The sequence below is a fragment of the Nocardioides segetis genome (assembly GCF_051390595.1).
Lineage (GTDB): Bacteria > Actinomycetota > Actinomycetes > Propionibacteriales > Nocardioidaceae > Nocardioides.
In genome coordinates, this window is the sequence record NZ_JBNINR010000019.1 from 56,182 (window position 1) to 97,150 (window position 40,969).

Here is a 40,969-nt window from a genome sequence, read left to right on the forward strand (position 1 = left end):
CTTCCTCGAGGGCCTCACGACGCTCTCCAACATGCGCATGTGCGCGAACGTCCCGGCCCAGCACGCGATCCAGACCGCGCTCGGCGGCTACCAGTCGATCAACGAGCTGATCGTGCCCGGGGGCCGCTTCTACGAGCAGGCCATGCTGGCCGACCGTCTCCTCAACGAGATCCCCGGCGTGACCTCGGTGCGTCCGCGCGGCGCGCTCTACTGCTTCCCCCGCCTCGACCCGGAGGTCTACCCGATCGAGGACGACGAGGCGTTCGTCATCGAGCTGCTGCGGGCCAAGAAGATCCTGGTCACCCACGGCACCGGCTTCAACTGGTTCGCCCCCGACCACTTCCGCCTGGTCACGCTCCCCGACGTCGAGGTGCTGGAGGAGGCCATCGGCCGGATCTCCGACTTCCTCGCGACCCGGCGCTGAGCCCGACCTCCACGGCCGGCGTCCTCGCCCGGCGTCCTCCGACCGCATCGCTGGCGCGGTTTTTGTTCGCCGGGAGCAGTTCCGGCGCCGCGGTCTGCGTGACACGCAGTCGCACTGTGCGGGGTCGGCCTGTCAGACTGCACCGGTGCTCGACATCACGTACCCGCCCGTCATCGTCACCGCCAAGGTGCTGTTCAAGCTGATGCGCCAGCGGGTCGTGGTCAGCGGCTCGGAGTCCATCCCTCGCAAAGGCGGCGCGCTGCTGGCGATCAACCACACCGGCTACGTCGACTTCATCTACGCCGGTGCCGGAGCCGAGCCCCGCAAGCGCCTGGTCCGGTTCATGATCAAGAAGGAGATGATGGACGCCCCGGGCGTCGGTCACCTGCTGCGCTCCTTCCACCACATCCGGGTCGACCGCGCCTCGGGCGTGCAGTCGATGAAGGACGCGCTGGCCTACCTCAAGGCGGGCGAGGTCGTGGGGATCTACCCCGAGGCCACCATCTCCCGGTCGTTCGAGATCAAGGAGCTCAAGTCCGGTGCCGCGCGCATCGCCGCCGACGCCGGCGTACCCCTCATCCCGGTCATCGTCTGGGGTGCCCACCGGCTGATGACCAAGGACCACCCGCGGGACTTCTCGCGCTCGCCGAAGACGATCGTCGTCAAGGTCGGCGAGCCGCTGCACCCGACCGGGGAGGACGTCGCGGCCGACACCGAGGAGCTGCGGGCGGCGATGAAGCGGATGCTCGACGAGGTGATCGCCGAGTACCCCGCGGCCGAGAAGGCGCCCGGCAGCTGGTGGACGCCCGCCCGCTTCGGCGGCTCCGCGCCCACCCCCGAGGAGGCCGACCGCCTCGACAAGGCCGAGCTGCGCGCCCGTGCCGCCAAACGGGCCGCCAAGGCCGCGGAGAAGAAGGCCGGCTAGCCGTCCGGGACGAGACCGTGGTGGACGCGCCGCTGGTGCTGCTGGTCGAGGACGACGACGACCTCCGTACGACGACGCGGCTGGTGCTCGAGGCACGGGGGTTCCGCGTGGTCACGGCGGCCGACGGCGAGTCCGGCTGGACGGCGTATCTCACCCGGCCGGTGGACCTCGCCGTCGTCGACGTCGTGCTCCCCGGCCTGGACGGGCTGCGGCTGACCGAGCGGATCCGCGCCCACGGTGAGCTGCCGGTCCTGCTGCTGACCGCGCGCGACCTGCCCCGCGACCAGGTGGTGGGCTTCGACGCGGGTGCCGACGACTATGTCGTGAAGCCGTTCGACGGCGACGTGCTCGAGGCCCGGCTGCGGGCCCTGCTGCGCCGGCGCGGGGGAGGAGCGGCGGCGCGGGTCGTCGAGCACGGGGGCCTGCGCATCGACGTCGACGGGATGACCGTTGAGCGCGACGGCGTGCCGGTCGACCTCTCGGCCACCGAGTTCGGGCTCCTCATGGCGTTCGTGGACCGTGCCGGGGTCGTCCTCAGCCGCGGGCAGTTGCTCGAGATCGTCTGGGGGAGCGCGACCTGGGGCGATCCGCACGTCATCGACGTCACCGTGCAGCGGCTGCGCGCCAAGATCGGCGCGGACCGGGTGCAGACTGTGCGCGGCGCCGGCTACAAGACGGCGCGGTCCTGACCGTGCGCTCGCGGGGATCCGGCCGCGCGCCCGGATGGCGGCACTCGCTGCGGACCCGGATCGTGGTCGCCGTGGTCGGGGCCTCGCTCGCCACGCTGCTCGGCGTCGGCATCGTCGTCGACCACCGATCGGCCGCCGACGCGCGGGAGCGACTGCGGACCCAGGCCCTCACCGAGCTCGATGCCGGGATCGCCGTCCTGGAGGTGACCTCGACGCTGCGCTACGACCTCTCGCTCGATCCCGAGCGTGTGCCGGCGACGCTGCGCTCCGCGCTGCGCGGACAGGCCGGACGGGCCGGACAGGCCGGGCCGTCCGGCGACCGGGCGGCGACGTACTACGACGGTGAGCAGATGTGGGCGGCCCGTCGCCTCTCGTCGGAGCGGATCGCCCACGTCGCCCTCGACGACGCCCCGGTGCGCACCGCCCGCTCGTCGTTGCGCACGCGGATGCTCCTCGCCGCCGCCGCGGTGCTGCGGCTCACCGCCCTGCTGGGCCTGGTGGTCGGCGCCGGACTGAGCCGGCGGCTGCGTCGGGCGGCCGCGGCCGCGGCGGTGATCAGCGACGGGGGAGCGGCACGCTGCACCGTCGGGGGCCGCGACGAGGTGGCCGCCCTCTCCCGGGCGGTCGACGAAATGGCGGACGCCCTCGACCGCCGGCTCCGGGCGGAGCGGGCCTTCTCCGCCGACGTGGCCCACGAGCTGCGGACGCCGGTCGCCGGACTGGTCAGCGCCAGCGAGCTGCTGCCGCCGGGCGAGGCCACCGACCTCCTCCGGGGGCTGGTGTCCCGGCTGCGCCACCTGGTCGAGGACCTGCTCGAGGTGGCGCGCCTCGACAGCGGCGCCGAGGACGTCGCTCTGACCGCCCAGCCGCTCGGCCCCCTCGTCCCCGGCGCCGACGTGCTCCGCGACGCGGAGGTGCTGGTCGACGCCCGCCGGGTCGAGCGGATCGTCACCAACCTGGTCGCCAACGCCGAGCGTCACGGCGGTGGCGTCACCGCCCTGGTCGTGGACGGCCCGCGGGTCGTCGTCCGCGATGCCGGGCCGGGCTTCCCCGACGACGTCCTGGCGGCGGGCGCGATCCGCTTCCACAGCACCGGCCAGGGGAGCGGCCTCGGCCTCACCATCGTGCACGGTCAGGCACGGGCGATCGGCGCGACCGTGACCATGACCAATCCCGCCGCCGGCGGTGCGGAGGTGGTCGTGGAGTTCAGGACCCCGGACCCATCTCCGGGTCGACCGGGTCCACCGTCTGGAGCGGGTAGGTCTGCGTCGCCTCCATCCCCTCCGGCACCTCGCCCTGGACCCTGATCGTGATCGTGCCGTAGGTCGCCGAGGCCTCGCCCTCGACGATGTCCGAGACCTCCACCTCGACCGGGACCGTGACGTCGGTGCCCTCGGCGCAGCTGGGGTCGCAGTCGTTGGCGACCATCGACCCGGTCGCCGTGGCCTCGTCGGCCCCCCAGTCGGACCACGCCAGCTCGGTCAGGCTCTGGTTGCCGTCCGCACACGCCACGGTGATGGTGGCCGGACTCGCGACCGGCTCGCCGACGCAGTCGAGGAGGTAGGTCACCGCGGCGCGGGCGGCGATCGCGGGATCGGTCGGGGTGCTGTCGGCCCCGCTGCCCGACCCGGCCCCGGGCTCGGCCGGAACGGGCTTCTCGTCCTCCACGCCACACGCCGTGACGGCGCCCAGGGCGAGGAGCACGCTGCCGACGAGGGCAGCGGTACGGCGGGTGCGGAGGTGACTCATGGGTGTCCTTCTGCTCAGACCGCCGGCGGATCTCACCGGCGCCACCAGGATGGACCGCCCGCCTCACACCCGTGCGGCACCGAGGTCACAGGAGCCTCACAGATCCGCCACGTGGACTTGGCGATATATCGTTATGTCGATAGGTCGTTTTGTCGACAATCGATGTTCCTGCAGGTCAGCCCCTCGTTGTGCACCGGGCGAGACGCTTGCAACTAAGGGTTACGTCCACGAATGGTGGTGCAACAGCGCCCGGGCAGAGCAACAGCACCGAGGTAGTCGAACGGCAGGTCCCGGCGACGACGCGCCGCTGCGGCCGGTTCGTCGGACCGGTCGTCGAGCACCCGAGGGCAGGCGAAGTCATCGACGCCGCACCGGCCTCTCGCTGCGCCCGCCTCTCGCCCCGCCGCCTGGGCGCCGGCGGTGACCAGGACCGCTCCGGAGGCCGTACGCCGAGCACTGCTCCCGTCTGGCCGACGGTGACGTTCCACGTGAAACGCGCACGCTCACGCACCGGCCGCACGCGCCGGCAACCGGATCGACCCCGACCGGAGCAGCCACGGCTGCGCGCACCGGACTGCGGCCACCCGGGCTACGCGCCCAACCGGGCTGCGGCCACCGGGGGCTGGAGCCACCGGGTTGAAACCGCCCGCAACCGGCACCACCCGCACCGGACCAGCCCGCGACCAGCCATGCCGCGTCCGAGACCGGACTGCTCGCGAGCGCCGAACGCGACAGACAGGGCGCGGCCCGTGCGGGTCGCGCCCCGTGCCGGACGAGCGGTCGGCTCAGACCGGCCGGTCGCTGCGGTTGCGCGGGTCGATCAGGTCGACGATGCGCTGGAGGTCGCCGGTGTTGGCGAACTCGATCGAGATCCGCCCCTTCGCCTTGCCGAGGTCGATCTTGACCCGGGTCTCGAGCCGGTCGCCCAAGCGCTCGGCCAGCTCGCCCAGCCCGGGTGCCTGCGGCTTCGCGCGGCGTGGGCGCGGCGTCGTACCGCTGACGCCGTCGCCGACCGCGACGATCTCCTCCAGGCCGCGCACCGAGATGCCCTCGGCGACGACCCGCTGGGCCAGGCGGTCCTGCTGCTCGGCGTCCGCGACACCGAGCAGGGCCCGAGCGTGGCCGGCGGAGAGCACACCGGCGCCGACCCGGCGCTGCACGGCGGGGGAGAGCTTGAGCAGCCGCAGCGTGTTGCTGATCTGCGGACGCGACCGGCCGATGCGCTGGGCCAGCTCGTCATGGGTGCAGGAGAAGTCCTCGAGAAGCTGCTGGTAGGCCGCCGCCTCCTCGAGGGGATTGAGGTTGCTGCGGTGCAGGTTCTCCAGCAGCGCGTCGCGGAGCATGTCGGTGTCGTCGGTCTCGCGCACGATCGCGGGGATCGTGGTGAGCCCGGCCTGCTGGGTCGCCCGCCACCGGCGCTCGCCCATGACGAGCTCGTAGGCGTCGGCGCCGGTCTTGCGGACCACGACCGGCTGCAGGAGGCCGATCTCCTTCACCGAGTGGACCAGCTCGGCCATGGCCTCCTCGTCGAAGACCGTCCGCGGGTTGACCGCGTTGGGCGAGATCTGCTCGACGGGCAGTTCGGCGAAGTAGGCACCCTCGACGGGCCGCAGAGCCGAATCGGCGATCTGAGCGCCGTTCGCGGGGCCGGTGGACCCGGGGTCCGCCGATGCGCCGGACGTCGCTCCAGCGGCAAAGTCCGCATCCTGGGCGTTCCGGTTGACATCGTCGCTCGGCGTCGGGGTGGATACGGGCGGCGTCGGCGCGGTCGGGATGAGGGAGCCGAGACCCCGACCGAGGCCGCGGCGAGGCGCGTTGCTGTTCACGACATGCTCCCTCGGGTCACGATCTCGCGCGCCGCCTCGAGGTAGCTCAGCGCGCCCGGCGAACCCGGATCGTAGGTCATCACGGTCTGCCCGTACGACGGCGCTTCCGACACGCGCACGGAGCGGGGGATCGCGGTCTTGAGCACCTGGTCGCCGAAGTGCTCCCGCACCTCGTGCGCCACCCCGGCCGCGAGCCGCGTGCGGGCGTCGAACATCGTGAGCACGATCGTCGACACGGCGAGCTCGGGGTTGAGGTGGGCGCGCACCATGTCGACGGTCGCGAGGAGCTGTCCGAGGCCCTCGAGCGCGTAGTACTCCGCCTGGATCGGGATGAGCATCTCCGCGCCCGCCACGAGGGCGTTGAGGGTCAGCAGGCCCAGGGAGGGCGGGCAGTCGATGAACACGTAGTCGAAGCGGTCCTCGCCGACCGCGGCAGCGGTGCCGATCCGGGGATGGGCGTCGAGGGCCTTCTTCAACCGCTGCTCGCGCGCCACGACGCTGACCAGCTCGATCTCCGCACCGGCGAGGTCGATGGTCGCGGGGACCACCCAGAGCCCGGCGGCGTCGGGACAGGGCTGGGCGAGATCGGCGATCGCCGTGCCGTCGACGAGCAGCTCGTACGACGACGGGGTCCCCTGGCGGTGCTCGATGTTGAGCGCCGTCGAGGCGTTGCCCTGGGGGTCGAGGTCGATGACCAGCACCCGCTGGCCGAGCTGGGTGAGCGCGGCCGCGAGGTTGACGGTCGACGTCGTCTTGCCGACGCCGCCCTTCTGGTTGGCCACCACGAAGACGCGCGTCTCCGACGGGCGGTCGAGCTCCTCCTGGGGGATGCCCGCGCGCACCATGACCGTCGCCTGGGCGGCCCGAGCGAGGGGCGTGAGGTCGTCGTCGTACCCGGCCGCGCGCTCGGCGAGCTGCGCCGCCGTCAGCGGCCCCGAGGTGGCCGGGCCCGGGCTCGCCGACGTTTCACGTGAAACGGAGTCCACCGGGTCCGCGCTGGTTTCACGTGAAACCGGATCCTCGGTCGTCGACGCGGGCTCCACGCCACCCTGTGGATAACCAGGGAGGTTCTGTGGAGACTCACGCTCAGCACCTGCCTCCGGACCGGTGGAAAACCCGGGACCGGGACCCCATGAGTCGCTCACGACTTCCTCCTCTTCCTCCGCGACGAGCCCGCGCGTGATCCCCGAGGACCACGCTGACCACGAAGCGGCAACGATACGCGGGCCGGGTCGGCCCACGACAGACGGACGATTCGAATCGGCTCCACGGCGCCTTCGGCCGCGAGCTCGGCACCCAGCTCCTCGACGACGGCAGGCGCACAGCCCAGCCGCTGACAGGTCGCAGCGGCGGCCGCGACCTCGTCGGCGGCACTGCTGCCCTTCATCGCCAGCAGGGCGCCATCAGGCGCCACCAGCGGCATGCACCAGGTGGCGAGCTTGTCGAGGGCGGCCACGGCCCGCGCCGTGACGATGTCGTACGTCGCGACGCCGTGGACGGCATCGGCGCGCCCCCGGAGCACGGTCACGTTGTCGAGGCCGAGGCGCGCGACGGCCTCCTCGAGGAAGGTGGTCCGGCGCAGCAGGGGCTCGATCAGCGTCACCCGGAGGTCAGGACGGGCGATCGCGAGAACCAGGCCGGGCAGACCCGCACCGGACCCGACGTCGGCGACCGTCGCGTCGGCGGGCAGGGCGGCGGCCAGGAGGCCGCAGTTGATCAGGTGGCGCTCCCACAGGCGGGGCGTCTCGCGAGGGCCGATCAGCCCGCGGATCACGCCGTCGGTGGCCAGGAGGTCGGCGTACGCGAGCACCAGGTCACGGCGGTCGGCCGGGAACACCTCGGCCAGGACCGTCGGGGGAGCGGGGAGGGCAGCACGCAGCACCCCCGGGTCCACCCGGTCCTCGGGACCGGGGGACACCGGGGGTGCGGTGTCGTCGTCGTGTTTCACGTGAAACGTCGACCCGTGCGGGTCGCTCAGGCCGGGAGCACCACGACGTAGCGGCGGGGCTCGACGCCGGCCGACTCCGAACGCAGGCCAGCGGCCGCGACGGCGTCGTGGACGATCTTCCGCTCGAACGGCGACATCGGCTCGAGCGATACCGGCTCACCGGACTTCGCGACCTCGGCCGCGGTCTCGGTGCCCAGCTGGGTCAGGCGCGTGCGCTTGTCGGCGCGGTAGCCGGAGACGTCGAGCATCAGCCGCGAGCGCTCGCCGGTCTCCCGGTAGACCGCCAGGCGGGTGAGCTCCTGCAGCGCCTCCAGCACCTTGCCGTCGCGACCCACCAGCTGGGTGAGGTCCGCGCCCACGATGGACACCGCGGCGCGGTCCGCCTCGACATCGATGTCGAGGTCGCCGTCGAGGTCGGCGATGTCGAGGAGCTCCTCGAGATAGTCGGCCGCGATGTCGCCCTCCTGCTCGAGGCGGGAGATGCGGTCGTTCACACCGGCGGGCGCGTCGACGGAGGTCTCCTCGCCCGTCGCCTCGTCCGCGGTGTCGACAGCGGTGTCGGCGGTCTCGGCGGCCGTCTCCGGGGCGGCGTCCGTCGGGGTGTCCGTCGCGTCCTCGGTGACGGTGTCCGTCCCGGTCTCGGTCTCGGCGCTCACTTGCTGTCTCCCTCGTCGTTCATGGTCTCGTCCTTACCCGCGGGCGGCTGCTGCTTCGCCTGCCCGCCGGGCTTGTTCTGGGGGCCGCTCCGGCGCTGGGAGCGGCTCTGTCGCTTCGGCTGCTGCCGGGTCGAGGGGCGACGCTCCTCGGTCGTGGTGTCCTCCACGACGGTGTCCGTGGCGGTGTGGCCGTGCCGGGCGGCCTTCGCCCGGTCGCGGTCCTCCTTGGCCTTGAAGGCCGGGGTGCCGGGCGCGGGGTTGTTGCGGATGACGTAGAACTGCTGGCCCATCGTCCACAGGTTCGAGGTCGTCCAGTACAGGAGGACGCCGATCGGGAACGCCACACCACCGAGACCGAAGGCCACCGGGAGGATGTAGAGCAGCATCTTCTGCTGCTGGGCGTAGGGGCCGCTCATCGCCTCGGCCGGCATGTTCTTGGCCATCAGCTGGCGCTGGGTGAAGAAGGTGGTGGCTGTCATCGCCAGCACCAGGATCAGCGCCACCACCATGACGGTGGCGTTGGGCTCGTCGCCCCAGGTGCGCGAGCCCCAGAACGAGTCGGCGATCGGGATCTTCCCGAAGATGTCGGCCTGGCCGAACTGGCGGGCCCGCTCCACGTCGAGGAAGCCGTGCGCCTTGCCGCTACGGGCCGCCTGGTCGAGCAGCCGGAACAGGGCGAAGAAGATCGGCATCTGCAGCAGGATCGGCAGACACGAGGCGAACGGGTTGGTGCCCGCCTCGCGGTAGAGCTTCATCGTCTCCTCGGCCAGCTTCTGCCGGTCGTGGCCGTACTTCTTCTGCAGCTCCTTCACCTTGGGCTGCAGCAGCTGCATGTTGCGGCTGGACTTGATCTGCTTGACGAACAGCGGGATCAGCGCCGCCCGGATGACCAGGGTCAGGCCGATGATCGACAGTGCCCACGACAGACCGCCCGCGGGGTCGAGCCCGATGGCCGAGAACAGCTCGTGCCAGCCGATGAGCACCGCGGAGATGATGTAGTACAGCGGCACCATGATGAAGTTGCCGATGTCGCCGATGATGCCCACTGATCAGGCTCCTTGCTGGGAGGGGTAGCGCCCGGCGGTCGCCGGGCGGAGTTCGGGGCCGCGCTCTGCGCGGGTGGGGGAGGGGTCCGCGCCGGGCGCAGGGTCCGGGACACCGTCCGGGGCATGGTCCCGCCCGCAGGAGTGCTCCTCGGTCTGCGGGTCCGCGTCGCCGCGCCGCGGCGGGACGTGGTCGACGCCGCCGGGGGCCCAGGGGTGGCAGCGGAGGAGCCGGCGTACGGCCAGCCAGCTGCCCCGCAGCGCGCCGTGCCGCTGCAGCGCCTGGACGGCGTAGGCCGAGCACGACGGGTAGTAGCGGCAGGTCGGGCCGAGCAGCGGGCTGACGAGCAGCTGGTAGCCGCGCACCAGCCCGACCAGGACCCAGGTCACTGGGTTCATCGCGTCTCCTGCCGCTCGGCGGCCACCCGCTCGAGGCATCGGGACAGGTCGGCGCCGAGCTCGTCGTACGACGCCGCGCCGGCCGCCGCCTGGGCCCGGATCACGAGCACCGCGCCCGGCGGGAGCGTCGCGACAGCGGGACGGACGGCGTGGCGCAGCCGGCGCTTGACCCGGTTGCGGACGACGGCGTTGCCCACCGCCTTGCTGACGACGAAGCCCACGCGCACCGCAGCGCCCCCGCACGGCGGACCGGCAGGGGCGTGGGTGCCGGCGCCCTGGCCCGTATCGACACCGTCGACGGGGTCGCCGGAGTCGTCGGGGACGCCCCCGGACATGCCGACAACCTGCTGCTCGACAGGGAGCAGCAGGTGGGCGACGAGGGTGCGCGAACCGGCGCGACGACCACGTCGGCTGGCGGCCCGGAACAGGTCCGGATCGGTGAGCCGGTGGCCGGCTGCGAGCACGGTCAGCCCCACGCGAACCGCTGGGCGGACACGCGGGTCCGTCCTCAGACGGACAGGCTCGAGCGGCCCTTCCGGCGACGGTTCGCCAGGATGGCGCGACCGGCGCGGGTGCGCATGCGCAGTCGGAAACCGTGCACCTTGTGGCGACGACGGTTGTTGGGCTGGTACGTCCGCTTGCTCACGATCGGCCTCTCAGATGATGCAGATGTCGGGAAGGGTCGGCCGGCAGCCGCGAACGGGGTCCGATCGGGATCCCGCACGGCTCGTCGGCCGGCACCGCGCAGCCACGAGGACCGGCGATGACCGGGGCGTCGTGGACATGCGGCACCGGTCGACACCGGTTGACCAATCAACGGTACGCGGACGCCGGATCGGGGGTCAAACCGGCGGAGCTCCGGTGTCGCGGGCCCGCCCACGCCGGCCGCGGGCGGGACCCCTTCGGGCCGAACGTCACAACCTGTGGATAGCGGGTTGATCCACCGGGTCCCGGACGTTAGGTTCGACGGATCCGGGATTCCCCGCCGGTGCCGACCCCCTGGTCGTCGTACGACGCGCACGAGCCCGTTCCTTTCTCGGGAACGAGCCTGTGACCTGCGCAAACGCAGCGGCGACGGGGGATCGGACAGGCCTCGGTTCGGCATCGTCACCCCGATGATGCAAGAGTTCACAACCTGTGGACAAACCTGTGGAGCCAGTGCCGGCAGCGATCCGTCGCCACTCCTCCAGACCCGACGAGCGAGAGGGAGTGGCGTGACCGGCAACCCGGATCAGCCCGAGGACGAGACGAGCACCCCGAGCGGCGCTGCCCACCCCGTCGGCACCGGCGGCCCCGGCGCCTCGACGCCGGACGTCCCTCCCCTCGATCCGGCCACCGCCCGCCTCGTCCAGGAGTGGGCACTGGTCGTCGGCGACCTGCAGACCCACCAGCGGGCGTGGCTCCAGGCGAGCCGCCCGGTCACCCTCCACGGCACGACGGCGATCGTCGCCGTGCCCGACGACTTCACCCGCAAGCGCCTCGAGGGCCGGCTGCGCGGTGAACTCGAGGATGCGCTGACCGACCGGTTCGGCCATGACGTCCAGCTCGCGGTGACCGTCGACAGCTCCCTGCGTCACGAGCTGGGCCACGAGCCCGGCCCGGACGCGGGCCGGGAGCGGGAGCCGGGCCGCGAGCTCGGCCAGGACGCGCGCCCGCCCGCGTCCGCGTCGTACGACGACGGCCCGGCCTACGAGCAGGGCGGCTCCTACGACACCTTCCCGGCGCCGGCCGGCTTCGACCACCCGCGCGAGGACCCCGCCGACACCCGCGAGGGCCGCCCCGAGCGTGCCGAGCGTCCGGATCGACAAGTCGCCATGTCGACAAATCCCCATGTCGACTCGTCGATGAGTCCACTCGGCGGCGCCGACCTCACCGGGGCGGGGCCGTCGCCCACGCGCAGCGGCGAGTCACGGCTCAACCCGAAGTACACCTTCGAGACCTTCGTCATCGGCTCGTCGAACCGCTTCCCGCACGCCGCGGCCGTCGCGGTCAGCGAGGCGCCGGGCCGCAGCTACAACCCGCTCCTCGTCTACGGCGAGTCCGGCCTCGGCAAGACCCACCTGCTGCACGCGATCGGGCACTACGTCCGCACGATCTACGCCGGCTCCCAGGTGCGCTACGTCTCCAGCGAGGAGTTCACCAACGAGTTCATCAACGCGATCCGCGACGACCGGCAGGACCGGTTCAAGCGCAAGTACCGCGACATCGACGTCCTCCTCATCGACGACATCCAGTTCCTCGAGGGCAAGACCCAGACGCAGGAGGAGTTCTTCCACACCTTCAACACGCTGCACAACGCCAACAAGCAGATCGTCCTCACCTCCGACCGCCCGCCCAAGCGGCTCGAGGCGCTCGAGGACCGGCTCCGCAACCGGTTCGAGTGGGGCCTGATCACCGACGTGCAGCCGCCGGACCTCGAGACCCGGATCGCGATCCTGCGCAAGAAGGCCGCGATGGACCGGCTCACCGCGCCCTCCGACGTGCTTGAGTTCATCGCCTCGAAGATCCAGACCAACATCCGCGAGCTCGAGGGCGCCCTCATCCGCGTCACCGCGTTCGCCAACCTCAACCGGCAAGACGTCGACATGACGCTGGCCGAGATCGTGCTCAAGGACCTCATCCCCGAGGGCGGCGAGCCCGAGATCACCGCGTCGCTGATCATCGCCCAGACCGCGGCGTACTTCGGCCTGTCGATCGACGAGCTCACCGGCCCCAGCCGAGGCCGCCACCTGGTCATGGCCCGCCAGATCGCGATGTACCTGTGCCGCGAGCTCACCGGGCTCTCGCTGCCGAAGATCGGCGCCCAGTTCGGCAACCGCGACCACACCACCGTCATGTACGCCGAGCGGAAGATCAACCAGCTCCTCGGCGAGCGCCGCGCCGTCTTCAACCAGGTCAGCGAGCTCACCAACCGGGTCAAGATGCAGGCCCGTCAGGGTTGAGCGGACGCACCCGAGTCGGAGCCTGGACGACAAAACTCACGCTGGGACGAGGAAGTTTCCTCGTCCCAGCGTGAGTTTCACCGGCCGGCCGGTGAAACTGTCTGTGGAGGAACCCCGCAAAACTGTGAGAACTACACGGGGAGGATTCCGTGGAGGCACCTACGACGCCCTCCACACCGGCCCCGCGCTCCACACCGGCCCTTGTGGTTCACGAACTCATCCACACCCGTCATCCACCGGCCCAACCCGTCGCCACCTGCGCAAACGCCGGTTGTCCACAGATTCCACCGCCGCTATGACCACTCCCTGACGACATGCGGACCTCGATCGTCGGAACTCCTCCGGACCTCCGATCTGTGGATCATTCCCTCGCCCACCGACCGCGCTGACGCGCTCAGGGACGACGTGGCAGGATGCAACTCCCACCCACCACGTGAGAGGTACGACGACGTGAAGTTCCGTGTCGACCGCGACGTCCTCGCCGACGCCGTCGCCTGGGCTGCGCGCAGCCTGCCCGTCCGGCCCAGCGCGCCCGTGCTGGCGGGGCTCCTCATCGAGGCGGGCGACGACGGGCTGGTGCTCTCGACGTTCGACTACGAGACCTCCGCACGTGCCACCCTCGCCGCCGAGGTGAGCGACGAGGGCCGGGCCCTGGTCAGCGGCCGGCTCCTCGCCGACATCTGCCGCAGCCTGCCCAACAAGCCGGTCGACCTGGTGCTCGACGGCGCCCGGGTCTCGCTGACCTGCGGCTCGTCGCGGTTCTCCCTGCAGACGCTGCCGGTCGAGGACTACCCGACGATGCCGGAGATGCCCGCCGCGACGGGCACCGTCTCCAGTGAGGCCTTCGCCCACGCGGTGGCGCAGGCGGTCACCGCCGCCGGCCGCGACGACATGCTGCCGGTGCTCACTGGCGTCCGCCTCGAGATCGAGGGCTCGACGATCGCGCTGCTGGCGACCGACCGGTTCCGCCTCTCGCAGCGCGAGCTCGCGTGGAACCCCGGCACGCCCGACGCCACGCTCGCCGCCCTCGTCCCGGCCAAGGTCCTCGGCGACACCGCGAAGTCGCTGACCGCCGGGCCCGAGGTCACGATCGCGCTGTCCGCCTCGGGCGCCGGCGACGGCATCATCGGCTTCGAGGGCACCGGCCCCGGCGGCGTACGCCGCACCACGACGCGACTGCTCGACGGCGAGTTCCCCAAGGTCCGCAGCCTGTTCCCGTCGGAGAAGCTGACCGTCGCCAAGATCGACCGGCAGGAGCTGATCGAGTCGGTCAAGCGGGTCTCGCTCGTCGCCGACCGCAACACCGCGGTCCAGCTGAGCTTCCGCGACGGCGCGCTGATCCTCGACGCGGGCTCGGGCGACGACGCCCAGGCGTCGGAGTCGGTCGCCGCGGAGATCGAGGGCGACGAGCTGGTGACCGGCTTCAACCCGACCTTTCTGCTCGACGGGCTCGGCGCGATCGACGAGGCGGTCGTCGAGCTCGCCTTCACCCAGCCGTCCAAGCCGGTCGTCATCAGCGGCACCGCCGCGGAGGGCGCCGACGACGCCGAGGCGGGCAGCTTCCGCTACCTGCTGATGCCACGCCGACTGCTGAGCTGAGCACCACCGCCACCAACCCGCGACCGACAGGGAGATGCGCCATGCACATCGGACTCGTAGGACTCGGAAAGATGGGTGGCAACATGCGCACCCGGCTGCGCAACGCCGGCCACACGGTGGTCGGCTACGACCGCAACCCGGACCTGGCCGACGTCCCCAGCCTGGCGGCGATGGTGGAGGCGCTGCCCGCGCCGAAGGTGGTGTGGGTGATGGTCCCCGCCGGTGACCCGACGCGCTCGACGATCGCCGAGCTCAGGGAGCTGCTCGGCGAGGGCGACCTGGTCGTCGACGGCGGCAACTCCAAGTACACCGACGACGCGATCAACGCCGCCTCGCTCGCCGAGCGCGGCATCGGCTTCGTCGACTGCGGCGTCTCGGGCGGGGTGTGGGGCCTGGAGAACGGCTACGCCCTCATGTACGGCGGCGCCCCCGACGACATCGCGAAGGTCCAGCCCGCGTTCGACGCCCTCAAGCCGGAGGAGGGCGGCGCGGTCCACGCGGGCCCGACGCCGGGCGCGGGGCACTTCGCGAAGATGGTCCACAACGGCATCGAGTACGCCATGATGCAGGCCTATGCCGAGGGCTGGGAGCTGCTCGAGAAGGTCGATCTGGTCGAGAACGTCCCGGCGATCTTCGACTCCTGGCGCCACGGCACCGTCATCCGCTCGTGGCTGCTCGACCTGCTCACCGAGGCGATCCAGGACGACGAGCACCTGGAGCGGCTGCGCGGCTACGCCGACGACTCCGGCGAGGGCCGCTGGACGGTGCAGGCGGCGATCGACAACGCCGTGCCGATGCACGTCATCGCGTCGTCGCTGTTCGCCCGCTTCACCTCCCGTCAGGACGACAGCCCGGCGATGAAGGCGATCGCGGCGATGCGCAACCAGTTCGGCGGCCACGCCGTCCACACCGAGCCGCCCCCGGGTGGCGAGGCGAACCCCGACGCCTGAGCGTTCTGGCGGGCTGATCCGGCGCGGTTCAACTACCGAAATCGTCGCCACGGACGCCGTACGACGACCGAATCGGTAGTTGCGCCGTCCCCGGACCCGCCGCGCACCACCATCAGCCGGCGAGCACGGCCCGCACGAGTGCGAAGCCGAGCCAGGCGGCGAGCACCACGACGGCGACCGGGTGGCGGACCAGGCGCTCGATCGACGGCGACCCGGTACGGCGTACCCGCGCCCGGACGGCCACGACGGCCAGGGCGACCATGACCGCCGCGAACAGCGGGCCGAAGGGGTGGGCGAGGAAGGACTCGCGCCACCAGCCGTGGGTGAGATAGACCCACGAGCGGGTCAGTCCGCAGCCGGGGCACGGCAACCCGGTCAGCCGGCGGAACGGGCAGATGACCGGCCCGTCCTCGATGTGGTCGGGGGAGAAGAGCAGGCTCGCACCGAGCGCGGCGACACCGGCGACCGCGACCAGCTCCGTGGTCGTCGGTCGCCGGGTGGCCGGCGCGTCGGTGGCGGGCATCGTCAGCGCAGCGGACGGCCCTGGGAGTCGCGCATCTTGCGGGTCGCGACCGACACGATGTCGATGATCCACCAGATGTAGAGACCGCCGCAGGTGAAGAGCTTGAGCAGTCCGAGCCCGACCTGGCCGAGGTAGAACCGGTCGACGCCGAGCTGGCCGAGCAGGATGGACAGGATGAGGGTGGTGGTCCAGTCCTTGTCGGAGAAGAGGCCGGGCAGGTCCTTCGCCGCGAAGTACTGCTGACTCTCGGCGGTGCGCACCGGGGTGTCGGAGCGGATCTGCCCGCTGAGCGCCATCTGCGCCAGGGTCGGCATGTCGAGCGGGCCCTGCTCGCGGCCGAGGAGGCTGATGTAGAACGTGCCGCCGGCCGGCGCTCCGTAGCCGCCACCGTGCGGCGGCTGGTAGGGGTCGGGAGGCTGGTACGGGTCCGGCGCCCCGTACGGCGGGGTGGGTGGTTGCGTCATGTCGGTCAGCCTAGGGTTTTCCCGCGGCCCGCAAACCACTCCCGGACACCTCGCCGGGGGACAATCGTCACGAGGACACGTCGAAGGAGGTGGGTGGAGGGTGCACGTCGCGCGACTGAGCCTGCACGACTTCCGGTCCTACGCCGACGTCGACGTCGAGCTCGAGCCCGGCGTCACCGCCTTCGTGGGCCGCAACGGGCAGGGCAAGACCAACCTCGTCGAGGCGGTCGACTACCTCTCGCGCCTCTCCTCGCACCGGGTCGCCACGGACGCCCCGCTCATCCGGGCCGGCGCCGAGCAGGCGATCGTCCGGGCCGCCGTGGTCCGCGAGGGCCGCACCGCCGTCCTGGAGGTCGAGCTCAACCCGGGTCGGGCGAACCGGGCGCGGATCAACCGCTCGCCGCTGCCGCGGGTGCGCGAGCTCGCGGGCATCGTCCGCACCGTGGTGTTCAGCCCCGAGGACCTCGCCCTCGTCAAGGGCGACCCGGGCGGGCGCCGCCGCTTCCTCGACGACCTGCTCGTGCTCCGCGCCCCGCGCTACGCCGGCGTCATCGCCGACCACGAGCGGGTGCTCAAGCAGCGCAACACCCTCCTCAAGACCCTGTACGCCGCCCGCGGCTCCAGTCGCGACGCCGCGCTCGCGACGCTGGCGGTGTGGGACGACCACCTCGTCACGACCGGCACCGAGCTGCTCGCGGCCCGGCTCGCGCTGAGCGCCGACCTCGCGCCGTACGTCGGGAAGGCCTACGAGGCCGTCGCCCGCGGCGCGTCGCGCGACGACGCGCGCATCGAGTACCAGCCGACGGTCCCCGAGGCGACCGCGGAGGCGTTCCGCGCCGAGCTCGAGCGGCGCCAGGCCGACGAGATCGGTCGTGGCGTCACCCTCGTCGGCCCGCACCGCGACGACCTCCTGCTCACCCTCGGGCCGGGCGACGACCAGCGGCTGCCGGTGCGCGGCTACGCCAGCCACGGCGAGTCGTGGTCGTTCGCGCTCGCGCTGCGGCTGGCGTCGTACGACCTGCTGCGGGCCGACGGCGACGACCCGATCCTGATCCTCGACGACGTGTTCGCCGAGCTCGACTCCGAGCGCCGGGTCCAGCTGGCGGCCCTGGTCGCGGGGGCCGAGCAGGTGCTGGTGACCGCGGCGGTCGCCGCGGACGTGCCCGCCGAGCTGTCGGGCGTCACCTTCCACGTCGCGGCGGGGGAGGTGACCCGTGGCTGACCGGCCCGAGGGGACCGACCCGGTCGGCGGACCCGCGGAGCCCGAGGAGCCGGAGGAGCACCGCCCCGACGGCCTGGACCTCGCGCGCTCGCAGATGCTCGGCACCGCCGGCGCCAGTACGACGCCCGCGCGCCGGCTCCCGCGGGTCGGCTCCGACGCCGCGAAGCGCAAGGCCTTCCGGCGCCGGGGCGGCGGCCGGGGCGAGCCGCAGCTGAGCGGCGCCTATCCCGACGGCCGCGACCCGCAGGCGCTCACCTCCGAGCTGGGCCGGCTGATCAGCGACCGGGGCTGGGCGCTCGACCTGCGCGTGCGCGGCGTGTTCGCCCGCTGGGCCGAGATCGTCGGCCCCGAGATCGGTGCGCACAGCACCCCGGAGTCGCTCACCGACGGCACCCTCGTCGTCCGCACCGACTCCACCGCCTGGGCGACCCAGCTCAAGCTGCTCGCCGCGTCCGTCGTGAAGCGGCTCAACGAGGAGCTCGGCGACGGGACGGTCACGCTCGTGGAGGTGCTCGGGCCGCACGCACCGAGCTGGAAGCATGGTCGCCGCAAGGCGCCCGGCAGCCGCGGACCCCGCGACACCTACGGCTGACCTTTGGGGCTGCCGGCCCGGCTGGTCGGGGCTGGTCGGGGCTGGTCGGGGGTCGGGGCCCGTGCTGCCGACCGGGGCGCCGGAGTCGGTCGGCGACGTATGGGGACACACCGCCACCCCTGCGCGGCGCTCCGATCGCGGTTTCTGAGCCGTCTGAGGGCATATTTCATCCCGTGTTGCCCCTCTGGCGGCCCGGCAACACGTGTCCTGGGCCCCTCAGACGGCTAGAATGGGTTATCGGCCGGGAACGCGTCTCGGGACGCCTGACTCGGCCTTCGCCATGCCTTCAAGTGAATGAGGTCCCGCGTGTCCACTGACGACCAGTCCCCCGAGGTCGTGCCCGAGGTCCCCGAGGAGACGCCCGGGACCCCGGCCGAGGAGCTTCCGGAGTACGACGCCTCGGCGATCCAGGTCCTCGAAGGGCTCGAGGCGGTCCGCAAGCGGCCCGGCATGTACATCGGCTCCACCGGCGAGCGCGGTCTGCACCACCTGATCTGGGAGATCGTCGACAACGCGGTGGACGAGGCGCTCGCCGGCTACTGCGACACGATCAACGTCACGCTCAACCCCGACGGCTCGGTGAGCGTCTCCGACAACGGCCGCGGCATCCCCACCGACACCGCGCCCGGCCAGGACCTCCCGGCGGCGACGCTCGCGCTGACGGTCCTGCACGCCGGCGGCAAGTTCGGCGGCGGCGGCTACAAGGTCTCCGGCGGCCTCCACGGCGTCGGCTCCTCGGTCGTCAACGCGCTCTCCACGAGCCTGCGCCTGGAGATCAAGAACCGCGGCTACCTGTGGGAGCAGGACTTCTCCCTCGGCGTCCCCGACTACGACCTGCGCCAGGTCCGGCCCCTCGAGGAGGGGGAGCGGACCGGCACCACGGTGACCTGGTCGGCCTCGCCGGAGATCTTCGAGACCACCGACTACAACCTCGAGACCATCTCGACCCGGTTCCGCGAGATGGCCTTCCTCAACAAGGGCCTGCGCATCGAGCTGCGCGACGCGCGGCCCAAGGCCGAGGAGATCGCCGAGGCGGTCGAGGACGGCACCGCCGACGAGACCAGCGGCGTGGCCACCGCCGCGTCGGCCGTGCACGCGATCGACGTCGACGGGCACCGCGCGCTGGAGCAGGTCTTCCAGTACGAGCGCGGTCTAGCCGACTACGTCGACTTCCTCAACCGCAACAAGACCTCGATCAGCTCGATCATCGCGGCCGAGGCCGACACCGGCGACGACGTCCCCAACCCGATGAGCCTCGAGCTCGCGATGCAGTGGCAGGCGTCGTCGTACAACGAGTCGGTCCACACCTTCGCCAACACGATCAACACCCCCGAGGGCGGCACCCACGAGGAGGGCTTCCGCGCCGCGCTCACCTCGCTGGTCAACCGGTGGGGCGAGGAGTGGGGCCTGATCAAGAAGAAGGAGGACCGGCTGACCGGTGACGACATCCGCGAGGGTCTCACCGCGATCATCAGCCTGAAGATCTCCAACCCCCAGTTCGAGGGCCAGACCAAGGCCAAGCTCGGCAACACCGAGGCCAAGGGCTTCGTGCAGTCGGTCGTCAACGACCAGCTCGGCGCCTGGCTGGAGCAGAACCCGAACGAGGGCAAGGAGATCATCCGCAAGGCGCAGGCCGCCGCGACCGCGCGGATCGCGGCGCGCAAGGCCCGAGACCTGGCCCGCAACCGCAAGGGCCTGCTCGGCGGCGGCGGTCTCCCGGGCAAGCTGCGCGACTGCAGCTCGCGCAACCCCGAGGAGTGCGAGGTCTTCATCGTCGAGGGCGACTCGGCCGGCGGCTCCGCGGTCATGGGCCGCGACAACCGGATCCAGGCGATCCTCCCGATCCGCGGCAAGATCCTCAACGTCGAGAAGGCGCGCATCGACAAGGTCCTGGCCAACCAGGAGGTCCAGGCGATCATCTCGGCGCTGGGCACCGGCGTGCACGAGGAGTTCGACCTCGACAAGCTGCGCTACCACAAGATCGTGCTGATGGCGGACGCCGACGTCGACGGCCACCACATCAACACGCTGCTGCTGACGCTGCTGTTCCGGTTCATGCGCCCGCTGATCGAGGCCGGGCACGTCTATCTCGCCCAGCCGCCGCTGTACCGGATCAAGTGGAACAAGCCCCACGACCACGAGTACGTCTACTCCGACGCGGAGCGCGACGCCGTCATGCGCGACGGTCTCGAGCAGGGCAAGAAGCTGCCCAAGGAGGCGCCGATCCAGCGCTACAAGGGTCTGGGCGAGATGAACGCCGACGAGCTGTGGGAGACCACGCTCGACCCCGACCAGCGGGTGCTGCTGCAGGTCACCCTCGAGGACGCCGCGCAGGCCGACGAGATCTTCTCGATCCTCATGGGCGAGGACGTGGAGCAGCGGCGCTCCTTCATCCAGCGCAACGCCAAGGACGTCCGATTCCTCGATATCTAGGTCTCTAACACCAGCCCTAGACATCGATAGACGACACCAGAGAGAGCAATCGTGACTGAGACGCAGAGCAACCTCGGCGACGGCGGCGGCGGTCGGATCCAGCCCGTCGACCTGCAGGAGTCGATGAAGCGCTCCTACATCGACTACGCGATGGCGGTCATCGTCGGCCGCGCGCTGCCCGACGTACGCGACGGCCTGAAGCCGGTGCACCGCCGGGTCCTCTACGCCATGTACGACGGCGGCTACCGCCCCGACCGCGGCTTCAACAAGTGCGCCCGCGTCGTCGGCGACGTGATGGGTAACTACCACCCGCACGGCGACTCGGCGATCTACGACACCCTCGTCCGCCTCGCCCAGCCGTGGGTGATGCGCAACCCGCTGGTCAACGGGCAGGGCAACTTCGGCTCGCCGGGCAACGACCCCGCCGCGGCGATGCGGTACACCGAGTGCCGGATGGCGCCGCTGGCCATGGAGATGGTCCGGGACATCGACGAGGACACCGTCGACATGACCCCGAACTACGACGGCAAGACCGAGGAACCGACCATCCTCCCGGCGCGGTTCCCCAACCTGCTGGTCAACGGCAGCGCCGGCATCGCGGTCGGCATGGCGACGAACATCCCGCCGCACAACCTGCGCGAGGTCGCCGAGGGCGCGGTCTGGGCGCTTGAGCACCCCGACGCCAGCCGCGAGGAGCTGCAGGACGCGCTCATCGAGCGGATCAAGGGCCCCGACTTCCCCAACGGCGCGCTCATCGTCGGCCGCGAGGGCATCGAGCAGGCCTACCGCACGGGCCGCGGCTCGATCACCCAGCGCGCGATCATCGAGGTCGACGAGGACAAGTCGGGCCGCACCGTGCTGGTCATCACCGACCTGCCCTACATGGTCAACCCCGACAACCTGCTGGTGAAGATCGCCGAGCTCGCCGACGCCGGCAAGGTGCAGGGCATCAGCGACGTCCGCAACGAGACGTCGTCGCGGGTCGGCCAGCGGATCGTGATCGTGCTCAAGCGCGACGCCGTGGCGCGGGTCGTCCTCAACAACCTGCTCAAGCACACCGAGCTGCAGACCAACTTCTCGGCCAACATGCTCGCCCTGGTCGACGGCGTACCCCGCACGCTGAGCATCGACCAGTTCATCAGCAACTGGGTCGAGCACCAGGTCGACGTGATCCGGCGCCGCACCGAGTTCCGGCTCAAGAAGGCCGAGGCCGACGCCCACATCTGGCGCGGTCTGGTCAAGGCGCTCGACATGCTCGACGAGGTCATCGCCCTCATCCGGCGCTCGCCGACGGTGGAGGAGGCGCGCAGCGGCCTGATCGCGCTGCTCGACATCGACGAGCTGCAGGCCAACGCGATCCTCGAGATGCAGCTGCGCCGGCTCGCGGCCCTCGAGCGGCAGAAGATCATCGACCGGCTCGCCGAGCTCGAGCTGATCATCGCCGACCTCAAGGACATCCTCGCCAATGTCGCCCGGCAGCGGCAGATCGTCGTCGACGAGCTGAGCGAGATCGTCGAGAAGTACGGCGACGACCGGCGCACCCAGATCATCGCGGCCGCCGGCGACATGTCCATGGAGGACCTGATCCCCGACGAGGACCAGGTCGTCTCCATCACCCGCGGCGGCTACGCCAAGCGGACCCGCGCCGACCAGTACCGCACCCAGAAGCGCGGCGGGAAGGGCGTGCGCGGCGCCTCGCTGCGCGGCGACGACGTGGTGGACCACTTCATCTCGACCACGTCGCACCACTGGCTGCTGTTCTTCACTACCGCCGGCCGGGTCTACCGGACGAAGGTCTACAACCTGCCCGAGGCCTCGCGCGACGCGAAGGGCGGGCACGTCGCCGGGCTGCTGTCGTTCCAGCCGGACGAGTCGATCGCCCAGGTGCTGGCGATCCGCGACTACGAGCAGGCGCCGTACCTCGTCCTCGCGACGAAGAAGGGCCTGATCAAGAAGACCCGCCTCGGCGACTACAACAGCCCCCGCCAGGCCGGCGTCATCGCGATCAACTTCCGCGACGACGACGACGAGCTGATCGGCGCCGAGCTGGTCAACGGCGAGGACTCGATCCTGCTCGTCTCCCGCAAGGGCCAGTCGATCCGGTTCGTCGCCGACGACGAGCAGCTTCGTCCGATGGGTCGGGCCACGTCGGGTGTCACGGGCATGAAGTTCCGCGACGGCGACGCCGTCCTCTCGATGACCGTGATCCGCGCGGCCGACGCGGCCGTCGAGGAGAGCGACGAGAACGTCCAGTACGTCTTCACCATCACCGACGGCGGGTACGCCAAGCGGACCCGGATCTCCGAGTACAAGATCCAGGGCCGCGGCGGACTCGGCGTGAAGGCGATGAAGCTCGAGAACGAGGAGCGCGGCTCGCTGGTTGGTGCGTTCATCGTCATCGACGGCGACGAGGTGCTCTCCATCACCCAGTCCGGCCAGGTCGTCCGCAGCCCCATCAACGACGACTTCCGGCCGACCGGCCGCGCCACCCAGGGCGTGAAGTTCGTCAGCCCCAAGAAGGGCGACGCCGTCGCCGTCGTGGCCCGCTCGGTCGAGGCCAAGGACGCCGACGAGGAGGCGCCCGAGGAGGGTGCGGTCGAGGGTGCGGTCGAGGGTGCGGTCGAGGGTGCCGACGGCGCGGGCGAGGGTCCGGGTGAGGGCTCGACGGAATCGCAGGTTCAGGCCCCGGATGCCACAATCGAGGGATCCGGGGGCACGAACGAGCCCGGCGGGGAGAGTGAGGGCTGATGACTGAGCGCGTCGAGGACACGGTGGTCCGGCCGGCGGCTGCCGCAGGCCGCCCTGCCGGCGCGCCCTCGGCGCCCGGGCCCGTCCCCCCGACCGGGCCGGGCGGCGTACCCGGGAACGCGGCGGCCCCCGCCAAGGGCCGCGCCCCCCGACGCGCCCGCCTGCGCCTGACCCGGATCGACCCCTGGTCGGTCATGAAGACGTCGTTCCTGCTGTCCATCGCCTTCGCCGTCGTCACCGTGGTGTCGGTGGCGATGGTGTGGCAGGTCCTCGGCGCCGCCGGCGTGTGGGACTCGATCAACTCCACGATCCAGGAGGGCATCGGCGGCGAGGACGTCGCATCCTTCCGGATCGAGGACTACGTCGGCACCAGCCGCGTCCTCGGCTTCACCATGCTCGTCGCCGCCATCGACGTCGTCCTGATCACCGCCGCCGCCACGCTCATCGCGTTCCTCTACAACATGTCCGCCGCGCTCCTCGGCGGCGTCGAGATCACCCTGGCCGAGGACAACTGAGCTCGTTCGGGCGAGCGTCGCGGTCGAGGCGGACAGAGGTCAGGTCCGCCCGGCGGCACGAAGGTCGGCTCGGCTGAAGGCTCGCCTCCCGCGACCACCGGCACCCGCGGTCCCGAGAGAGGCCCCTCGTTTTGTCCCGGCCAGACCCGCTCCGGTAGTGTCTGTCCTCGGCTTGCTGCCGCGGGGCTTCCACCCAGAGCGGCGAGTCACCCGGGCCTATAGCTCAGACGGTTAGAGCACCACACTGATAATGTGGGGGTCAGAGGTTCAAGTCCTCTTAGGCCCACGGAAAGCCCCGGCTGCGTACATCGCGGACCGGGGCTTCTTCGAAGGAGGAGCAGCATGAAGAAGGTTCTTCTCGCGGTCTTCGGGGTCGTCGGCCTCGTCGTCGCCGGCAAGAAGCTCCAGGAGAGCAAGGCCGAGCAGGCCCTCTGGGCCCAGGCCACCGACACCCTCCCCAAGAACTGAACACCCGCCCGGTCGTCGTACGACTGGGCGAGGGGCCTTGGCGCAATTGGTAGCGCACCTGCTTTGCAAGCAGGGGGTTGCGAGTTCGAGTCTCGTAGGCTCCACCAGAGAAACCGCAGGTCAGCCTGCGGTTTCCTTCATTTCAAGAGTGCTCTGGTTTGGTTCGAGATCGGGTGCTAGGGGGACTGTAGGGGGAAGGAATCCAGCGCAGGCTGTCGAGGGATTCAGCGATCCGTCGTCAAACCGCTGTCTCGACGTCGACCGCTCGATAGCCTGCTGAATCATGAGCCCCTCGGATGAAGCACATCGGCTCGCCGCTGAGCAGCGCGCTCGCGTGCTCATCGATCAGCAGCTCGAGGCTGCTGGCTGGGTGATCCAGGACAAGAAGGATCTCAACCTCTTCGCCGGCCCCGGCATCGCCGTCCGCGAGGTCGTGATGAAGCCCGGCCACGGTCGTGTCGACTACCTGCTGTACGTCGACAAGGCCGTTGTCGGTGTCATCGAGGCCAAGCCGCAGGGAACGCCGCTATCGGGAGTGGAGTGGCAGTCGGCTCTGTACGCCGAAGGCCTACCGGCCGGTGTGCGACTCAAGGCGCTCACGACAGATGGCCGACTGCCGTTCGTGTTCGAGGCATCCGGCGGCGAGACCCACTTCACCAACGGCTTCGACCCCGAGCCGCGAGCCCGGGCGATCTTCAACTTCCCAAGGCCTGGAACACTCGCCCGAACCATCCGGGCAGCCAACGACGATCCCGACACCGCGACATGGCGCGGGAGGATTCGCAACCTTCCCGAGCTGGACACCGCTCCACTGCGGCCCGCACAGATCACCGCGATCAACGGCATCGAGAAGAGCCTCGCCGAGCAGCGCTTCGACCGCAGCCTCGTCCAGATGGCAACGGGCGCTGGCAAGACATACACCGCCGTTACCCAGTCCTACCGGCTGCTGAAGTGGGGCGGCTTCAACCGGATCCTGTTCTTGGTCGACCGCAACAACCTTGCCGAGCAGACGCTCGCGGAGTTCCAGAACTACCGCACGCCTGACGACGGCCGCCGGTTCACCGAGCTCTACAACGTCGCCAAGCTCAACCGCGGCGGAATGCCTGACTCCACGAAGGTCGCGATCTCCACGATCCAACGGGTGTTCAAGGTCCTGAAGAACGAAGAGGTCCCCGAGGGCGACGACCAGGGTATCGACGACTTCGTCCCCGACGCTCCCGTCGAGGTCGCCTACAACCTAGACCTTCCACCGGAGGCGTTCGACCTGGTCATCGTCGACGAGGCTCACCGCAGCATCTACGGCGTGTGGCGCCGCGTGCTGGAGTACTTCGACGCCCACGTCGTCGGCCTGACCGCGACGCCTGGCAAGCAGACCTTCGGCTTCTTCAGGCAGAACCTCGTCTCGGAGTACACCTACCCCCAGTCAGTCGCCGACGGCGTCAACGTCGACTTCGACATCTACCGGATCAAGACCGAGATCAGCGAGCAGGGATCGAGGATCGAGGCCGGCACCATCGTCCCCAAGGTCGACCGCCGCACCCGCGTCGAGCGGCTCGAGGAGCTCGACGAGGACCTGGAGTACACCGGCAAGCAGCTCGACCGAGCGGTCACGGCGAAGTCCCAGATCCGGTTGGTCCTGGAGACGTTCCGCGATCGGCTGTTCACCGAGATCTTCCCCGGCCGCTCCACGGTTCCCAAGACACTCATCTTCGCCAAGGACGACGCCCACGCCGAGGAGATCGTCACCACCATCCGCGAGGTCTTCGGCAAGGGCAACGACTTCGCCGCGAAGATCACCTACAACGCCCGAGACCCCAAAGGCCAGCTCCAGGCCTTCCGCACCAGCCCGACCCTCCGCATAGCGGTGACGGTAGACATGATTGCCACCGGCACGGACGTGAAGCCGCTGGAATGCGTGTTCTTCATGCGCGACGTCCGTTCCGCACAGTACTTCGAGCAGATGAAGGGCCGCGGCGCCCGCACCATCGATAAGGCCACCTTCCAAGGCGTCACTCCGGACGCCGAGAACAAGACCCGTTTCGTGCTTGTCGATGCCGTCGGCGTCACCGAGCATGAGTACGTTGAGCCCCCGCTCAACCGTGACAAGTCGATCAGCCTCAAGCAGTTGCTGGACAAGGCCGCAACGCTGAACCTCACCGAGGCCGAGACGGCGACCCTCGCCTCGCGGCTCTCCGCATTGGAGGCTCAGCTCGCCCCGGACGAGCGCACCGAGCTCGACCGTGTCGCCGGCCAGCCGCTCCGCACAATCGTCCGTGCGCTGGTGGACGCCGTCGACCCCGACAGGCAGGCCAGGCACACCGAGGCGGGTGGCGCGATCCAGGACCTGCTGGATGCGGCCATCGAGCCAATTGCGGCCAACCCCGACCTCCGCACTCGCATCATCGAACTCCGCCGGGCGCACGACCGCGTCATCGACGAGGTCAGCCGCGACACCTTGCTCGACGCGTACGGCGTGGTCGACACAGACCGAGCCAAGGTCACCATCGAGTCGTGGAAGGCCTACCTAGCCGAGCACCGCGCCGAGATCACCGCGATCCAGGTGATCCAAGAGTCCACGGAACGTCGGATCGCGTTTCCCGACATCCAGGAGCTCGCCGACCGCATCTCTCGGCCGCCCTACAACTGGACACCGGACTTCATCTGGGACGCCTACGTCGCGCTCGGGGCGAACTACCGAGGGAGTAACGGGACTCGAACCGGTCACTCCCTCACCGACCTCGTTTCGCTTCTGCGCTACACCGTTGGTGTCGACGATGAGCTCGTCCCCTACGCTGATCTGGTTCAGGAGAGGTACGTCGCCTGGCTCGCCCAGCAGGGACAGGCGGGCGTAACGTTCAGCGAGACCGAGAGGTGGTGGCTCGACCGGATGGTCGCCGTCATCGCTGCCTCCGCCGGGATCACCGCCAACGATCTCGACGAAGCCCCGTTCACCGAGCGAGGTGGGATCGACGGTGCACTCCGTGACCTCGGCGATGGAGCCGGCGACCTGCTCTACGCACTCAACCAGGAACTCACCGCGTGACTGACGCATGGCAGTGGCTGACTCTTGCCGAGGTACTGGTCCCGCAGCCGAACAAGAGGCTTGTCCAGCAAGGGTGGAGCCCTAAGTGCCACGCGCACGTTGCCGGGCCTGATCGCTGGGGCGTGCTCAAGACGACCGCGATTCAGGCAGGTCGTTTCGAACCGGAACACAACAAGGAACTGCCGGAGACGCTTGCACCGAAGCCCGGAATAGAGGTGCAAGCGGGCGACTTGCTCATCACCTGCGCGGGCCCGAGGTCCCGCTGCGGTGTCCCGGCGCTTGTTCGCCGCACGCCGTCACGGTTGATGATGTCGGGAAAGATGTACAGGTTCCGCCCGGACGGGCGAGTGGATTCGAGATTCCTAGAGTATTGGCTGCTCAGTCCTGATGCGCAGAGGTCCATCGACGCCATGAAGACCGGCATTTCGGATAGCGGCCTCAACCTCACGCACGGGCGATTCACACAGCTCCCGGTCCCAGTGCCCTCGATGGATGAGCAGCGACGCGTCGTCGCCGTACTCGAAGACCACCTCTCCCGTCTCGACGCAGCCCGCGACGGCCTTGAGACGGCGCTCGCGCGGTCTGAGGCGCTGCACACTGCCGGGTTATGGCTGGCGACGCACAACCTCCCCGGAGCGCGTGCCGTTGAACTTCAGGCGATTGCCGAGGTTCGGCTCGGGCGTCAGCGATCGCCGAAGAATCATTCCGGCGACCGGATGCGTCCCTACCTCCGCGCAGCCAATGTCGACTGGGACAGTCTGCGGCTCGATGACGTCAAGGAGATGCATTTCACGGAGCCAGAAGAGGCAGTTTACCGTCTTGAGCACGGCGACATCCTTCTGACCGAAGCCTCTGGAAGCCCTGCGGAGGTCGGCAAGTCAGTCCTCTATTCCGGCGTGCCCAAGGACGTCTGCTTCCAGAACACCTTGCTTAGGGTCCGGTGCCACGGTGCGGATGCCGCGTTTGTGCAGAGGTACCTTCTGGCCGAGGCGCGTGCCGGCCGTTTCATGCCGGATGCGCGCGGGGTGGGGATCAACCACCTGGGGCGGGCACGACTCGCCGCGCTTCGAGTCGACCTGCCAAGTCTGGCGAAGCAGCGCGAAGCGGTTGAGCGATGTGCCGACCTCATCTCTGAGGTCGAACGGTTGAGGTCGTCCGTGAACACACAGGTGCTCCACGCGACCCGCCTGCGCAAGGCCCTTCTGTCTGCTGCATTCGCCGGCAAGCTCACCAACAAGGAACCCGTGGATGTCTGACTCTCGTCGCCTGGTCGACAAGCTCTGGTCTTACTGCAACGTCCTGCGCGATGACGGCGTCGGCGTCATCGAGTACACCGAGCAGTTGACCTACCTTCTGTTCCTGAAGATGGCCCACGAGCGGGCGACCCGGAAACTCAGGCCGCAGTTGATCGTGCCCGAGGAGTTCTCCTGGCAACGGCTGCTCGATGCCGAAGGCACGCAGCTCGAGGTCGAGTACACCCGCATCCTCGTCGGTCTCGCGCAGCAGCCTGGGACGCTCGGCACGATCTTTCGCAAGGCGCAGAACCGGATCCAGGACCCCGCCAAGCTGAAGCGGCTCATCGTCGACCTCATCGACCAGGAGAAGTGGTCCGAGTCAGGCACCGACGTCAAGGGCGACGCGTACGAGGAGCTGCTGTCCAAGGGCGCCTCGGACAAGGGATCGGGCGCTGGGCAGTACTTCACTCCTCGGGATCTCATCCACGCGATCGTTGACGTCATCCAGCCCACGCCGGACGACACCGTCGTCGATCCCGCCTGCGGCACCGGCGGCTTCCTGCTTGTTGCGCACGAGTTCGCATCGAAGGACGCGGAGCACCTCACCCCCACCCAGCGTGACAAGCTCCGCGACACGTTCGCCAACGGCTACGAGTTGGTCGACGGTACGGCTCGCCTTGCTGCGATGAACCTGCTATTGCATGGCATCGGCTCCGCCGACGGTGAGTCGCTTATCGACGTTCGGGACGCACTCATCGCTGACCCAGGCAAGCGTTGGTCGGTCGTCCTCTCCAACCCGCCCTTCGGTCGGAAGTCGTCGCTGACCATGGTCGGCGCCGATGGTCGTGAGGTGCGTGAGGACACCGAGATCGAGCGGCAGGACTTCGTTGTCACGACGTCCAACAAGCAGCTCAACTTCCTGCAGCACATCATGACGATCCTGGACATCAACGGCCGTGCGGCCGTCGTCCTCCCCGACAACGTGCTCTTCGAGGGCGGCGCCGGCGAGACGCTGCGCCGCAAGCTCCTGGCCGACTTCGACCTGCACACCATGCTGCGGCTTCCGACCGGCATCTTCTACGCCCAAGGCGTGAAGGCCAACGTGCTGTTCTTCGACAAGAAGCCCGCGTCGGAGGAGCCGTGGACGAAGAAACTGTGGGTCTACGACCTGCGAATCAACCAGCACTTCACGCTCAAGCAGAACCCGCTGCGGCGCCACCACCTCGACGAGTTCGTCGACTCGTACCTTCCGGGCAAGGCGCACGACGAGCGCGTTGAGAGCGGCGAGGACGGCCGCTGGCGGTCTTTCGACTATGACGAGTTGATCGCTCGCGACAAGGTCAACCTCGACATCACGTGGCTGCGCGACGAATCGCTCGAGGACATGGACAACCTTCCAGCGCCCGAGGTGATTGCCCGGGAGATCGTCGAGGACCTGACCGCCGCACTTGCCGAATTCGAAGCCGTGGCGGCCGCGTTGGAGGCAGCGATGCCGACGGCGGAGGGCAAGCGATGACCCGTACCGGTGCTCGGGCCGCAGCGCTCTCCGAGTTGCTCGAGGCGGGCGGTCTCATGGCCGCTGAGCGACCACCGAGGCCCAGGATCAACGAAGTTCCCGACGTCGCGAGAGTCCGTATCAACGACGTCTATCGGGCCCTCAACGGGAACCCAGACCTGCTGCATCAAGCCCAGCCCGGCGCGTTCGATCTGTGTGTTTCTACCACCGACGGCCCCCTCATCGTCGAGCTCGACGAGGAGCAACACTTCAACCGGTACCGCGCAACGACGCTCTCATTTCCCTGGGCCGAAGCGCTCCCCTGGGTGAGTGCCTATCGCGACTATTCGCGTGTCCATGAGGCCGACCTCGCACGGAAGTTCATCTCGGGCGGGCGCTGGACCAACGCCTCTGCACCCCGCTACTTCGGCACAGCTTCCGCGCCGGGAGACTTCACTGGCGTGGGGTCGCCGCGGTGGCGACAACGTGCCTTCTACGACGCCGTGAAGGACCTTCTTCCAGGTATCCGGTTGGCCCGCATCGCGGTCTTCGATGTCGTTGACGGCCGTCCGGTGGAGGCCATCCTTCGCTCGAGGGACCACTCGGCCGCTCTGGCAATTCGACGGCTCGTCGAATCGCGCACCCACTCCTGGCCCACTTCCTGAGCCTCTGACCATTCCATCCGAGCGCGCTCACTGAGGCCGTCGATCCGATCCTCATTGACGTCCGTTGACGAAGCCTGAACACACCTGCTCCGACGCCGTCCCCAACCCTCCCAAACCAGCGGCACGCATGCTACGAAGGTCCGTAGAAGGTCCGTCCCCCCGGGGGGACGGACCAGCGTCATTTCAGAGGCCTTTGACGAGACGTGACGGGCGGTGACAGCAACATCATGCACGGTGGAGTGAAGTTCTACCGCGGGTCCGCAGCTGCCGCGCGTTCCTACGTCGAGGCCGACCACTCACGCGCCGACGACTACTACCTCGCCGAGGGCAGCGGCGTCGCCGAGCACTACGCGGTCACCGTCGGCGACGACGGCGTGTGCACTGAACGACGCCCCGACCTCGACGGCCCGAGCTACGAACGTTGGGTCGCCGGGTACGACGTCGCGACCGGCCAGTCGAAGGGTCGACTGCGCGACGACGACCACGCCCTCCGGTTCGTCGAGGTCGTCGTCAACGGACCCAAGACCTGGTCGCTCGCCGCGGCGCTCCACCCCGACATCGCCGACGCCTACGAGGACGCGCAGACGCGCGCGGCCGGCGAGGTCATCAGTTGGGTCGCGCAGCACGCGACGACGCGCGTCGGACCACGCGGCCGACAGGTCCAGGTGCCCGTAGGGAAGATCGAGGCCGCCGTCGTCCGGCACTACACCTCCCGAGCCGGCGACCCGCACCGACACCTCCACCTCCAGATCAACGCCCGGGTCTTCGCCCGCGGCGCTTGGCGGGGCCTCCACTCCGTCGGCGTCGTCGACTCCATCGAGGCCCTCAACGGCATCGGCCACGCCGCCGTCATGTGCGACCCGCAGTTCCGCGCCGCACTCGCCGCCCGCGGTTACACGCTCGGCGACGCCGGCGAGATCAACGAGCTCGCGCCGTACGCCGGACGGTTCAGCCAACGCGCCTCACAGATCGGCCGCAACATTGACCGGTACGAAGCCGAGTGGCGCGCCGACAACCCCGGACACGAGCCCGGCCCGAAGCTGCGTCGCACCTGGGATCGACGTGCCTGGTCCGACGCCCGCCCGGACAAGGTCGCACCCGCCGACGGCGCCGACCTCGTCCGCCGCTGGAACGACGAGCTCCACGACCTCGGCTTCCGCCCGCCCGTCGAGCCATCCATCGCGAAGCCGGCGACCATCGGCCAGGTACGACGCGACGCCGTCGCCGAACTCATCCTCACCCGACTCGGCGCCAAGCGATCGTCCTGGAACGCCGCCGACATCCGCGGCGAAGCCGAGAAGGTCATCGCGACGCTGGGACTCGTCGCCGAACGACCGGCACGCGTCGAGCTCACCGAAGACATTACCGCCCGCGCCGTTAGAACCTGCAGGACCCTGCGCGACCGGGCTGACGTCCCCGACCACATCCGCAACCTCACCTCCGACCACGTCCTCGCCGTCGAGGCCGACCTCATCGACGCCATCGCCACCCGCGCGCTGCAACCGATCGAGCCCGTCGTCGTTCGCGGCGGCCAGCTCGACGCCGCGCAACGCGAGGTCGTGAGTGCACTCGCCGGCCGCGCCGGCGTACTCGTCATCGAAGGAGCAGCTGGCACCGGCAAGACCACCACACTCGCTGCCGCGCACCGCGCCCTCGAACTCCAGGACCGCCGCCTGGTCGTCGTGACCCCGACGCTCAAGGCCGCGCAAGCCGCCCAGGAACAGGTCGGCGCCGACGCCCTCTCCGCCGCGAAGCTGATCCACCAACACGGCTTCCGGTGGGACGAGGACGGACACTGGTCACGCGTCGACGCCACCCCCGACGCACGAGCGCGGCTGCTCCCCGGCGACGTACTCCTCGTCGACGAAGCCGGCATGCTCGACCAGGACACCGCCCGCGCGCTCCTCGCGATCGCCGACCACGCCGGTGCCACCATCGCGCTCCTCGGCGACCGCCACCAGCTCCCCGCCGTCGGCCGCGGCGGCGTCCTCGACCTTGCCGCCCGATGGGCGCCGCCCGAGGCGCACCTCGAGCTCGAGTCCGTCCACCGCTTCAGCGACGAGACGTACGCCGACCTCAGCCTCCTCATGCGCACCGGCGAACGCCCCGCCACCGTGTTCGACGCCCTCCTCGAGCGCGGGCAGGTCGTCGTGCACGCCAGCAACGTCGAACGCACGGCCGCCGTCGCCGACATCGGTGCCCGCGGCGACGAGCTGATCATCGCCGACACCCGCGAACAGGTCGCGAGCATCAACGCCGCCATCCGCGACCGACGACAGCCCGGTAGCGATCACGTCAGTGAACCGATCACCCGACGAGGCGAACGCATCGGACTCGGCGACCGCGTCGCCACCCGCCGCAACGACCGCGACCTCGGCGTCGCCAACCGCGACGTCTGGACGGTCGCCGGCATCGGCGACGACGGCAGCCTGATCGTCGCCGGCCGCGCCGGCCAACGCACGTTGCCCAAGGACTACGTCAGCGACCACGTCGAGCTCGCCTTCGCCTCCACCGCCTACGGCGCCCAGGGCCAGACCGTCGACTCCGCCCACCTCGTCGTCGGCGAGCACACCGGCGCCGCCGCGGCGTACGTCGCCATGACCCGCGGCCGCCACAACAACGTCGCCCACCTCGTCGCCGACACCATCGACGAAGCACGCCAGCAGTGGATCGAGGTCTTCGGCCGCGACCGCGCCGACCTCGGCCCCGGCCACGCCGCGACCCGAGTCGACGAGGACATCGACCGCTACGGCACCCGCCTCCCCGACGAGTCCTGGACCCCGGCGCCGAGACGGCTCGGGCGCGACCGATCCGAGGTTCGGCCGACAACAGGTGCTCAGCAACGCGCCCGCGGCGTCGGTCGCTGACATCCCTGCTCGGACCTGATCGCTGCGAACCGCCTTTCGCACATAGGTGACTGGAGCGGCCGACGTCGGTCGCTCGCCAACCCAAGGGAGTCATCGATGAGCATCAAGCCGCTGGGCGTCCCCGACGAGTGGGACGACAACCACATCCTCATGTTCGAGGAGTTCTGCGCCTTCATCCGTACGCCGCAACGCACCGTCCGCGAGTGGCGCCGCCTCAAGCGCGGCCCGCGTTGGTGGCGTTTCAACGGCAACGGTCGCCTCTACACGACCGTCGCCGAGCTGCGCCGCTTCCTCAAGGCCGGTGAGTGACATGGCCGCGACCGTCGGACCTGCCAACGAGCGACCCCGCTGGCTGAGCATCACCGGCGCCGCTATCTGGGTGAGCCTCTCGGCCAAGACCATCCGCCGAAAGATCGCCGCCGGCGAGCTGCGCGCCTACCGCTGCGGCAAGACCATCCGCATCAAGACCGATGACCTGGAGGCCATGATGCGGCCGGTGCCATCAGCGAAGGACTGGTAGGGCGGTGGTGCCTTAGTCAGATCACTGGCCGCAGCCGGACCACGTCGGTCGCGGATAGCGGGTCGAGAACCTCCGGCAGCTGGCTCGGGCCTTGTGACGCTCTGCACCCTTCCACGAAGAGCTCAGTGAGCTTGCCTGGTAGGACCCGCATGTTGCGTGACCCCGCTGCGTTTGCCCACGCGGCCGACCTCACGATCAAAGCACCGGCGCCGCGGCTCACCGCTCCATGCTGAAGTCCGCCCGGTAGGACGTCGCGTGGCCACAGGTGAGCCGAGATCAGCAATCTTCCACCAACCGCCGGATCGCTCAGGCAAGATTGGCGCGACTCGGACGAAAGTGGGCGAGAGAAGCATGAAGGCAACGGCTACGACCGTGCTGAAGCTGGTTCAGGGTTCCAAGGTGTTCCTGATCCCGACGTTTCAGAGGCGCTACACGTGGAAGAAAGCCCAGTGGAGCCAGCTGTGGAACGACCTCCTAGCGGAGGCTCAAGTTGACCACCCGGAGGACCCAGACTCCCTTCACGGACACTTCTTGGGGAGCGTGGTTCTGCACCCCGCGCTCGGCCCCGCTTCGACGCTGATGCGACACCAGGTCATCGACGGTCAGCAGCGGCTAACGACCATTCTCCTCCTACTAGCGGCGCTGCGGGATGTCCGTCAGACAGCGGAGCCTGAGTGGAATCCCAGTGCAATCGATGACCAATATCTGCGGAACCCATTTAGCGACGACTACCCCGAACGCCTCGTTCCGACGAAGCTGGATCGGGAAGCCTACCGAAAGACTGTTCGAGAAGGTGTGGCTACGGGTGATATGGGGATCGCCTACAACTATTTCAGATCCGAGATCGAGCGAGTCCGGGCTGACGGGAAGGTCTCACTCGCTCACCTCGAAACAACCCTACTTCTCCATATGCTCATTGTTGAGATCACCACGAAATCCGGCGACTCCGTCAACAGCATCTTCAACACCCTCAACTCCAAGGGAATGGATTTGTCGGCGGCTGACCTGGTGCGAAATGAGATTCTGCATCACATCGGCGACGTGGACGCCGAGATCGCCCATGACAAATACTGGATACCAATGGAAGAGGCACTCGTAAATCCTCGAGCCAAGTCTCCAGACCGCGAGTTTGTGACCTTCCTATGGGCAAGAGAAGTTGCACTGAATCCCAAGACCAGTCGCGACGAGCTCTTTCCCGCCTTCGAGCGCAGGTTCCGGGACCACCTCGCGCCTCTAAGTGGAAATCGTCGCCAGCAGGGCGCGCTTTCGCAACTCAAAGAAATCTACGATGACCACCTACTGTTCCTCATTATCCGCGACCCCAATCGAGCAGTCAACGACAAGCGGATTTCGAAGCCCCTCTATTCGTCGCTGACGGCGCTGAAGGAATGGCGATCCGAGCCAGCGACCCCAGCAGCCCTCTGGATCCTGAAGAGCGCGGTGTCAGGCGCCATTACCCAAGAGGATGCCGCAGAGGCGATCACCGTGCTACTGAGCTACCTGGTGAAGCGGATTCTGCACGGAGTGCCCACCAATCAGCTCAACCGGCTGCTGACGCCAATTGCCTCTGAACTCGAGGCAAGCAGAGAATCTGTCCCGGTAGCGGAACAAATGCGCGCTACTCTTAGTCGTCAGGGATACTACTGGCCCACCGACTCTCAGGTATTGGCTAGTGTCGCGTCCAACCCGATCTATGCCTCTGCCCGGAGGTACGTGAAGTTCCTCCTGTCATCGGCCGAGCGTCAGCTCCCGGGCCGCGAGACAGCGAGTCTGGCCAAATCGACCATTGAGCACGTAATGCCGCAGCAGCTTTCCGAGGCCTGGATGAAGCAATTCGCGGTTGCGGGCGTCGACCTTGACGACGCCGAGGCGCTGACTCATACGCTTGGCAATCTGACCCTCACCGAGAACAACTCGGGGATGGGAAATGCCTCATTCGAAGAGAAGAGAGACGATTACTTTAGAGATTCGGCACTTCGGCTCAATCGCGGACTGGCGGACCTCGACCAGTTCTTGCCAGAGCAGATCCAAGCTCGGAGTGTAGCGCTTGCCGAGCTGATCCTGTCCGAATTCAATGCGCAGCCGGTCTCCTCGGCAAGAACCTTCGACCGGCATGAAGCCGGGGCGGCAGTCGAAGAAAGGCTTGAAGCGCTGCTGCAGTCACTCCCGGTGGGCTATTGGGTCGATGAGGACGCCCTCGTATCGGTCTTGGGAGCTACGACGGAAACGCTAAGGCCCATCGCAAATCACCTCGATCCCACGCTCGCTCGCTTGATCAGGACTGTGTCTGCCGAGGTGCCGGATTGGTTCTCAGAAGGCCTCCGCGCAGACATCGCTGCGCAGGATGCTTCCCAGGGACCGACGGGCGTGCCGTTGCCCGCGGAGCAACTTGGCGAGATCGTGGCAGAGATGAATGATTCGGGTGAGGAATCCGACGAGTTCGAAAACTTGTCCGACGCCGAGAGTTCCGCGTTCGACTGATGGGTACGAAAGAGGATGCTGCGAAGGGTAGCTGGTGGAATCAACACCAGTGGGCCGTGTCTGCGGCGATAACGGCTCAGACAGCGGTTATCATCCCGATTCTTGAGTACGCACCCAGTGTCACCGGCGGGTGGCGGGCCGGTGGAATTCTGTCGAGCGCTGTCCTGGGCGCTATTGGCCTCGCGTGGATGGCACGGCGCAGTCGGCGGTTAGAAGACGTTGAGGCCGAAAACGCACTGCTTTTGAGAAAGCTGTCTGAATCCTCGCCCGAGAAGCTCCTTGGTGAGGTCGCGAAATCGTTGTTTCAGCATGGTGCTTGGCGACTCTCCGTCTTCCGGAAGACTCACGAATCAGAGGCTAAGCTCGTGCGAGTTGCCGCGGCTTCGAGCGACTTGAATTATGCAGAAATGGGACCTTCTGAAATTCTCATAAAAGATAGGACGCAGTTTGCCCACGTCTTTGTGTCGAACCTTGCGGACCCTCAATATCGCTTTCCGGTCGAGTCGGGATACTTTGCCGCAGAAGATGACGGCGACGAAGTGCGCGACGCTATTGCTGAAGCGGAGAGGGTTTCCAAGCAGTGGAATGCATGGCGAGATGAAATATTTGGAAATGGTGCGATAGTCGACGATACGTCGACCTTTAGGCCGAATAAGTTTGCGTGGTACGCGGCACAGGACCCAGAATCCGCCGGAGTCTATCTTGTTCTCGCAGAATCGGCTGAAGGTAGTGGAATTCGCTTTGACGTCCTAAAGGGCGCACTGACAAGCACCTGGATGTTTTTCGTCTCCAGGCTCTCGGGGTATCGAGACGCGACGACCGGAATAGACTAGTGAGCCAGCTCAGAGCGAGGTGGTCCGTTGGCGGTCACCGCCGTCGGTGCAAGGTGTGACGCTCACGCGTTCAACGGGCCGTGGTCGGTGCTCCTGCACTCGGCGACGGGGCCGTCGAGAAGCTCGCGGGCTTCTGGGGCGTGCCACGCGGAGCTCAGCTGCCGGGTCTGTTTGGTCGCTGCGGTTCCTCAATACGCCGGTCCGGCCGCCCCTCGGTGCCGCACTGGCGAGTTTCCCCGCGAGGTTCGCTGAGTGGGGAACGAACCCTGCCCGACTTGTACCCGATCGCGACGAGCTATGTGCGCTGCTCTCTCCAGGCGTCGTAGGTCGCGCCGATCTTCTCCGCCAACACTCGGTCGCGGTCGAGGGTGGCGTGCTGATAGATCGCCATCGCCGCCTGGGAGGCGTGACCGGCGCGCGCTTGGAGCTCGGCGGCGGTGGCGCCGTGCTGGCCGGCCATGGTGAGCGCGGTGTGGCGTAGGTGGTGGATCGTGAGGTCGGGGCGACCGGCCTTCTCCCGCGCGGGGCGGTAGCGGTCCATCAGGTAGCGGGCGCTCATGTGGTCGGTGCGGTCGCCGGGGAAGAGGAGGCCATTCGGCCCACGCTCAGCGAACTCGATCAGGTGCTTCTGAAGCATCGGCAGAAACGGCGGTGGCACGTGCACCGTGCGGACACCGCTCGAGGTCTTGGGCGCGCTGATCGCTCGGCCGCAGTTGGGACAGGCGCCCTTGGCGTTCGGGATCACGTCCTTGTCGACCTTGCGTGCGACGTGGATCCAACCCAAGCGGTGATCCACGTCCGAGCGGCGCAGCTCCAGGAGTTCGCCCTGGCGTAGCCCGACGAAGGCGGCCAGAACGATGAGGAGCTTCAGCCGGTCGGGCATCTCGTCGATGATCGTCGTGATCTCATCGAGGGATGCGGGCACAGCGACCCGGCGCACCGGCGCCGAGCCGGCGCCGCGAATCTTAGGTGGAGCGCGATCGATCAACTCCTCCTCCTCCGCGGCCTGGAGGATCGCGCGCAGCAGTCGGTACGCGGCCGCATTGGCCGCGACGGCCTCCGGGTCGAGGGACGCCCGCCACAACTTGATCTCGGAGAGGCTGACGTCGATCAGCGGCATCTCTCCGAAGTAGGGGAGGATCCGAGCGTCGAGCAGCTGTCGGTAGGTGCGGATGGTGTTTGGCCTCAGCACGCGGTCGACCAGGTAGCGCTCGGCGAAGCCGGCGACCGTGTTGACCGACGCCTGCCGGCGCCGCTGTTCCTGCGCGGCTTGCCGCGCCTTTGGAGGACTCCACTCCTCGCGGTCGATGAGGCCACGCTCGGCAGCGAGCCAGGCTTCGGCGTCGATCTTCGTCGCGAACGTGCGCGAATGTCGGGTGCCGTCCCCCATTGCGTATCGGGCGCGATAGGTGACCTGACCGGCTTGGTTCTGCCGCCGTTCTACCTCGCCGAAGCCTCGTCTCCGTGCCACGGAGGTACTCTATCCCCATAACGCGTTGGTGCGGGACTGAATCCTGGGGGACCAGTGGGGGAAAGGATGGCTAGTTCGGGGTCATCTTGTCCCCCTTAGGTTCTCGACACGAGCGTGAATCTGGCTCAAACCCCTTGCTTTTGCGGAATTTGCAAGCAGGGGGTTAGGGGTTCGAGTCCCCTAGGCTCCACCAGAGAAGCCGCAGGGGGACTGCTGCACGGATAGGTGACATCTGATCTGTGGTGCCGAGAGGTGCCGCTGGAAGGATGTGCACTGTGCCGAAGCCGTACCCCAAGGAGTTCCGCGACGACGTGGTCCGTGTCGCGAGGAACCGTGAGCCGGGCGTCCACCTCAAGCAGATCGCTGCCGACTTCGGCATCAGCGAGTCATGCCTGACGAACTGGATGAAGACCGCCGACGTCGAGGACGGCGTGAAGCCCGGCACAACGGCGGCTGAGAACGCCGAGAACCGCGAGCTGCGCAAGCGGCTGCGGCTGCTGGAGCAGGAGAACGAAGTCCTGCGACGCGCGGCGGCCTACCTGTCCCAGGCGAACCTGCCGGGAAAATGAGGCTCTTCTGACTGATCCGTGGGTCATCGGCCGGGCAGTGCGGGTCGGTGGCCGCCGAGGTTGAGCATCGCGAGGGCGATGAGGGCGTCGGGTGATCGGAAGCCGAACGCGACGCGGGTGATGAGCCGGATCTTGGTGTTGACCGACTCGATGAGGCCGTTGGACAGGCCGTGGTCGATCGCGGCGAGGATCTCGGCGCGGTGCTTGGCGATGCGCGCCTGGATCTTGACGAACGACTCGATGCGACAACGCCGGGCCCATGAGATCCACCGGTCCAATGCTTCGGGAGCCTCATCTGGTGGCAGCCGAAAGACGGTGCGGAGGCCTTCCTTGAGGAGGTACGCCCGGTAGAGCTTCGGGTCGGTCTTCGCGATCCAGGCCAGCTTCGCCTGCTGGTGGGCGGTGAGGTTCTCGGGGTTCTTCCACAGTGCGTATCGGGCGTTCTTGAGAGCTCGCGCGTGACCGGTGGAGATGACGAGACGGCGACCAGCTGCCCAGCCGTACAGCTTGGTGTTTCCCGCGCGACGGGCCTGGTTCCAGGCGTCGCGCCGCACGACGTCGAGGGCGTCGGTCGCCCATCCGACGACGTGGAACGGGTCGGCACATCGCACGGCCTGGGGGCACCGGTCGCGGACGACGTTCGCGATCCATTCGGCGCCGTCGGCGGTGACGTGGGTGATCTGGGCACCCCTGCCTTCACCGGAGGCTTCCAGTGCGTCGAAGAACGCTTCCAGGGTGGCGCGGTCGCGCCCGGCTCGGGCCCACCAACCTGCCGGTGTCGTGATCGACGACCACGGTCAGGTACTTGTGGTTGCGCTTGTAGGAGATCTCATCGATCCCGATCCGGCGCAGCCCGGCGAACGCGTCGATCCCATCGGCGGTGTCGGCCCAAACCCGAGTGATGATCGCCCCGACGGTGCGCCATGCGATCCGCATCAACTGAGTGATCGCGGACTTCGAGCACTGGGTCGCCAGCCACGCGACCTGCTGGTCGAACGCCAGCGTGTGGCCCGCCGCGTGACGGGCCCAGGGAACCTGCCGCACGGTCGGCCCGTGGATCGGGCAGTTCACCCGAGGCGCGTCGGACTCGAGGAACACCTCGACAGTGCCCAGGTCCAGTCCGCGCCACCGCCGGCGTCCTTCGCCCAAGTCGTACCACGACGCCCGCGTGCCGCATCGCCCGCAACGGCCGCGCCGAGCTCGTCGTGGCCGCACGTGCGCGACGACGACCTCGTCTACTTCGTCGAACTCGACGTCCTCGATGACGGTGTTCTCGACGCCCAAGAGGGCGCGCCATAGGCTGGCGTTTCGCACGCCGTTCTCCGCTCTGCTGTTTCTGACCTTCGACAAGCCAGAACCTAGAGCGGGAGCGGCGTGTGGCCGTTCAGGCGCGATCAACCACCCACGGAAGCGTCACAAGAGCCGAAAATGATGTACCCGCTCGTCCGCGAGCTGGCCGTCGACGGGATCCCTGTCACGGTGACGTGCCGGGTCCTCAACATCGCTCGCCAGCCCTACTACCGCTGGCTCCAGAGCCCGGTCACCGACGCCGACCTGGTCGAGGCGTACCGCGCGAACGCGCTGTTCGACGCCCACAGGGACGACCCCGAGTTCGGCTACCGGTTCCTCCTCGACGAAGCGAAGGAGGCCGGCCAGGACATGGCTGCACGGACCG

Annotated in this window: 35 protein-coding genes, 2 tRNA genes and 2 pseudogenes (1 of these 39 cut by a window edge); 26 read left to right on the forward strand and 13 right to left on the reverse strand. The window is 68.9% G+C overall.

Translation table 11 applies throughout. The features are described 5' to 3' along the window. From ACPZVR_RS22790 to ACPZVR_RS22805, 4 genes are all read left to right on the forward strand, one after another. On the forward strand, nucleotides 1-424 hold the 3' end of the coding sequence (locus ACPZVR_RS22790) for a pyridoxal phosphate-dependent aminotransferase (protein ID WP_436701977.1). 791 nt of this gene lie to the left of the window's left edge; 424 of the gene's 1,215 nt are visible here — the last part of the coding sequence; the start codon falls outside the window, past its left edge; the stop codon is at nucleotides 422-424. Between the two features lie 145 nt (nucleotides 425-569). Beyond that, complete coding sequence (locus tag ACPZVR_RS22795; RefSeq protein WP_436701978.1) at nucleotides 570-1,349, forward strand: lysophospholipid acyltransferase family protein; 780 nt, start codon at nucleotides 570-572, stop codon at nucleotides 1,347-1,349. A 20-nt stretch (nucleotides 1,350-1,369) separates the two neighbouring features. Beyond that, nucleotides 1,370-2,038, forward strand: a complete 669-nt coding sequence (locus tag ACPZVR_RS22800) for a response regulator transcription factor (RefSeq protein WP_436701979.1) — start codon at nucleotides 1,370-1,372, stop codon at nucleotides 2,036-2,038. 2 nt (nucleotides 2,039-2,040) lie between these two features. After that, a complete protein-coding gene (locus tag ACPZVR_RS22805; RefSeq protein WP_436701980.1) occupies nucleotides 2,041-3,345 on the forward strand; it encodes a sensor histidine kinase in 1,305 nt (434 codons plus the stop codon). On the opposite strand, the gene ACPZVR_RS22810 is transcribed toward ACPZVR_RS22805, so the two are convergent. The 9 genes from ACPZVR_RS22810 to rpmH all read right to left on the reverse strand — a co-directional run bounded on the left by ACPZVR_RS22810 (nucleotide 3,245) and on the right by rpmH (nucleotide 10,305). Then, on the reverse strand, nucleotides 3,245-3,787 hold the full coding sequence (locus ACPZVR_RS22810; RefSeq protein ID WP_436701981.1) for a hypothetical protein: 543 nt from the start codon (nucleotides 3,785-3,787) through the stop codon (nucleotides 3,245-3,247). The genes ACPZVR_RS22805 and ACPZVR_RS22810 overlap by 101 nt on opposite strands. 785 nt (nucleotides 3,788-4,572) lie before the next feature. After that, on the reverse strand, nucleotides 4,573-5,613 hold the full coding sequence (locus ACPZVR_RS22815; protein WP_436701982.1) for a ParB/RepB/Spo0J family partition protein: 1,041 nt from the start codon (nucleotides 5,611-5,613) through the stop codon (nucleotides 4,573-4,575). Continuing rightward, nucleotides 5,610-6,599, reverse strand: coding sequence for a ParA family protein (locus ACPZVR_RS22820; RefSeq protein ID WP_436701983.1), 990 nt, complete (start codon nucleotides 6,597-6,599; stop codon nucleotides 5,610-5,612). Before ACPZVR_RS22820 ends, ACPZVR_RS22815 begins: the two co-directional genes overlap by 4 nt. A 155-nt stretch (nucleotides 6,600-6,754) precedes the next feature. Next, the gene (gene rsmG / locus ACPZVR_RS22825; protein WP_436701984.1) at nucleotides 6,755-7,561 is read right to left on the reverse strand and encodes a 16S rRNA (guanine(527)-N(7))-methyltransferase RsmG; all 807 of its coding nucleotides are present in this window, start codon (nucleotides 7,559-7,561) and stop codon (nucleotides 6,755-6,757) included. Nucleotides 7,562-7,587: 26 nt separating this feature from the next. Continuing rightward, nucleotides 7,588-8,217, reverse strand: a complete 630-nt coding sequence (locus ACPZVR_RS22830; RefSeq protein WP_436701985.1) for a Jag family protein — start codon at nucleotides 8,215-8,217, stop codon at nucleotides 7,588-7,590. After that, on the reverse strand, nucleotides 8,214-9,230 hold the full coding sequence (yidC, locus tag ACPZVR_RS22835; RefSeq protein ID WP_436702010.1) for a membrane protein insertase YidC: 1,017 nt from the start codon (nucleotides 9,228-9,230) through the stop codon (nucleotides 8,214-8,216). The genes ACPZVR_RS22830 and yidC overlap by 4 nt, the downstream gene beginning before the upstream one ends. 36 nt (nucleotides 9,231-9,266) lie before the next feature. Next, the gene (gene yidD, locus ACPZVR_RS22840; protein ID WP_436701986.1) at nucleotides 9,267-9,659 is read right to left on the reverse strand and encodes a membrane protein insertion efficiency factor YidD; all 393 of its coding nucleotides are present in this window, start codon (nucleotides 9,657-9,659) and stop codon (nucleotides 9,267-9,269) included. Continuing rightward, nucleotides 9,656-10,135 (reverse strand): ribonuclease P protein component, encoded by a 480-nt coding sequence (rnpA, locus tag ACPZVR_RS22845; protein WP_436701987.1) that lies wholly within the window; start codon nucleotides 10,133-10,135, stop codon nucleotides 9,656-9,658. The genes yidD and rnpA overlap by 4 nt, the downstream gene beginning before the upstream one ends. A 32-nt stretch (nucleotides 10,136-10,167) precedes the next feature. After that, the gene (gene rpmH, locus ACPZVR_RS22850) at nucleotides 10,168-10,305 is read right to left on the reverse strand and encodes a 50S ribosomal protein L34 (RefSeq protein ID WP_075018668.1); all 138 of its coding nucleotides are present in this window, start codon (nucleotides 10,303-10,305) and stop codon (nucleotides 10,168-10,170) included. A 715-nt stretch (nucleotides 10,306-11,020) separates the two neighbouring features. On the opposite strand from rpmH, the gene dnaA reads away from it, so the two are divergent. The 3 genes from dnaA (at nucleotide 11,021) to gnd (ending at nucleotide 15,150) form a co-directional block, all read left to right on the forward strand. After that, nucleotides 11,021-12,601 carry a chromosomal replication initiator protein DnaA gene (gene dnaA / locus ACPZVR_RS22855; RefSeq protein ID WP_436702011.1) on the forward strand — a complete coding sequence of 527 codons (1,581 nt, stop codon included), beginning with the start codon at nucleotides 11,021-11,023 and terminating at the stop codon, nucleotides 12,599-12,601. A 450-nt stretch (nucleotides 12,602-13,051) separates the two neighbouring features. Beyond that, nucleotides 13,052-14,200, forward strand: coding sequence for a DNA polymerase III subunit beta (gene dnaN / locus ACPZVR_RS22860; RefSeq protein WP_436701988.1), 1,149 nt, complete (start codon nucleotides 13,052-13,054; stop codon nucleotides 14,198-14,200). Between the two features lie 41 nt (nucleotides 14,201-14,241). Next, nucleotides 14,242-15,150: a phosphogluconate dehydrogenase (NAD(+)-dependent, decarboxylating) gene (gene gnd / locus ACPZVR_RS22865; protein WP_436701989.1), complete on the forward strand. Its 909-nt coding sequence runs from the start codon at nucleotides 14,242-14,244 to the stop codon at nucleotides 15,148-15,150. A gap of 112 nt (nucleotides 15,151-15,262) precedes the next feature. On the opposite strand, the gene ACPZVR_RS22870 is transcribed toward gnd, so the two are convergent. Beyond that, entirely contained in the window at nucleotides 15,263-15,673 is a 411-nt protein-coding gene (locus tag ACPZVR_RS22870; RefSeq protein ID WP_436701990.1) for a DUF2752 domain-containing protein, read from the reverse strand. A gap of 2 nt (nucleotides 15,674-15,675) precedes the next feature. Then, on the reverse strand, nucleotides 15,676-16,137 hold the full coding sequence (locus ACPZVR_RS22875) for an NINE protein (protein ID WP_436701991.1): 462 nt from the start codon (nucleotides 16,135-16,137) through the stop codon (nucleotides 15,676-15,678). A 100-nt stretch (nucleotides 16,138-16,237) separates the two neighbouring features. Between ACPZVR_RS22875 and recF the strand changes: the two genes are divergently transcribed. The 17 genes from recF to ACPZVR_RS22960 all read left to right on the forward strand — a co-directional run bounded on the left by recF (nucleotide 16,238) and on the right by ACPZVR_RS22960 (nucleotide 37,254). Then, a complete protein-coding gene (gene recF, locus ACPZVR_RS22880; RefSeq protein WP_436701992.1) occupies nucleotides 16,238-17,359 on the forward strand; it encodes a DNA replication/repair protein RecF in 1,122 nt (373 codons plus the stop codon). Continuing rightward, nucleotides 17,352-17,951 (forward strand): DciA family protein, encoded by a 600-nt coding sequence (locus ACPZVR_RS22885; RefSeq protein ID WP_436701993.1) that lies wholly within the window; start codon nucleotides 17,352-17,354, stop codon nucleotides 17,949-17,951. The genes recF and ACPZVR_RS22885 overlap by 8 nt, the downstream gene beginning before the upstream one ends. 294 nt (nucleotides 17,952-18,245) lie before the next feature. Beyond that, entirely contained in the window at nucleotides 18,246-20,384 is a 2,139-nt protein-coding gene (gyrB, locus tag ACPZVR_RS22890; protein WP_436701994.1) for a DNA topoisomerase (ATP-hydrolyzing) subunit B, read from the forward strand. A gap of 51 nt (nucleotides 20,385-20,435) precedes the next feature. Beyond that, nucleotides 20,436-23,132 (forward strand): DNA gyrase subunit A, encoded by a 2,697-nt coding sequence (gene gyrA / locus ACPZVR_RS22895; RefSeq protein ID WP_436701995.1) that lies wholly within the window; start codon nucleotides 20,436-20,438, stop codon nucleotides 23,130-23,132. Continuing rightward, the gene (locus ACPZVR_RS22900) at nucleotides 23,132-23,647 is read left to right on the forward strand and encodes a DUF3566 domain-containing protein (RefSeq protein ID WP_436701996.1); all 516 of its coding nucleotides are present in this window, start codon (nucleotides 23,132-23,134) and stop codon (nucleotides 23,645-23,647) included. Before gyrA ends, ACPZVR_RS22900 begins: the two co-directional genes overlap by 1 nt. 212 nt (nucleotides 23,648-23,859) lie before the next feature. Continuing rightward, a tRNA-Ile gene (locus tag ACPZVR_RS22905) sits at nucleotides 23,860-23,933 on the forward strand. Between the two features lie 56 nt (nucleotides 23,934-23,989). After that, complete coding sequence (locus tag ACPZVR_RS22910; RefSeq protein WP_436701997.1) at nucleotides 23,990-24,115, forward strand: DLW-39 family protein; 126 nt, start codon at nucleotides 23,990-23,992, stop codon at nucleotides 24,113-24,115. Between the two features lie 31 nt (nucleotides 24,116-24,146). Continuing rightward, a tRNA-Ala gene (locus ACPZVR_RS22915) sits at nucleotides 24,147-24,222 on the forward strand. 176 nt (nucleotides 24,223-24,398) lie between these two features. Further along, nucleotides 24,399-27,158: a type I restriction endonuclease subunit R gene (locus tag ACPZVR_RS22920; RefSeq protein WP_436701998.1), complete on the forward strand. Its 2,760-nt coding sequence runs from the start codon at nucleotides 24,399-24,401 to the stop codon at nucleotides 27,156-27,158. Then, entirely contained in the window at nucleotides 27,155-28,414 is a 1,260-nt protein-coding gene (locus tag ACPZVR_RS22925) for a restriction endonuclease subunit S domain-containing protein (RefSeq protein ID WP_436701999.1), read from the forward strand. Before ACPZVR_RS22920 ends, ACPZVR_RS22925 begins: the two co-directional genes overlap by 4 nt. Further along, on the forward strand, nucleotides 28,407-29,909 hold the full coding sequence (locus tag ACPZVR_RS22930; RefSeq protein WP_436702000.1) for a type I restriction-modification system subunit M: 1,503 nt from the start codon (nucleotides 28,407-28,409) through the stop codon (nucleotides 29,907-29,909). Before ACPZVR_RS22925 ends, ACPZVR_RS22930 begins: the two co-directional genes overlap by 8 nt. After that, entirely contained in the window at nucleotides 29,906-30,553 is a 648-nt protein-coding gene (locus ACPZVR_RS22935; RefSeq protein WP_436702001.1) for a DUF7255 family protein, read from the forward strand. The genes ACPZVR_RS22930 and ACPZVR_RS22935 overlap by 4 nt, the downstream gene beginning before the upstream one ends. Nucleotides 30,554-30,756: 203 nt before the next feature. Continuing rightward, on the forward strand, nucleotides 30,757-33,420 hold the full coding sequence (mobF, locus tag ACPZVR_RS22940; protein ID WP_436702002.1) for a MobF family relaxase: 2,664 nt from the start codon (nucleotides 30,757-30,759) through the stop codon (nucleotides 33,418-33,420). Between the two features lie 96 nt (nucleotides 33,421-33,516). Next, nucleotides 33,517-33,729, forward strand: coding sequence for a DNA-binding protein (locus ACPZVR_RS22945; RefSeq protein ID WP_203043109.1), 213 nt, complete (start codon nucleotides 33,517-33,519; stop codon nucleotides 33,727-33,729). Nucleotide 33,730: 1 nt separating this feature from the next. Continuing rightward, nucleotides 33,731-33,940, forward strand: a complete 210-nt coding sequence (locus tag ACPZVR_RS22950; protein ID WP_436702003.1) for an excisionase family DNA-binding protein — start codon at nucleotides 33,731-33,733, stop codon at nucleotides 33,938-33,940. A gap of 372 nt (nucleotides 33,941-34,312) precedes the next feature. Continuing rightward, nucleotides 34,313-36,421: a DUF262 domain-containing protein gene (locus ACPZVR_RS22955; protein ID WP_436702004.1), complete on the forward strand. Its 2,109-nt coding sequence runs from the start codon at nucleotides 34,313-34,315 to the stop codon at nucleotides 36,419-36,421. Continuing rightward, nucleotides 36,421-37,254, forward strand: coding sequence for a hypothetical protein (locus ACPZVR_RS22960; protein WP_436702005.1), 834 nt, complete (start codon nucleotides 36,421-36,423; stop codon nucleotides 37,252-37,254). The genes ACPZVR_RS22955 and ACPZVR_RS22960 overlap by 1 nt, the downstream gene beginning before the upstream one ends. Nucleotides 37,255-37,549: 295 nt before the next feature. Here the strand turns inward: ACPZVR_RS22960 and ACPZVR_RS22965 are convergent, their stop codons facing one another. Then, entirely contained in the window at nucleotides 37,550-38,725 is a 1,176-nt protein-coding gene (locus ACPZVR_RS22965) for a tyrosine-type recombinase/integrase (RefSeq protein WP_436702006.1), read from the reverse strand. 275 nt (nucleotides 38,726-39,000) lie between these two features. On the opposite strand from ACPZVR_RS22965, the gene ACPZVR_RS22970 reads away from it, so the two are divergent. Continuing rightward, the gene (locus ACPZVR_RS22970; protein WP_436702007.1) at nucleotides 39,001-39,294 is read left to right on the forward strand and encodes a transposase; all 294 of its coding nucleotides are present in this window, start codon (nucleotides 39,001-39,003) and stop codon (nucleotides 39,292-39,294) included. Nucleotides 39,295-39,317: 23 nt separating this feature from the next. On the opposite strand, the pseudogene ACPZVR_RS22975 reads toward ACPZVR_RS22970, so the two are convergent. After that, nucleotides 39,318-40,608 (reverse strand): annotated as a pseudogene (locus tag ACPZVR_RS22975) (ISL3 family transposase). Between the two features lie 114 nt (nucleotides 40,609-40,722). Between ACPZVR_RS22975 and ACPZVR_RS22980 the strand changes: the two are divergent. Beyond that, nucleotides 40,723-40,969, forward strand: a pseudogene (locus ACPZVR_RS22980) (IS3 family transposase); the annotation flags it as partial.

Excerpts from the sequence above, each read along its gene's own strand:
- ACPZVR_RS22810 (WP_436701981.1), bottom strand. The coding sequence starts at position 3,787 with ATGAGTCACCTCCGCACCCGCCGTACCGCTGCCCTCGTCGGCAGCGTG.
- yidC (WP_436702010.1), bottom strand. The coding sequence starts at position 9,230 with ATGGTGCCGCTGTACTACATCATCTCCGCGGTGCTCATCGGCTGGCAC.
- yidD (WP_436701986.1), bottom strand. The coding sequence starts at position 9,659 with ATGAACCCAGTGACCTGGGTCCTGGTCGGGCTGGTGCGCGGCTACCAG.
- gnd (WP_436701989.1), top strand. The coding sequence starts at position 14,242 with ATGCACATCGGACTCGTAGGACTCGGAAAGATGGGTGGCAACATGCGC.
- ACPZVR_RS22870 (WP_436701990.1), bottom strand. The coding sequence starts at position 15,673 with ATGCCCGCCACCGACGCGCCGGCCACCCGGCGACCGACGACCACGGAG.
- ACPZVR_RS22875 (WP_436701991.1), bottom strand. The coding sequence starts at position 16,137 with ATGACGCAACCACCCACCCCGCCGTACGGGGCGCCGGACCCGTACCAG.
- gyrB (WP_436701994.1), top strand. The coding sequence starts at position 18,246 with ATGAGGTCCCGCGTGTCCACTGACGACCAGTCCCCCGAGGTCGTGCCC.
- ACPZVR_RS22900 (WP_436701996.1), top strand. The coding sequence starts at position 23,132 with ATGACTGAGCGCGTCGAGGACACGGTGGTCCGGCCGGCGGCTGCCGCA.
- ACPZVR_RS22910 (WP_436701997.1), top strand. The coding sequence starts at position 23,990 with ATGAAGAAGGTTCTTCTCGCGGTCTTCGGGGTCGTCGGCCTCGTCGTC.
- ACPZVR_RS22920 (WP_436701998.1), top strand. The coding sequence starts at position 24,399 with ATGAGCCCCTCGGATGAAGCACATCGGCTCGCCGCTGAGCAGCGCGCT.
- ACPZVR_RS22930 (WP_436702000.1), top strand. The coding sequence starts at position 28,407 with ATGTCTGACTCTCGTCGCCTGGTCGACAAGCTCTGGTCTTACTGCAAC.
- ACPZVR_RS22935 (WP_436702001.1), top strand. The coding sequence starts at position 29,906 with ATGACCCGTACCGGTGCTCGGGCCGCAGCGCTCTCCGAGTTGCTCGAG.
- ACPZVR_RS22945 (WP_203043109.1), top strand. The coding sequence starts at position 33,517 with ATGAGCATCAAGCCGCTGGGCGTCCCCGACGAGTGGGACGACAACCAC.
- ACPZVR_RS22950 (WP_436702003.1), top strand. The coding sequence starts at position 33,731 with ATGGCCGCGACCGTCGGACCTGCCAACGAGCGACCCCGCTGGCTGAGC.
- ACPZVR_RS22960 (WP_436702005.1), top strand. The coding sequence starts at position 36,421 with ATGGGTACGAAAGAGGATGCTGCGAAGGGTAGCTGGTGGAATCAACAC.